Source organism: Paenibacillus sp. EZ-K15 (assembly GCF_002573715.1).
Classification (GTDB): Bacteria; Bacillota; Bacilli; order Paenibacillales; family Paenibacillaceae; genus Paenibacillus_AQ.
In genome coordinates, this window is sequence record NZ_PDHM01000027.1 from 1 (window position 1) to 57,671 (window position 57,671).

Annotated in this window: 39 protein-coding genes and 1 pseudogene; 5 read left to right on the forward strand and 35 right to left on the reverse strand. The window is 45.0% G+C overall.

What is annotated here, in order from left to right; all coding sequences use genetic code 11:
* Positions 1–543 precede the first annotated feature (543 nt).
* Positions 544–1,800 carry an MFS transporter gene (locus CRG97_RS29785; RefSeq protein WP_076326485.1) on the forward strand — a complete coding sequence of 419 codons (1,257 nt, stop codon included), beginning with the start codon at positions 544–546 and terminating at the stop codon, positions 1,798–1,800.
* Between the two features lie 58 nt (positions 1,801–1,858).
* Here CRG97_RS29785 and CRG97_RS29790 read toward each other — a convergent pair whose 3' ends face one another.
* The 12 genes and pseudogenes from CRG97_RS29790 to CRG97_RS29845 form a co-directional block, all read right to left on the reverse strand.
* A complete protein-coding gene (locus CRG97_RS29790; protein WP_098749127.1) occupies positions 1,859–2,056 on the reverse strand; it encodes a hypothetical protein in 198 nt (65 codons plus the stop codon).
* Positions 2,057–2,218: 162 nt separating this feature from the next.
* The gene (locus tag CRG97_RS29795; RefSeq protein WP_098749128.1) at positions 2,219–6,769 is read right to left on the reverse strand and encodes a S8 family serine peptidase; all 4,551 of its coding nucleotides are present in this window, start codon (positions 6,767–6,769) and stop codon (positions 2,219–2,221) included.
* A gap of 362 nt (positions 6,770–7,131) precedes the next feature.
* Entirely contained in the window at positions 7,132–9,147 is a 2,016-nt protein-coding gene (gene ligA, locus CRG97_RS29800; protein ID WP_098749129.1) for an NAD-dependent DNA ligase LigA, read from the reverse strand.
* 39 nt (positions 9,148–9,186) lie between these two features.
* A complete protein-coding gene (gene pcrA, locus CRG97_RS29805; protein ID WP_098749130.1) occupies positions 9,187–11,514 on the reverse strand; it encodes a DNA helicase PcrA in 2,328 nt (775 codons plus the stop codon).
* Positions 11,515–11,763: 249 nt separating this feature from the next.
* Positions 11,764–12,453: a heptaprenylglyceryl phosphate synthase gene (gene pcrB / locus CRG97_RS29810; protein ID WP_098749131.1), complete on the reverse strand. Its 690-nt coding sequence runs from the start codon at positions 12,451–12,453 to the stop codon at positions 11,764–11,766.
* 225 nt (positions 12,454–12,678) lie between these two features.
* On the reverse strand, positions 12,679–15,999 hold the full coding sequence (locus CRG97_RS29815; RefSeq protein WP_098749132.1) for an S-layer homology domain-containing protein: 3,321 nt from the start codon (positions 15,997–15,999) through the stop codon (positions 12,679–12,681).
* A 222-nt stretch (positions 16,000–16,221) separates the two neighbouring features.
* Positions 16,222–17,082, reverse strand: a complete 861-nt coding sequence (locus CRG97_RS29820; protein WP_098749133.1) for a phosphatidylinositol-specific phospholipase C/glycerophosphodiester phosphodiesterase family protein — start codon at positions 17,080–17,082, stop codon at positions 16,222–16,224.
* Positions 17,083–17,211: 129 nt separating this feature from the next.
* A complete protein-coding gene (locus CRG97_RS29825) occupies positions 17,212–17,817 on the reverse strand; it encodes a class I SAM-dependent methyltransferase (protein ID WP_098749134.1) in 606 nt (201 codons plus the stop codon).
* Between the two features lie 447 nt (positions 17,818–18,264).
* On the reverse strand, positions 18,265–19,665 hold the full coding sequence (locus tag CRG97_RS29830; protein ID WP_098749135.1) for an undecaprenyl-phosphate glucose phosphotransferase: 1,401 nt from the start codon (positions 19,663–19,665) through the stop codon (positions 18,265–18,267).
* Positions 19,662–20,573, reverse strand: a complete 912-nt coding sequence (locus CRG97_RS29835; protein ID WP_098749136.1) for a glycosyltransferase family 2 protein — start codon at positions 20,571–20,573, stop codon at positions 19,662–19,664. Before CRG97_RS29835 ends, CRG97_RS29830 begins: the two co-directional genes overlap by 4 nt.
* A 353-nt stretch (positions 20,574–20,926) precedes the next feature.
* A pseudogene (tnpA, locus tag CRG97_RS29840) lies at positions 20,927–21,399 on the reverse strand (IS200/IS605 family transposase).
* Between the two features lie 155 nt (positions 21,400–21,554).
* The gene (locus CRG97_RS29845; RefSeq protein ID WP_098749137.1) at positions 21,555–22,676 is read right to left on the reverse strand and encodes an acyltransferase family protein; all 1,122 of its coding nucleotides are present in this window, start codon (positions 22,674–22,676) and stop codon (positions 21,555–21,557) included.
* 828 nt (positions 22,677–23,504) lie between these two features.
* On the opposite strand from CRG97_RS29845, the gene CRG97_RS34325 reads away from it, so the two are divergent.
* Positions 23,505–23,663: a tyrosine-type recombinase/integrase gene (locus tag CRG97_RS34325; RefSeq protein ID WP_098749139.1), complete on the forward strand. Its 159-nt coding sequence runs from the start codon at positions 23,505–23,507 to the stop codon at positions 23,661–23,663.
* 251 nt (positions 23,664–23,914) lie between these two features.
* On the opposite strand, the gene CRG97_RS29860 is transcribed toward CRG97_RS34325, so the two are convergent.
* The 14 genes from CRG97_RS29860 to rfbA form a co-directional block, all read right to left on the reverse strand.
* A complete protein-coding gene (locus tag CRG97_RS29860; protein WP_098749140.1) occupies positions 23,915–24,844 on the reverse strand; it encodes a glycosyltransferase family 2 protein in 930 nt (309 codons plus the stop codon).
* Between the two features lie 111 nt (positions 24,845–24,955).
* A complete protein-coding gene (gene rfbD, locus CRG97_RS29865) occupies positions 24,956–25,840 on the reverse strand; it encodes a dTDP-4-dehydrorhamnose reductase (RefSeq protein ID WP_098749141.1) in 885 nt (294 codons plus the stop codon).
* The gene (gene rfbB, locus CRG97_RS29870) at positions 25,837–26,859 is read right to left on the reverse strand and encodes a dTDP-glucose 4,6-dehydratase (RefSeq protein WP_098749142.1); all 1,023 of its coding nucleotides are present in this window, start codon (positions 26,857–26,859) and stop codon (positions 25,837–25,839) included. Before rfbB ends, rfbD begins: the two co-directional genes overlap by 4 nt.
* Before the next feature lie 14 nt (positions 26,860–26,873).
* A complete protein-coding gene (gene rfbC / locus CRG97_RS29875) occupies positions 26,874–27,422 on the reverse strand; it encodes a dTDP-4-dehydrorhamnose 3,5-epimerase (protein ID WP_098749143.1) in 549 nt (182 codons plus the stop codon).
* A gap of 45 nt (positions 27,423–27,467) precedes the next feature.
* Positions 27,468–27,899 carry a GtrA family protein gene (locus CRG97_RS34330; RefSeq protein ID WP_098749144.1) on the reverse strand — a complete coding sequence of 144 codons (432 nt, stop codon included), beginning with the start codon at positions 27,897–27,899 and terminating at the stop codon, positions 27,468–27,470.
* Positions 27,896–28,291, reverse strand: a complete 396-nt coding sequence (locus tag CRG97_RS34335; RefSeq protein ID WP_098749145.1) for a DUF2304 domain-containing protein — start codon at positions 28,289–28,291, stop codon at positions 27,896–27,898. The genes CRG97_RS34330 and CRG97_RS34335 overlap by 4 nt, the downstream gene beginning before the upstream one ends.
* Positions 28,292–28,296: 5 nt before the next feature.
* On the reverse strand, positions 28,297–28,998 hold the full coding sequence (locus CRG97_RS29890) for a glycosyltransferase family 2 protein (protein WP_098749146.1): 702 nt from the start codon (positions 28,996–28,998) through the stop codon (positions 28,297–28,299).
* Positions 28,999–29,054: 56 nt separating this feature from the next.
* Positions 29,055–30,863, reverse strand: a complete 1,809-nt coding sequence (locus CRG97_RS29895; protein WP_098749147.1) for an ArnT family glycosyltransferase — start codon at positions 30,861–30,863, stop codon at positions 29,055–29,057.
* 44 nt (positions 30,864–30,907) lie between these two features.
* A complete protein-coding gene (locus CRG97_RS29900; RefSeq protein WP_098749148.1) occupies positions 30,908–32,008 on the reverse strand; it encodes a glycosyltransferase in 1,101 nt (366 codons plus the stop codon).
* 14 nt (positions 32,009–32,022) lie between these two features.
* Positions 32,023–32,862, reverse strand: coding sequence for a glycosyltransferase (locus tag CRG97_RS29905; RefSeq protein WP_098749149.1), 840 nt, complete (start codon positions 32,860–32,862; stop codon positions 32,023–32,025).
* Entirely contained in the window at positions 32,855–35,221 is a 2,367-nt protein-coding gene (locus CRG97_RS29910) for a class I SAM-dependent methyltransferase (RefSeq protein WP_098749150.1), read from the reverse strand. Before CRG97_RS29910 ends, CRG97_RS29905 begins: the two co-directional genes overlap by 8 nt.
* Positions 35,222–35,244: 23 nt before the next feature.
* Positions 35,245–36,888: an ATP-binding cassette domain-containing protein gene (locus CRG97_RS33905; protein WP_237566618.1), complete on the reverse strand. Its 1,644-nt coding sequence runs from the start codon at positions 36,886–36,888 to the stop codon at positions 35,245–35,247.
* Positions 36,889–36,903: 15 nt separating this feature from the next.
* Positions 36,904–37,683 (reverse strand): ABC transporter permease, encoded by a 780-nt coding sequence (locus tag CRG97_RS29920; protein ID WP_098749151.1) that lies wholly within the window; start codon positions 37,681–37,683, stop codon positions 36,904–36,906.
* A gap of 47 nt (positions 37,684–37,730) precedes the next feature.
* The gene (gene rfbA, locus CRG97_RS29925) at positions 37,731–38,603 is read right to left on the reverse strand and encodes a glucose-1-phosphate thymidylyltransferase RfbA (RefSeq protein WP_098749152.1); all 873 of its coding nucleotides are present in this window, start codon (positions 38,601–38,603) and stop codon (positions 37,731–37,733) included.
* Positions 38,604–38,715: 112 nt separating this feature from the next.
* Between rfbA and CRG97_RS29930 the strand changes: the two genes are divergently transcribed.
* Positions 38,716–41,175 carry an O-antigen ligase family protein gene (locus CRG97_RS29930; RefSeq protein WP_098749153.1) on the forward strand — a complete coding sequence of 820 codons (2,460 nt, stop codon included), beginning with the start codon at positions 38,716–38,718 and terminating at the stop codon, positions 41,173–41,175.
* A gap of 78 nt (positions 41,176–41,253) precedes the next feature.
* On the opposite strand, the gene galU is transcribed toward CRG97_RS29930, so the two are convergent.
* Both galU and CRG97_RS29940 read right to left on the reverse strand, forming a co-directional pair.
* Entirely contained in the window at positions 41,254–42,126 is an 873-nt protein-coding gene (gene galU / locus CRG97_RS29935) for a UTP--glucose-1-phosphate uridylyltransferase GalU (protein WP_098749154.1), read from the reverse strand.
* Between the two features lie 67 nt (positions 42,127–42,193).
* Positions 42,194–42,403 carry a hypothetical protein gene (locus tag CRG97_RS29940; RefSeq protein ID WP_098749155.1) on the reverse strand — a complete coding sequence of 70 codons (210 nt, stop codon included), beginning with the start codon at positions 42,401–42,403 and terminating at the stop codon, positions 42,194–42,196.
* A 222-nt stretch (positions 42,404–42,625) separates the two neighbouring features.
* Here CRG97_RS29940 and CRG97_RS29945 point away from each other — a divergent pair, with 222 nt between their 5' ends.
* Positions 42,626–43,672, forward strand: a complete 1,047-nt coding sequence (locus tag CRG97_RS29945) for an acyltransferase family protein (protein WP_098749156.1) — start codon at positions 42,626–42,628, stop codon at positions 43,670–43,672.
* A gap of 65 nt (positions 43,673–43,737) precedes the next feature.
* On the opposite strand, the gene CRG97_RS29950 is transcribed toward CRG97_RS29945, so the two are convergent.
* A complete protein-coding gene (locus CRG97_RS29950) occupies positions 43,738–46,251 on the reverse strand; it encodes a U32 family peptidase (RefSeq protein ID WP_098749157.1) in 2,514 nt (837 codons plus the stop codon).
* 542 nt (positions 46,252–46,793) lie between these two features.
* The gene (locus CRG97_RS29955; RefSeq protein WP_098749158.1) at positions 46,794–47,891 is read right to left on the reverse strand and encodes a DNA alkylation repair protein; all 1,098 of its coding nucleotides are present in this window, start codon (positions 47,889–47,891) and stop codon (positions 46,794–46,796) included.
* Positions 47,892–48,402: 511 nt separating this feature from the next.
* Here CRG97_RS29955 and CRG97_RS29965 point away from each other — a divergent pair.
* On the forward strand, positions 48,403–49,611 hold the full coding sequence (locus CRG97_RS29965) for an MFS transporter (protein WP_098749160.1): 1,209 nt from the start codon (positions 48,403–48,405) through the stop codon (positions 49,609–49,611).
* A gap of 343 nt (positions 49,612–49,954) precedes the next feature.
* Here the strand turns inward: CRG97_RS29965 and CRG97_RS29970 are convergent, their stop codons facing one another.
* From CRG97_RS29970 to CRG97_RS29990, 5 genes are all read right to left on the reverse strand, one after another.
* Positions 49,955–51,910, reverse strand: coding sequence for an elongation factor G (locus CRG97_RS29970; RefSeq protein ID WP_098749161.1), 1,956 nt, complete (start codon positions 51,908–51,910; stop codon positions 49,955–49,957).
* 503 nt (positions 51,911–52,413) lie between these two features.
* Positions 52,414–54,348: a copper amine oxidase N-terminal domain-containing protein gene (locus tag CRG97_RS29975; protein ID WP_098749162.1), complete on the reverse strand. Its 1,935-nt coding sequence runs from the start codon at positions 54,346–54,348 to the stop codon at positions 52,414–52,416.
* Positions 54,342–55,424 carry a S1C family serine protease gene (locus CRG97_RS29980; protein ID WP_098749227.1) on the reverse strand — a complete coding sequence of 361 codons (1,083 nt, stop codon included), beginning with the start codon at positions 55,422–55,424 and terminating at the stop codon, positions 54,342–54,344. Before CRG97_RS29980 ends, CRG97_RS29975 begins: the two co-directional genes overlap by 7 nt.
* 246 nt (positions 55,425–55,670) lie before the next feature.
* Positions 55,671–55,880 carry a hypothetical protein gene (locus CRG97_RS29985; RefSeq protein WP_071219760.1) on the reverse strand — a complete coding sequence of 70 codons (210 nt, stop codon included), beginning with the start codon at positions 55,878–55,880 and terminating at the stop codon, positions 55,671–55,673.
* 274 nt (positions 55,881–56,154) lie between these two features.
* Entirely contained in the window at positions 56,155–57,630 is a 1,476-nt protein-coding gene (locus tag CRG97_RS29990) for an S-layer homology domain-containing protein (protein WP_098749163.1), read from the reverse strand.
* Positions 57,631–57,671: the final 41 nt, after the last annotated feature.

Sequence of the window (57,671 nt, forward strand, 5' to 3'; positions counted from 1 at the left end):
GCACGCCGCCAGCGTTCGTCCTGAGCCAGGATCAAACTCTCCAATAAAGTGTTTGACTTGCTCATTTCAAAGCTAACGTATTAACGTTTGCTTGTGTTACATTGACGTGATCCATTTGTTCAGTTTTCAAGGAACTTGTTGGCTGCTTTGCCGATCATCTTCAATCAGCAGCGCAGGTTTATATCTTATCAAGTTTTTAACTTGATGTCAACACTTTTTTTCGACGCCGTTCGACAAGCTTCAAAAGCTTTCGTCAAAAGCGACAGTTAGTAATATACCATGGTACAAAAGATATAGCAAGCATTTTTATAAGAAAATATGTAAAGTTTCGCATAACATCGATCCTATCATGATTTATACCTTATAGAGATCGATATGTAACCCAGTCTGTCGGTGGCCTCTTCATAAATGTGCTTCATCATGGACCTCAAATTCACGAAGTATCATCTCGAAATGTAATTGATTTCCTATAAAAAAGGTTTTAAGGTTAGTTCATCGCTTTTTTAAAGCCCGACTACATCTAATAAGAAAGGAGTTCGCCGAATGGCAGACAAAAGCATCGCTCTCCAAAAGCCCAAAGATACTCCAAGTCCTGCTCACGGAGAAGCACATCAAGCCACCGTATATAAAATTCTGATCGCCATCAGTTTCGTACATTTGTTTAATGATTCGATTCAGTCCGTGATCCCTGCTATCTTTCCTATATTAAAGGATAATCTGCTGCTTACCTTTACTCAGATCGGTTGGATCTCCTTTGCTATCAACTTCACATCATCTATCATTCAGCCGGTTATCGGATACGCCGCGGATCGAAGGCCGACACCGATTCTGCTTCCGATCGGTATGTGTTTCACGTTTGCAGGCGTATTTATTCTTGCATATGCACATACATATCTCCTGGTTCTATTCGCGGTCGTTCTGATCGGATTAGGCTCGGCGACCTTCCACCCTGAGGGAATGCGGGTCGCTCATATGGCTGCAGGTATGCGAAAAGGGTTATCCCAATCGATCTTTCAAGTAGGGGGCAATGCCGGACAATCACTTGCTCCGCTCCTGACAAGATACATTTTCGTACCATTCGGACAGTTTGGCGCGATCGGTTTTACCTTCGTTGCTGCGGCTGGTATCATCGTGCAATCCTATGTTGCCCATTGGTATCACGGTATGCTGAAGGCTGGTTACACATTTAAAAAGAAAGCTGCCGGGCGCATGCTCGACCCCGCCCGCCGCAAGAGCGTACGCAATGCAACGCTGGTGCTCGTCATTCTCGTGTTTATCCGCTCCTGGTATGGCGCAGCCATTAGCAGCTATTATGCCTTCTACCTCATGGATGCATACAAGATCACGATTGATAATGCTCAGATCTATATTTTTCTGTTTCTCGCTTCCGGAGCTGTGGGCACCTTCTTCGGCGGTCCGCTGGCCGACCGCTTTGGCCGCCGCAATATGATCATGCTCTCCATGATCGGTACGGCACCCATTGCGTTGATTCTGCCGTTCGCCTCGCCATTCTGGGCGGCTGTATTGCTACTAATCGGTGGATTTGTCCTATTGTCCAGTTTCTCAGTTACTGTTGTGTATGCCCAATTGCTGCATCCTGGCAATATCGGTACGGTATCCGGACTGATTACGGGATTTGCTTTTGGCATGGGCGGGATCGGTTCGCTTGTGCTCGGTAATCTCGGGGATGCTTGGGGAATCGGCAATGTCATGATCGCCATCGGCTTCCTGCCGCTGCTTGGTCTGCTTGCCCTACTTCTTCCCGGTGATGACAAACTGGACCAGTGGGCGAGAGATTAATCGACATATAAAAAAGACACTCATCGGCCGCACTTTGCGTGCATCTGGTGAGTGTTTTTTATTTTATTTTTCTAACGAGTTTGATAAACCAGTATAGGAATATCCATGGAAGCACGTACTTCGTCAGCCACTCGATCGTTAAGCGGAGACCTTCCGTTCCCCCGTTGGACTGAATCAAGCCTTTTAATACCAAAATGATAAGAAACAACGGTAAGATCAATATGGGGATATAACATAACCATTTTTTATTCTTCATAACTACCACCTCTCTGCCAAAAATATAGCACATCCGGTAAATTAAAAATCAAAATATTTATCTCATCAATAAAAAGGGAGCTATCCTGGTTTAAGAAAAACCATGGACAACTCCCCATTGCTTTAAACCCTTCTTTTAAGTGAAAATTCGACCCTGTCGAATTTAGATCTTGTTCAGATAATCGAGCAAACGGTACACAATCACAGAGACCTGAGCCCGAGTGGAAGTTTCACCCGGTGCGAAGCGGTTGCCGTTCACTCCCTTCACCAGACCTTCGTTCACAGCAAAAGCGACGGCCGCACGTGCATCCTCCGAAATCAGATTCGTATCGTTAAATGACAAGGAGCCTGCGTCAGAATCTATCTTCAACGCTTCCGCAATCATAACTACCATATCCTCACGGGTCAGCGGATTCTTCGCTCCCGCTTCTTTGCTGCGTGTTTCCCAATCGATGCCTGTCTCGAAAATACGATCAAGCAGTGTAGCAAATTCGGCACGGGTCACCGCATTGTTTGGAGAGAAGCGACCTGCACCTGTACCGTTCGTGATATGCTGCGAGGCAGCAACCTCGATCTCATCCTTAGCCCAGTGGCTGACGATGTCGTCAAAGGTCACGTTATTCTCGGCAGCCACATAAGATCCTGGATCGTTAACACGGAACGTGATCGATCCACGCGCAGCCGATTGCAGCAATCCTGCGGATTGCAGGTCTCCTTTTTCCGACTGCAGGTAGGCACCTACTTTACGCGAATCCTTCACTTTTGTTGGGTCATAGTTCAATGTCAGCAAAAGCGGATGTTTAAACTTGTCCCCATGTTTGACTGAAACGATCGGGGATACAGCATTCAAGGCGTTTCCGGATCCTGCTTTGCTTGCAGCTACAGAAACCGTTAGGCTAAATCCGCTGCTCGTTGTGAAATCATCCAATGCATCAGCAGGCACAGTCAGGGAAAAGCCGTTACCTGTAATAACAAGCGGTTTGCCGGATGCCTTCAGTTTATCCACAGCGGCCTTACCGAGGGTAAGGGCCACATCGCTGTATTTGCTGAAATCCAGCTTCGATACATCCAGCTTCACTTCTTTGCCGTCTCCGGTAATTCCTGCTGTAACAGCAGCTTCAGACAGAGCAGCCGTTGCAGACTCGGTACCATCCGCATTTTTCTTCGTGGTTACTTTGGCATCACCTGATACTTCAGGAGCCGGAGTGGACGGAGTTCCTGTGGAACCGCCACCGGAGGACGAACCTCCTCCGCCTCCTCCGCCGGATCCGCCACCTGGGTTACCTGGATCCGGGTTGCCTGGTCCAGGCGCGCCTGTCAGCTGCAAGGATACGGAAGCTTTTCCTTGAAGTCCTTGATGGTCTTTGACGGAAAGCTCGACAGTGTAGTTGCCAGAAGACAATCCGTCTAATGCAATGTTAAAGGAACCATCCTGCTCGACATCAAAGCTGCCTTCCTTCGCTACCGTTTTATTAGCTCTTTTAATGACATAAGTGGCATCCAGCCATTCACTGACGTCAAAATCAATCGTCCATTCATCCCACATTGCTGGAGCAGCCGTTACATAGAGGTCATCGACCTTGCCGGTTAATGCAGGATTGTTCTTTCCGGAGATTTTGACATCAAGCTCGGTTTTGATCTCTGGTGCCGTTCTCTTCACGAAGAAAGGAATTGTGGCGTAATCGGAATAAATATTCCCATTAGTACCGAGAGAGAGAAGCTCAACCGAGTACAAGCCGTCTTTAACCTCTTCGATTTCCTCGGATGTATAGTTGTGGTACTCTCCATCCCAGTCGAGTGTATATTCCGTATTAGCATTAAAGAGATACTCATCCGTACCAAAAATTTGCCCAATCACTCCATCTTGATCTGGTCCTGATTCTGGATGAAGGCTATCATACAAATCTACGATCACGATTCCCATAGGATTATAGAATTCAAAACCTACATTTAGCTCACCAAGTTCTCCTTGTTCGTTCAGAGGGAAATGCGCCAGATAGTTCTCGGTCTCACTGTAAACCTTGGTATATTTGACACCGGTCATTTCCAGATTAAAGTAAGCTACATAGGGTACAGAGTAAGTACGAGTATCATTTTTGAAAATAATGTAGCCCTGCTGCTCTGAAACCCCGGATACACCTGCCGGAACTTGAAGCGTTACAACCAGCTCCTTCTCGCCACTTAAATCAAAAGAAGGTTGATCCACCGTAACAGCTACTCCAGGGGTTGATTGGGTTGTACGAACCTCAACCTCAAACTGACCGCCAATCTCACCAATCTGCTCAACTTTTATTTTCTTCTGAACAGTTTGTGCGGCTGCTCCTGTAAAATTACCGAAGTTAATGCTCCCCGTAATATTATCCTGCTCTTTACTTGATCCGTTCTCCTGATACGAAGTCTTGTCCAGGACCTTCACCAGAGCCTCTGCCTGGATCGTATTAAGTGCTTGTACGCGCCCGGCTCCTTGATCCGTTACATCATAGGACTCGGTGTTCAGTACTTTGGCGTTGTTCATCAGTGCGACTTTGACATCGAATGGAGTCCAATCGTTGTGCTTCTCCAAAATGAGAGCCGCAAGCCCTGCCACATGCGGGGATGCCATACTAGTACCTGTTAAACGATCATAGGATTGACTGTAATCTGCTTCTGGAATGTCCCTTCCGTACGCCGGAACGGATGACAAAATGCTTGTTCCCGGTGCTACCACGTCAGGCTTGATGTCCAGCGTCTTTTTAGCCGGGCCTCTGGAGCTGGAATCATTGATTTCATCGCCTGCTGTTCGGTTTTTAATAAAATCCGTGAAATTCACTTTTAGGTCCGGGTTGGCCTCGAGCAGCGATTTAATATATTCGCCGTCTTCTTTGCTCATACTAAAGGTTGGAATGAAGGCAAAACTGTCTCCAAGCAAGACGCCGACCGGGCCAGGGTTCTGGTTGAATACGATGGCACCCGCCGCGTTCGCTGCCTTCGCGTTGGCAATTTTATCAACAAAGGCGAGTTCGCCGCGTTTAATCAAAGCGATTTTACCCGCTACGTCTTTACCTGTGAAATCCTCTGGCTTACCCAGATCCGCATAAACCAGTTCAAAATCTCCATCAAGGACGACTTCTGGGTCCTCAGCCAGGTTCCAAGCCATTAATTCAAGCTTATACGTAGCATCTACCACAGTAATAGGAGTGACATCGTCTGCCGGAGGCACTTCTACATCCTTGACAGATTCAACAGGCGCTTCATCAGTGACGGGCTCCTCTTCTGCACCATCTCCCGATTGAACTGGATTGGAATCCTGCTCCGTATCGACGGAAGGTGCAGTTTCATATATAACAGCCGTGTCATCAGCCAATGCAGCCTGGGCAGATTTATCGTTTGGTGCGGCATCTTCAGTCGATGTTGGCCCAACTGCTTCGTCTGCCTGTGCTCCTATATCCGTCTGCTTTTCAGGTGTGACAGATGGTGATGGTCCTTCTCCAAGCTCCAACGGACCCTCCTTGTTATTAATTGGCTCACCCGGCAATTCCCCATCCGTGAAAAAGTGCGATGTTGCCGCAATTTCGTCACTTGGACCTGTAGAGTTTCCTACCGTTATCGGAAAAGCCGCCGCCCCCGGTGATCCAACCGTCCAGCGGTTTGGCCCTGTATTTCCGCTTGCAACGACTGGCGTGACACCAGCCAGCGCAGCATTGTTGAGTGCTACGGATGTTACATAATCCGGGTCATTGCGGGAATTACCAAGCGAGAGGTTGATTACATCCATCCCATCCTGCACGGAGCGGTCAATACCTCCAAGCACCCAGCTGGAATAGCCGCTTCCGTAGGGCCCAAGAACGCGGTAAGCATAGATATCCGCGCCCGGCGCAATGCCTACGACTCCATATTCGCCGACATCGCGGGCTCCGATGGTTCCCGCTACGTGCGTTCCATGATCCGTCCAATACGTACTTCCCCTGTCATCGACCTCTGGGGGATTGGAAGGGTCATTTTCCCAGTCGACTGGAGTAGTCTCATATGGATCATTATCATTGTCAACGAAGTCATATCCGCCCTTATAAGCATCTTTCAGAACAGGGTGAACATAATCAATACCTGTATCAATAACGCCGACTTTAATGCCTTTACCTGTATATCCGAGATCCCATACTTCCGGAGCACCGATGAATGGCCCCGTATCTTTCATATATGGATTCACTTCGCCCTTCGGTCCAACCGTTACCTCCAGATCGGGATAAACGCCTAAAACGCCTGGAATATCAAGCAGCGCTTCAACCTTGCTGCCATCGATCTCCATGGACACCCCATTGAATGCGTAACTGTATTGGTTCGAAATTTCGTGTGATATATTCTTCGTGTCCAGACTGCGAATAAAAGTCTGCTGCTCCAATTGTACTTGGGCTTCGACCTTCGCCTCTGCCGAAGAACTAAAAGATTGGCCCTGAATGGAGGATAGGCCTTTTGCCAAAGCCACTGGCTCAGTAGATAACTCTACGATGACTCTTGTTGGACCCCCAGCAGACTTCTGTAGACTTTGATCGAGCTTGGGAAACTCCGCTAGCTTTGCTCTCTGTTTTAGAATATCCTTTAACTGCCTTGCTTCATCGGCACTGAGCTGATTGCCCAGTTCGATCTGCCGTTCTGCCGGAGCGGCCCCAGCCGCTGGTGCAACCAGTGATAGCATTAATATAAAACTTAGTAGTGCGGACCATAACTTTTTACTCAAGGCTTTGCCCCTCCCAAAAAATTAGATTTCTCAATCAATTCAGGGTCTGGGATGTCATCAGCATAACTGTGCTGCCTATCGATGGTATCCACTCCTTTCCGCATAAGACTGACCCGTGGTAAATTATTCTAGAATCTGAAATTAGATTCCTTCATCCTTTTCTGTATGTTTTTGTTAAATCCAGTCGATTGTATAGGAGGTTTTGACGAATGCCAGGAAACGTCATAGATTCAAAGGAATTAAGGCTTACATAGGAGGTAAGGGAGGAGAAATGAAATCGAGGAAAAAGAAAAACCGAGACTATGAAATAGCCTCGGTTTCTAAGCGGTGCAACTGATTCTGCAAGATATATCCAGTCGATCCTATGATTCGTTCAGCAACCGCACAAACTCTTCTTCATCCTCCAGGATGTCGATGCCGAGCTGCTGGGCTTTGGTCAGCTTGCTGCCGGCTTTTTCGCCTGCAATGAGGAGGTCGGTTTTCTTGGACACACTACCGGTGACTTTGGCACCGAGCGCTTCCAAGCGTTCGGTTGCCTCTTCGCGGGTCAGCAGATGGAGGGTGCCTGTAAGCACGACCGTTTTGCCGCTGAAGTAAGAATCGGTGCTGACCGGCTTCGGTGCTTCCGGTGCTTTCGCCTGGACACCCAGCGAAAGCATCTTCTGAATGCTCGCTTGCGCAAACGGGTCCGCGAAGTATCCAGCGATGCTTTCGGCCACGATGCCGCCTACGTCCGGCAGCTCGACCAATTCTTCTGCGGTTGCCGCCATCACGCGGTCCAGATCACGGTAATGATCAGCCAGCATTTTGGTTGTGGATTTGCCGGTATTCGGTATACCCAGTGCAAAGAGGAAGGATGCGAGATCCCGCTCCTTGCTCTTCTCGATGGCATCCAGCAGATTCTGCGCTTTTTTCTCACCGAAGCGCTCGAGCTTCAACAAACTATCAAAAGATAACGTATAAAGATCAGCCGGTTCCCGCACGCCCAGTTCGTCGTATAACTGGATCGCAGTCTTGTCGCTGAACGTTTCAATGTCCATGGCATCCCTGGAAGCAAAATGTGTGATGCGGGCTACGATTTGCGGCTTGCAACCTGTCTTGTTGTTGCAGAAGAGGTGGGCGCCGCGCTGCTCCAGCGGAAATCCACAGGATGGACACTGTTCCGGAAACAGGATCTCTTCCCCATCCTGCTCCTCGGTTACTTTCCCGAGAATCTCGGGAATGACGTCATTCGAACGGCGAATGAAGACCCGCGCGCCCAGCGCGAACTTGAGGTTCTTGCGCTCAATATCCCCGATATTGTTCAGCGTACAATTTTGCACGGTGACTCCGGCAAGCTCAACGGGCTCTACTCGCGCTAATGGTGTGATTTTTCCAGTCCGCCCCACATTCCAGCTTACCGACTGCAGCACGGTCGTGGTTTCTTCCGCTTCGAATTTGTAAGCGACTGCCCAGCGCGGGAACTTGTCGGTATATCCAAGAGCCTCGCGGATGCGGAAATCAGTAACCTTCACCACCGCTCCGTCGATGAGATAATCGAGCTCGGAACGGCGTTTCTCGATATCGGCCAATTGCTCCATCACGTCATCAAACTGCTCAAAATAGAAAATGTACGGATTGACCTTGAGTCGGTTCTCACGTAGGAAATCCATCATTTCCTTGTGATCGGCAAAGGTGATTCCATCTGAATAACCTACATTATAGAAGTAGGCGTTCAACTTACGCTCGGCCGTCACCTTCGGATTAAGATTACGGAGTGCCCCTGCTGCGGCATTGCGCGCGTTTTTGAGAGGCTCAGCCGCGGTTTGATTGTATTTGTCCAGCACGGACAGGTTCATGATGCCTTCGCCCTGCACTTCAATCGTACCTTCCGTGTACGGGATCGTCATCGGCACCGACTTGATGGTTTTCACCTGAGCCAAAATGCCTTCGCCAACCGCACCGTTGCCCCGTGTCGACGCCTGAACCAGCTTACCGTCCTGATAGGTCAGATTAAGCGTCAACCCGTCAAACTTCAGCTCCAGTGCATAACAAGGCGTCGGCAGAGGATTGCCGGGATTCTTAGTATTGTAGTCATTGACCAGCCTGACGACGCGATCATGCCAGGTACGGAGCTGCTCGATGTTCTGAGCCTTATCTAGGCTCCATAACGGAGCCAAATGGCGATGCGGGGCAAAACCCTTCAGAATCTCCCCGCCCACCCGCTGGGTAGGAGAATCCGGAAGCGTCACGCCGGTCTCTGCCTCCAACGCTACCAGCTGGTCGTACAGTGCGTCATACTCTTTGTCGCTTACAAGCGGCTGATCCAGCGTGTAGTAATGGTAATTGTAATTGTTCAGCTCCGCAATGAGCTTCTCCATCTTTTCCTTGAAATCCATGCAGGGGCAATCCTCCTTCAATAATATAAGTTGTAACCCTTATTCCACCTTCGTAATCGGCGCGAAGCCGGCAAGCAGACGTTTCACGCCCACAGGCGCCGGGAATGCAATCTGCAATTCCATGTCATTGCCGCTGCCTTTGACCGCTACAATCGTACCGGTTCCCCATTTGCCATGGGCGACTTTATCGCCGGCTTTAAAATCGCCGTTGTCCGAAGAAGCTGCCGAACGGGATGGCGCACCAGTTGTCATCGTCACCCGGCTCTTCGGTGCGGCTTGCGCGGAAGCAGTCGATCCGCTAAGGGAGAGGTCATTGGTACGGCCTCCGCCAAAGTTGCTGCCTCCACCACCGCTGAAACCGCGTCCTGCATAAGATCCGCCCACATTACTACCGCCGCGGCGGTAGCGGTCATGTGCCATCTGGGTGTCTTCCTTCAGCTCTTCCGGGATTTCCTCCAGGAATCGTGAAGGCATGTTCGCCGTCGTGCGGCCAAATAGAGTACGCATGCGCGCACAGGACAGGAATAACTGCTTCTCCGCACGCGTGATCCCTACATAAGCAAGCCGGCGCTCCTCTTCCAGCTCTTCGTTATCCATAAAGGCACGGCTGTGCGGGAATACCCCTTCCTCCATGCCGATGATGAATACGACCGGGAACTCCAGACCTTTAGCACTGTGCATGGTCATGAGCACGACAGCATCGTCTCGATCTTCTTCATCATCGTTCATCGAGTCGATGTCCGCAATCAAGGCAAGATCCGTGAGGAAGGAGATGAGCGATTTATCCTCGTTGTTCTTCTCGAACTCTTGCGTAACCGACAGAAACTCGTCGATGTTCTCAAGGCGGGATCTGGATTCGATCGTATTCTCGTTTTGCAGCTCGAGACGGTACTCGGTCATCTCCAGTATTTTTTCCGTAAGCTCGGTCACCGACAGAAACTCGACCATTCGGCTGAGCGCGGCAATCATGTCGTAGAAGCCCACTAGCGCATTGCGCGTCCGTCCGGCGAAGCCGAGGTCGTCCACGATTTCCAGAACGCGGAAGATCGAGATACCCCGCTCTGCGGCTGCAGCAGCCAGCTTCCCGACGGTTGTGTCGCCGATGCTTCTTTTTGGCACATTAATGATCCGTGTCAAGCTGATATCGTCGTCCGGGTTGGAAATCAAGCGCAGATAAGCAAGCATGTCCTTGATCTCTTTGCGATCGTAGAACTTGATGCCGCCGACGATCTGGTACGGAATATCCGACTTGATCAGAATTTCTTCGATAACCCGGGACTGCGCATTGGTCCGGTACAGGATCGCATGATCCTGATAGTTCTTGCCGGCGTTAATGTTCTTGCTAATTTCCGAGGTAACAAAATACCCTTCATCATGCTCCGTATCCCCACGGAACACCTTAATCTTCGGTCCTTCACCTTGCTCGGTCCACAGATTCTTCGGCTTGCGGCCTGTGTTCAGGCCAATAACATTGTTGGCAGCGTTCAAAATGTTCGCTGTAGAACGGTAATTCTGCTCAAGCAGAATCGTCCGCGCCTCGGGGTAATCCTGCTCAAAATTCAGGATGTTCGTGATATCCGCGCCACGCCAGCGGTAGATCGACTGATCGCTGTCCCCGACAACGCAGATGCGATGATGACTGTCCGCCAGCATCCGGCAAAGCATGTACTGCGCCCGGTTGGTATCCTGATATTCATCCACGTGGATGTACTGGAATTTCCGCTGGTAGAAGTCGAGAACCTCCGGCACTTCCTTAAACAGCTGAATCGTGGTCATGATCAGATCGTCAAAATCGAGCGAATTGTTGCTCTTCAAGCGCTTCTGATATTCGGTATATACCTTGGCTACAAGGGATTCAAAATAGTCTCCGGCTTTCTGTTCATACTGCTGCGGGGAAATCAGCTCATTCTTGGCGGCGCTCATGGCCCCTTGAATCGCCTTCGGCTCGAATTTCTTCGTATCGATATTGTGATGCTTCATTACGTTCCGAATAACCGACAGCTGATCCGTCGAGTCCAGAATACTGAAATTCGAGGTGAAACCAATCCGTTCAATGTCTCTACGCAAAATCCGCACGCACATCGAGTGGAACGTCGATACCCAAATGTCCTGGCCTTCGCGGCCAACCAGCTTGGATACCCGCTCCTGCATTTCGCGGGCTGCTTTATTCGTAAATGTAATCGCAAGGATGCTCCATGGTGCAGCTTTGCGCGTGGCGATCAAGTAACCGATCCGGTGCGTCAGCACCCGCGTCTTACCGGAGCCGGCACCCGCCATAATGAGCAGCGGTCCGTCGGTTGCTTCAACGGCTTGACGCTGCTGTGGATTCAGACGGCTGACGGCGTCGTGTATATCAATGGAATGCATAGTGTTGCCTCCTAATAGGTGTAGATTTGATAAGGGAGAAACTTGGGTAACGATCATAATCGAAAAATGAGATAGGGTCTAGCAGATAGATAAAATTAAAAGAGAATGAATATGAATATAGATTACGACATATCTGTATCTAGGACACTGTGAGTTCTGCGTTGCTTGGATGGAAAAGTAACTATTATAGAATTGAGGTTAGCGTAACGCGCCTCAATTTTTTTAAGCAGATCATATAACCGAGACCAGTCAGCCCTTGACGGCCTTGACCGTCTCGAGCGCCTGCTCCAGGTGATCATACACAACGTTGCCCACAATGATCGTATCAGAGATAGCTGCTGCTTCCGACGCTTGCTGGGCATTCGTTATTCCGCCACCATAGAACAAACGGGCGTTATCCAGCGATCTGCGCACTGTGCGGACAGTTTCCATATCCCCAAAGGCGCCGCTGTATTCCAAATACACAATCGGAAGATTCATCAGCTTGTCCGCAATCTGCGCATAAGCAGCGGCTCTGCTCGCATCAATCGAAGTCTCTGCTCCGGTCAACTTCGCCACCGCGGCGTTCTCGTTCAACACGATATACCCTTCGGTCACAACCAGATCCCACGGTATCATATACCCGTAGCGTTCGATTCCTTCGCGATGCCGGCCCATGATCCAGGTTGGATCCTGCGTATTCATGACCATCGGGACCATATATAGATCAAATCCGGGTACAACGGCTTCCAGATCGGATACTTCCTGCACGCACGGAAGCTCGTAACGTCGAACTCGGGACAGCAGATCCACGGTATTTTCATAAGTGACTCCGGTTGAGCCTCCGACCATAATAGCATCGGTTCCTGACAAACATACCACATCAAGGGTCTCGTCATCGATCTCCTTGTCGGGGTCCAGCTTAAACACATGCCTCCAGGATTGTATCATCTCTTTCAAGCGTCATTCCTCCACGTTCACGGGTTACTATTATACTAAAATAAGTCTATGCTAGCACGGTAAGCAAGTCAATTTATGTTCGCATAAAATACGAACATTTTTTTGGTAATTGTGATGTAGGAGCCAAAGGACGCGGTACTGTGCTGCGTAAGATGAGAATGAAAAAGCCCGCCCGAATTCACATGAGTGAATCGGACGGGCAAGATGGATCATCTTAGCCGTATTTTAGAGCAAGTTGACTAGTACACTCGCCAGCTGTTTGAGTGCCGCGATTTTAGCATCATTCTGACTGCCAATTCTAGCCTGCCACGCCGCGTCACGAGCAGTGATCAAGTCAGTTAAAGTAGGGTCATCATTAATCAGCTTATCAGCATCTGCAATGGCCTCATCAATCAACATGTTCAGTGTCGGAATAATGATGGATATAGGTTGAGCAATCGTCTGCTGCGACCCTCGGGCCAGCTTAGCCGTTGCGTGATAAATAACATGTTGATTCCCATCATTGTAATTCTCAAGAATAATCGAGCCTTGATGTTCTTTAAGATATACGCTGCCAGTCACGGTTGCTGGAGTTTTCATTTCCAGATCCTCAATGATAACTAACGTATCATTCAATAGGGGATTATTTCGATCTGTGAGATAAACAGCATCTCCAACCGTCGTAAGATAGGAAACTCTTGACTCAATCAATAGTTTTGCGTTCTCATCGTTGAGAAGTTCAAGTTCTCCGTCTTTAATGTCCAGCGTATCGTAAGTCGTATCCAAAACTTGATTACTGCTTACATCAATAAATTCAGTTTTAAGTGTATATCTTCCCGCTTGCTTGAACTTCAGCTCGTACTGGAGTTCCAGATTAGACACACCATGTCCGTTGTCATTTGAACCGTGGTAAGCCTCAATCGAATTATTCAATGAATTGGGCTGGAACGGTAACAAAGCGCCTGCACTTGACTTAAGTTCAACAAGATCCGGGTTCAACGGACCCTCGATAGAAAAGCGAAGGTATACCTTATCTTGAGTTGGATAATACCCCGACCCAAGCGTAAACTGTAGAGCTTTATCTACTAAGCGATTTCCTTCAATGGATGAGTAGAAATTATACTCTACTGCCGGCTGAAGATCAGACTGAGGCTCATTCACAACAAGCTTGTTATGATCCGTGAAATTCAGTTCTGCACCGTTAACTTCCATATCGAATACATACCAGTATAACTCATCTCCGCTTCCGCTCGGGATATGATATGTCTTGACAGGCTGACCACTATTTCCGCTGTATATCTCAACCTTAGCAGATGAATTACGCAGCGTTTCCGATCCGTCATATCCGTTTCTGGAGTAGTTGTGAATATAGAACTGATACTTACCGTCTACGCGCTTGCGGATTGTCGTTGTCTCTGGACCATAAGAATCTGTATCATCATGGTCCAGATCCGCGTACTTTTCTCCATGATAATAATATTCCCGGTCAGCAAAGTAAGTGTGGAATGCTCTTCCATCAGGTGTTGGTCCAAGCAGATGGGAGTCTTCATCTCGTGGCTTCTCTCCCCATGTCAACACAATACGAATCTCATCGTTTGCCGGGATTTTGATTGCAGTCGCATCTTCATTTCGGTTAAAGCTGTCGCTTAGTGAGACACCTACTACATAAGTCGTAATAAAGCCGGCTTTTGTAAGTTGTCCTGTATATACCCCAGCTGGTAAATTAGCGGTATATCGTCCATCCGCATTTGTAACCGCCGACGCAGCAATGCTGCCCGTTGTATTGCCTAATCCTCCACGGAAGTCAATTCTCATACCTTGCACAGGAAGTTCGTTAACATCGGTTATTGTACCTTCAAAGCCTTCGAGTTTCATCCTGCCCGTTAAATTTGTTGTGAACTTGGAACTACCCGCTGCAGGCGTAACATTAAGAACAAATGTATCACCATAATGCTCATCCAGCGAAATCGGTTTGAATGCCAGTATTTTAGTTGCGTTATTAAACGCAATGTCTTCCAACGGATAAACAGTGCCTGCAACCGTTGCACTGATGTTAAGATCCGTTAGTTCCAGAGAAGGAACGGCAGTCGCAAACTGCAGCAATGCCTGTCCATTGCTCAATTGAATGCGGTCCGACACTGGTGGTTGAGTAGGATTAGGATCCGTTGTATTCCCGCTCCCTCCAGTTCCAGCGTTAGATCCGGAAATAGAGTTTCCACTACTAATGTTTACGGTAACGTTATTATTTAGCACCAGATTACTTGGGCGCTGAATGAAGGATACGCCTGCAGTATTAACCTGAGCACTACCAATGCTCCCCTGACCACTGACAGATGCAGCTGCATTAAGAATCAGGGATAGAACAGATGCAGAAGACCCAACATTCAATCTTGTGCCGGAAGCATTAGCCGCCACGTTAAGCTGAGCTACAGAGCCGGAGGTAAGATTCACATTCAGTGAGGCTGCTGTGACATCCACTGTTTCAAACTGCCCTGCCAAAGTCACGCTTGAGCCAGATGGAATAAGATCAGATAATAAAAGATCCTTAAACCCTTCACCTGTCAAACCTGTTTCTTCCAGAATCACGCCTGATTGCAGTGTAACCTGTGATACAGAACTGCCACCTTCGGCAACGATACGGACACTTCCATCCTTTTTGTTCACAATAACGGTAATAAGCACGGAGTCAACCACATGAATGCTGTTTTTACCTCCGCCTTTTATCGTTGTACTTCCCTTGACCGTTACTCCTTGAAGCGTGACATCCCCTTCACCAACGCCTTCGCCAATGACAAGGTTACCCTCTATGGTCATATTTTGAAGCGTGATATCCGAGGCATTAATATGTACGGATCCCGGAATTTTCTTAGTTCCTGTAACAGGACCAAATGTGCCTGCCTTGTCGTAACTCGTAACTTCCTTAGATTTAATCTGCTCAAGAGCACGATCAAGTACGGTTATGGCTTCAGCACGCGATGCACTTGCTGTCGGTCTGAACTTGCCATTACTTCCATTCATGATACCGCTAGAAGTGACAGCCCCGATCGCCCCTTTGCTCCATGTTGGACTACTATCCGTGTCTGTAAATTTATTGGCTGCATCACTTGGCTTAAGCTCCATTAGTGAACTCAAGATGACAGCCAATTCCTGACGTGTTACCTTACTATCCGGTTTGAAGGTTCCATTGCTGTATCCCTTCATGTACCCTTGCGAGGCAGCCACGGACAAGTCATTATAGTACCATGATGTACTTTTAACATCACTGTATGAAATGACAGCCTTTGTCTCGAACTGAAACGATCGATTAATGACCGCGGCAAGCTGAGCCCTAGTTATTGGGGCATTCGGATGAATCTTTCCGTTTTGATCCCCATTAAGAAAACCTTGTTCATTCCATTTTTGAAGCGTCTTACTTGCCCAGTGTCCTGCAATATCACTAGCACTAGAAGTGGTTTGCGGCTCATCTTTTGCTGTTGCAGCAAAGGCTCCGCCTAACGGAGACAGTATGAGGGTTATACCTAATACCGCACTTATTGCCTTTTTGTAAAATCCTAGTCTGTTACCCAAGTTGAATTCCTCTCCCCCTAATTATTTTCAATCCTGACATAAGACTATATGACTATTAATCTATCGTTTTGAATCAATAGACCTAAATATTTATAGTCAATAAGTTCTAATAACATTAACACTTCCAGTAAATAACACAAGTCCAATTACTGGAACAAATGAAAAAACATGCCCTTTTATAGACATATTTTTTCATAATCTGCATATATGGTTGGTTATTAACTAAAACCTCAAACTGTTCTGCTCCAACTCCGGCTCTGTCAGCAGGTCTGAATAAACGCCGTACACGCCCCATTTTTCATAATTGTTCACGGTCGTGGTGTCATTAATGGTGTGGACATAAGTCACGGCACCCGCTTGCCTCAGCTTGGCTACGAAATTCGGGCTGACCTTGTACTCCGGCATGGTAACGGCGTCAATGTTGTTCTCCTGCACGAAAGCCGTGATCTCGGCAGGTGAATCCTGCGTGGCATACAGCGTATAGATAATTGACTCAAACGGATAGATGTCCAGAACCATATCGAGCATGGGCTCATTATAAATTTGGATGACCACCCGATCCAGAAGTTCCGGGTCCCGCTCATTAGCAGCGTTTACAATCTCCGTGAACAGGTATTGAATATCCTGATCCTCCTGCTCCTTCGTGTCTGTCACGATGTAGATATCGGGATGACGCTCCATCATATCCATTATCCCCTCAATATCCATCGGTTGGTATTGCTCCAAAATCGGTGTATTAATGAATTCCTCATGGCTCAGACGGGCTGCCTGCTTATCGTCCGGGAGTTTTTCCTTCTGGCCTAGCTGCTGTGTCATGCTCTCCGTCCACTCATGCCTGGCGACGACTTTACGGTCCTCCGTCAGCATCAAATCAATCTCGAATACCCGAGTGCCTTTCTCGTAGTTAACGACCATGGCTTCATAAGCGTTCGTATAGGGCTGTTCACCGATACTCCCCATGGCGTGCGCAATCAGGCGATAGGCCGCGAATCCTTGTGGTTCTTCCTCATCCATCTCAAGATGAGTCTGAAGCAGTATCATAATGGCGGAAAATAATAGAAGGACAGCTGCGATCCGTTTCATGGTATCCCCACCCTTTGTTTCGTTCATCGCTGTTGCTAGGTAAATACCCGGTTGAAGGGTGGGCCAAACAAAAAACCGCCACTCGGCTGCTGCCAAATGACGGAATGATTTTATGAATACTGCTGATCACTAGCTTTTGGCCTTCAAAAGATGAATATACCATTTCAATCCCGCGTTGTGGTTAAACACGCTGACTTTATCCACGATATCAAATAATCCGCAGCTTTCAATCTCGCCAATCTTATGCTCTACCATGAGATAATCAGGATCTTTGGTATTCTTGTGAGAATAAAGGGAAGAGATGATGACTCCATCTGGGGTCAGGTAACGCGCATATTCTAGCAGTTTGTTCGGGGTGTTTGGCACGTACTGCAATGACTCATTAAACACAATGACGTTGTAACGCTTATGAGGAACATAATGATTAATGTCCGCACGCTGGAATAGGTTCCTTGATGTTTTGCTGGATGCGATTTTGATCGCTTCTTCGGACAGGTCGACACCCGTGTAATTCGACTTTTCAACATCCAGGAGCATGTCATACAATATTCCGGCTCCGCATCCCATATCCAAGATACCCTCGTCCCCAATAAACTTTCTTATGTAACCGTACACGACCGAGTATCTGGCATATTCCGTGATGTCCGATAAATAATCCCACATGTTGGATCTATACTCTTCGTCCCATTGCTGTTGACTGCTTTCAATGAAGTCCTGAACCTTGGCGTTTTCCATTTCGATTCCTCCCCATATTGGATTTTAATTCCCGTTTGGCAAATGAAGCGGCGACAGATGAAAACAAGGTCATTTGAAAAACATTAACTTAGCGCTCACAAAGAAAATCAAGAATTGGATCATCCTTGCGTACTAACGATCCTACATATGGACCACTGAAGACATTGACGAGTCTCCTATTTCATTATAATAGTATTATAGTTATATATTGTAAATGTATCCGATTGACTATTGTACGATGTGGTGCACATGCATGTCTCTGGCTTGATGAATGGATCAAATGTCCGAAATTAATTCTCTGATACGCCACAGCCTTACAAAAAGCGACAGTATTCGATATCTTTCTGCGTCAGTCGGGACCTGGGGAGCATATAAGCGTCTGGGACAGGTACGCAAACAAAAAAACGCCATCTGGCTCATGCCAAATGACGTTAACATCGATTATGATCAGTATGCGTTCTTGAATCCGTTGCGGATCGTGCGCAGAATGATTTTGATATCAAACAGAATGGACCAATTCTCAATGTAGAAAATATCGTGCTTGATCCGTTCCTCAATCGAAGTATCCCCACGCAGGCCGTTGCTCTGCGCCCATCCCGTGATGCCCGGGCGTACGTGGTGTTTCACCATGTACTTTGGAATTTCCTCTTTGAACTGTTCAACATAATAAGGTCGCTCCGGCCTAGGGCCTACCACGCTCATATGACCGAACAGGACATTGAAGAACTGAGGCAGCTCATCCAGACTGGTCTTCCGAAGAAAAGAGCCGAACTTGGTGCGGCGCGGATCATTTTCCACGGTCCAGCCCGTATCCGATGCCCCTTCCGGCAGCGGCTTCATAGAGCGAAATTTATACATATAAAAGTTCCTGCGGTTCAGCCCGACCCGCTCCTGCTTGAAAATGACAGGGCCTCGGGAAGTCAAACGAATCCCTAGGTAAATCCCGATCATCACCGGCAAGGTAAGGATAATCGCCACTAACGAGAATACGATATCAAACGCTCGCTTAAACAGCCGGTTTGCCGCTAGATCCAGCGGGATATCGCGCACGTTGATCATCGGCATCCCCGCAAAGTTATCAAACACCGGCCGTGCCGGGAGGTAGTCGAAAAAGTCCGGGATAATCAGCGTCCGCACACCGGCTTTTTCACAAGCGGCAATGATCTCCGGGTACTTGTGGTGCGCATTTAGCGGAAGTGCTAGTACGACCTCATCGACGAGATTTTCGTTCAGCACCTTATGTAGATCGCTGACCGACCCGAGAATAGGTTTAAGCCGTCTAGCTTCGATCTCGTCCCACTGCTGGTAATCATCCAGGAAACCGATGACTTCATACCCGAGCTCCGGGTATTGCTTCAGATTTTTGAAGAAGCGCTTACCCAGCGTACCTGCGCCCACGATGAGCACGAATTGGCGATTGTAGCCTTTTTCCCGAAAATGTTTTAGGGATTTCTTTAGGAAATAACGGTATAGAATAATGAAGGCTACGTTTAGAATCATGTAGATGGCGAGATACCAACGAGAGATATTCACCTCTTTAACAAAGAACATAATACTTAAGAGAATGAACATCCCGATAAAATGCACCTGGAAGATTTTCATGAATTCGTCGGCAAAGCGCTTTTTCCGCTTCGGTGAGTATAAGGAGATCATGATGCCAACAGCCAAGGCTACTGCGCCGTAAACGAAACTCCACAAAGTATAGGTTTCAAGAGGGAGCGGCTCTTCGTACGGAAACCAACTGCTCTCAAACTTGATCCACCAAGCGAACAGAAAGGCCAGCTGTATAAAGGCAAAGTCAGTTAACATGTACAATTTGGTCAAAAACCCCTGATTCTGACGGATCATGATTTCACCTCCACTCCACCTGAAGATTGCGTTATGGTTGCTTGACGAATAGGCTTAAGCCGGTTCATAAGCAAGGATAAGAGCAATTTCAGACCAACGCCTGCATAGACGGCTCCATTAACGAATATGTTGTATTTCTGCCGGTAATGCTTCCGATGAAAAAGAATCATCGCGCGATGGAACTCATAAATAATCTTGAATGGCCTGCGTCGGGCGCTTCCGCCTTTATAATGGATAATCTTGGTCCGAGGATAATAGTGAATTCCCCATCCCGCCTGCTTGATGCGATAACACCAGTCGATGTCTTCCCCGTACATAAAAAAGGTTTCATCCAAGCCACCAACCTGCTCAATCGTCTCGCGGCGTACCAGCATGAACGCACCGACCAAACAATCCACCGGATACTCTACGTCCGGATTCAAATACCCCAGCTGATACTGGTTAAACTCCGGCTTGTTCGGGAACAGCTTGCTGAGCCCAAAAGCATAGTAAAAAGAAGCTGAAGGTGTTGGGAATCCTCTTTTGCAGGCCTTATCCAGCGAACCGTCCGGGAGGACGATTTTACAGCCAGAAGCACCAATGATCGGATTATAGTCCATAAAAGCGACCATTGTCTGAATCGTATCCTGCTGGATAATCGTGTCGGAATTTAGCAGCAGCATATAGCGACCTTCCGCAACTTCCATCCCCTGATTGTTGGCTTTGGCAAAGCCGGTATTCTCCGTGTTCTCGATCAGCTTGACCTGCGGGAATAACTCTCGGATGGTCTGAACCGAGTCGTCCTTCGAGTTGTTATCTATCAAAATGACTTCGTATGTATAGTCCGTCTCTGATGCAAACACGGATCGCAAACAGTCCACCGTCAGCTGACAGGTATTGTAGTTCACGATTAAAATGCTTAAATCCATTGCATAACGTCTCCTGACAAATATAGTAATCTATCGACATTATAGCATAAATGTAACCGTAGATAATCGTATAACATCGATTCTATAGGTTTTCGCGCTTTCTCCTCCAATTTATATTAATTCAATCGCTTAACATAGTAAGCGGTCGATTAACGGCAACCGGTTAAATGGTCCACCGAACATAGCATCACTCCTTTCTTGACGAGTTAACAATCATAACCACCCGTCCAACGGGTGGTTTGCTCTTGGGGCATAACCCCCTGTTGCCAAACTGCGCCTAAAGACGCTAGCCTGACCACAAATCTGTTCAGGCTCAGTGTAATTTGTCACTTCCACTTACCAGTTATACTGGTTTACTTCTTTTTGCTCCTATTGTTGCTGAATGGATCTTCATACTCTTTTACACTCAGTTTATCTATCGCTTGGTCATGGGCTTCTTGTTCACGAATGTATTTTGCTACGGTTGCTTCGTTCAAACCCACTGTACTGACATAATATCCTTCTGCCCAAAATTTCCGATTCCCATATTTATACTTTAATTTCGCATGCTTCTCAAAGATCATTAGCGCACTTTTCCCCTTCAAATATCCCATGAAGGATGATACTGAAATTTTGGGTGGTATCGCTACCAGATGTGTACGTGATCTGGCATCATGTGACCTTCTATGATCTCTACTCCCTTGTACTTACTTAAACGTTTGAAAATTTCGATTAAATCTTTCCTCGCTTGATTATAGATCTCTTTCCGTCTATACTTCGGGGTGAATACAATGTGGTATTTGCACATCCACTTTGTGTGAGCTAAACTATAGTTCTTGTTTGCCATATAAGACCATTCCTTTCACCCCGCCTGAACATCTCAATTCTATCGGGTCTTATTGGTCAAACCCTCGTTCCCTCCACCCGCAAAGCGGGTGGTTTTTTGTTTCGCGCGTTTCACGCACTCAACTGGCTAAAGCCTAAATAAAAAAGTACGCTTACTCATAAGCGTACTTGAAGTCCTTCCTGATTGATTCTTTTTCTAGCTGTTATTTTATCTCTAAATCTTAATATCGGCTTCTCATAAAAAAAGTAAATAAGAGATGATATTAGATATGTGGATAGAATTGAAGCAATTAGGTATAAAGATTTCACCTCAAATGAAGAGTCTCCAATGTACCTTTGAAGATAGACGAACAGTTCATAGTGTACCAGATAAACTGAGTAACTGGTCACACTTAAAAAATAAAAAGCCTTTTCTGGGCGCCTGCCTTTGAAAAACGAGTTGAGCTTCTGATCTTCTGAAAGGGTTATCACTAAAAAGCCGGAGCTAACAGAGATCACATTAAAGAAAATTGTTCGTCCGAACAAGGAATTATTCATCGCTTCTTTCCCGGCATCGAGAACAAAAATATAATATAATACACAAAATAATAGCAAGAATGTTGTGAGGAGATACATGCAGCTTCTATGCCTCATTAATTTCTCAATAACATGCGGATAATATATTTTGATTCCTGCCAGCAACACACCGAACATTATGCTATCCAACCGAAGAAATATCTGTTTTCGAACGCCGTAATCCCAATTTGGGTTTATCGTTAGTACATAATAAAACCTTGCGATGGTTACGACCAAAATAACTAAGCAACAAATGACAAAAAAGGTTGTTCTTGAGTTATTCCTCGTTATAAGCAAAGCTATCATAAATAACGGCGGTATCAACAAATAAAACCACTCTTCTATCGATAAGCTCCATGAAACCGGCATAAATCCCAAATGCATCTCATTAAAGTTCTGGAGAAATATTAAATTTGTCCAGTTAGGATGCTTTCCTACTATTATGATGAGAAGAACCATAATCAAGAAATAAACAGGAAGCGTCCGGAACCATCTTCTTTGATAAAAAACAAATAACGGTTTAAAAGAATTTTGCGGTAGCACATCTTTAATTATGATGCGGCCAATTAAATAACCACTTAATACAAAGAAAATTTCTACACCAATCAAACCGTTATAAGACAACCATTGAAGATCGTACTCTCCAAAAAATATGCGACTATGGCTAATTAAGACCATAATTATTGCTATGCTTCGTACTACATCGAGACCGAAATTGCGCATCCTTATACTCCTTTAAGTTTTACAGAATATTTATATTATAAGGAATATAAGAATATGTTGCTATACAAATAACTAATCAGTTAACGAGTAACAGCTCCCATCAAGACAAGCAACTCGGCGCCCTCTTTGCGATTGTTTTTTATGACTTGCCTTTCACGATGATCTGAAACGTTGGCTTCTTCGTTGGAACATACTCATGCGGCTCGTACCAGTTGATCCCACGACGGGGAAACGAAGACAGATTCGGCGCCGAGGGGATACAAAAAAAAGAAGCTTACGATCGAGCAAAAGCGGTGGTTGATGCTTTAAAAAACACGGAATCAATCATAGAAAAGTAAAAAAACAGACCTTCGAAATAGTTTCTAAATACTGGTTTAAGGTTTAAAATCCAAACACGGAGTGAAAAAACATTAAACTTCGCGAAGAAACACTACAAGCACTTTACCGCTATATCGCTAGCATACAAATTGGCAATATTACCCACGAGGATCATCAAAAACAGTGTTGCTAATATGGTATATAAAAATGCAATCAGAGGAAAATTGAGGAAAGACAATCCATGTTATGGGGCAGAAATCCCAACCAAAATCCTGACAGTAGAGGAAAACGAAAACGAGGCGATTTAAGAAAAATATTTCGAGAGAAAGGAACGGAGGAATATCTAAATACCACAGTCGAATTAAGCGATCATCAAAAGACTTCCATATTCTATCTACTCGCATTTTCGGGGATGAGGGTAGGAGAGTCATGTTCATTAAAATGGCCTTGGAAAATTGAATTTAGCAGAGACAATGGTTACTCCCTTCTTCCTATCGATGTCTACCGTACATGAAGCAAATTTTAGCTAAGACCAAAATAACTAAGAATGCGTCGCCCCATATCTTTCGACACACATATATAAGTCTTCTGGCAGAAGCAGGGGTGGATTTAAAAACAAAAATGCAGCGTGTTCGACATACTGATGTGAAAACTACATTAAAGATCTAAACGAATGTGACTGAGAAGATGAAAGAAAACGCAAATAATAAAATCAATATTCATTATGCAGACATTTTGAAAATATCGACTTTTCAGGAAAAGTGATTTTTCTACAGAAAAACACAACCCAAGAATGCCCGTATCACTGCGATTACGGGCGTTCTTGGGTGTCCATGTAATCTATCGACATTATTGCATAGTTCATGGAGAAAGAAGAAATATCAAGGAATAAGTTTGCTCTGCCTTATTTCATTTAACTCTCATATAAACCCGATCAAAATAAAAAACTTGAACAACAAACTCTCTGCCTTGGATTGTCTGTACAATTTGCTCTTACGCGCATATTGTAATCGATCGATGTATCTTACGCGAGATGCAAGAAATAACTCCAGCTGTACTTTCTGTTCGCCAGTCAATCGCGATCCATAGATTCGATCAAATTCGCTTGCTTGTTTATGCAACAAATCTTTGCCTGTATGTCTCTTAAAACTGGCCCATTTGCTCTTCAACTTACCCACGATAGAGTTGCTGCCCCCTACCACATTGTTATTGTGCTGACGATATAACATGGATGGCTTGTTATCGTAGATTACAGTTCCAAATGCGGAAACGAGCAGGTAGAACCACCAATCGTGCATAAGAACCTTTTGACTGTCAACCGATCTACTATTTATAAACAGGTTTCTTGCCGATCGATTCATCGTGATTGTCGCGCCAATGGCAATGTTTTCGTATAACGCATTGAAGAAAGAGGGTTCCTGAGCAGGAGGCTTTGGCCATACACCTTTCCTGTTTAACTCGTCATCCGTAAGGTAGGTCGATGTAAATACCATCGCCGGTACTTCCGTATATATAGAGGAATCTAGGCGGGCTATAGCATGCTCTACCTTATGATCAAGCCACACGTCATCCTGGTCGCAAAAACAGTAATAATCAGCCTCAGCGTCTGCAGCACGCAGAAGTTCAAAGAAACTGGACACAACGCCAACATTCGTTCCTTTTATGAGCTTGATCTTATGGGGATGTAATTTGATTAATTGTTCGAGAACTTGAATTGTTTGATCCGCGGATCCATCGTCTCGTATCAAAATCGAAATGGAGGGGTGTGTCTGATTGAGAAGGCTCTGGATTTGTTCAGATATATACCGTTCGCCGTTATAGGCGGATAGTAACACTTGCACTTTATTCATAGTGAGGAACCTCCAGAAAAACACATTGGCTTCATACTGTTGTCATTCATTAGAGAGATAGGCTAATAAAAAACCTGATCCATACAGATCAGGCCTCTTACATCGCTGTATTTATTTTAAGTATAGTTTAGGGTGCTGCTTCATATCCAGCATAAACTGCTTCAGCCCTTCACGCCAATGTAGCAAATCCTCAAATTGGTTTAGACGGATAGCCAGGTGATCCATCGTTGAATTGGCCGGACGTGGGGCGGGCCGTGGAAATTCTGCCGTTGTGCAAGGCTGCAATTCAGCGGTTATGGTAAGTCCCAATTGTTCACGAGCCTCTTCAAAAATGGCGCTAGTAAACTCATACCAAGTACAAGAACCACTGTTGGAGGCATGATATATACCGTATTTTTCAGTGGAAATTAAGTTTATCAAGAACTGCGCCAGATCTACCGTGTAGGTAGGCGAACCTTTTTGGTCATTAACTACCTTTAACAGCGGTTTTTCTTGTCCTAGACGAAGCATCGTTTTTACAAAGTTGTTGCCATGCAGGCCGAACAACCATGAAGTTCGCACAATAAACCAACGAGAGCAAAAACTTTGAACTATCTGTTCACCTGCAAGCTTGGACTTTCCATAAACGCTTTGCGGGTCGGGGAAATCATACTCTATATATGGCCTTCCGCTCGTACCACTAAAAACGTAATCCGTGCTAATAAATACGATCTTGGCATCAATTTTTTCGGCGGTAAGAGCCATGTTTCTAGTACCTACTGCATTCACGAGATAAGCACCGTCCACATCCGTCTCTGCAGCATCAACCGCCGTATAAGCTGCACAATGAATGATCCAGTCGGGTCGGTGGGTTGAACTTACTTGGAGGCATTGATCTAGGTCCGTTATGTTTAGTTCTTCTCTACCGCAGTTAAAAACTTCATGACCAGCTAGGTTAAATATCCGTGCAATATCCTGCCCTAGCTGACCATGTGCTCCTGTGATTAATACCTTCATCCGTTCCCACCCAATCGGCTGCCATACTGCTGGGTCATATAATCACGATATGCGCCGGATTGAATTCTCGTCCACCACTCTTTGTTGCTCAAATACCACTGAATCGTTTCCTTAATGCCTGTCTCGAAGTTGTGCTTTGGCTTCCAGCCCAGCTCATTCATGATTTTTGTAGGATCAATGCCATAACGTCGGTCATGACCTGGACGATCTTCTACGTAAGTAATTAATGACTCCGGCTTACCGAGCTCGTTCAAAATGGTTTTGACGATATGAACATTGGTACGTTCGTTGTTGCCTCCGATATTATAAACCTCACCAATTTTCCCCTGGTGAATAACCAGATCGATCGCACTGCAATGATCCTCGACATACAGCCAATCACGGATATTGAGGCCATCGCCGTAGACTGGCAAAGATTCATCATTTAGGGCACGAGAAATAATCAGAGGGATCAGCTTCTCAGGGAATTGGTATGGACCGTAATTATTCGAGCAGCGGGTAATGTTAACCGGGAGACCAAAGGTCTCATGATAAGCCCTTACGAGCAAATCGCCGCCTGCCTTGCTGGCAGAATAAGGACTATTGGGTGCAAGTGGTGTCGTTTCAGAGAACAAACCAGTTTCACCCAAGGACCCATATACTTCATCCGTGGATACTTGAACAAATTTGGTCACGCCATATTTTTTGGCTGCATCCAGAAGAACCTGTGTACCCATGACATTGGTGTTCACAAAGATTTCCGGTTCCAGAATACTGCGATCTACATGTGATTCTGCCGCGAAATTAACCACCACATCAACGCCTTGTTGGAAAATGCCATCCACCGCTTGTTTATCCGCAATATCTGCCTGGATAAATGAATAATTCGGGTGGTTTTGTACCGATTTTAAATTCTCTAAATTCCCTGCATACGTGAGCGCATCCATGTTAATAATCTGATAATTCGGATGCTGCTGAATCATATATAAAATAAAGTTACTGCCGATAAAACCGGCACCGCCGGTGATAAGAAGTTTCATCCGATTGTTGCCCCCTATTCAAAATTCATCTCTGCGTCTTTCAGCAGCGGGTGCCGCTGGTCTTTATCCGATAGAATCGGATTCGACGTTGGCCATTCAATCTCCAAAGCCGGATCATTCCATAATATGCCACGGTCATTCTCGGGGGAATAATATTCGTCCACTTTATAGAGAACCTGGGTATTGGGTACGAGTGTACAAAAACCATGTGCGAAGCCCTTAGGCACCAGCAGCTGACGATGGTTATGCTCGCTCAAAATGACGCCAACCCACTGACCAAAAGTAGGGGAGCTTTTTCTAATATCTACGATCACATCGTAAATAGCACCTGTTAGGACACGTATGAGTTTGGTTTGAGCCTTAGGGTTGAGCTGATAATGAAGACCACGGAGAACCCCAGCTTCGGCGGATAAAGATTGGTTGTCTTGGATGAAGTTATAGGTAATGCCATGCTGCTTAAATAGCGAATCGTTGTAACTCTCCATAAAAAAGCCCCGGTGATCGCCGTGGACTTTTGGTTCAATCAAAAAAGCGCCATTCAATATCAAATGAGTGTTTTTCATCTATTTGATTCTCCATATCAATTTAATATAGTATGAATATTCCATTCACTTATCGGCCTTAATATCAACCTTATTAAAAACCCAATATCTTGAGAGGGAATAATTAAATATTGGTACCAACACTATAGCTGTAAGTTGACCAAATAAATAAGAGTATTCTAATATATTCACAATTACAAACATAATAATTATATTAAGTAATAGACCAATAGAACATGTGATAGTATATTTTATAAAACTATTTTTAGTCTTGCTATTCCTTTTAAATGTCCATTTTGAATTTAATACATAAGATAATACCAAAGAAAAAACAAATCCTATCACTGTTGCCAAAACCGGAATTATTTTTAAATATTCTACACTCAGAGCAAGTACGCCTGTATGTACTATTGTTCCCAGTAAGCCAACGAATCCATATTGAAAAAAGTTGAATATCTCCGGATATTCTCTTAACTTCTTTAACAGCATATTTATCATAGGATGTCCCTGTTAGATGAAGAAGTATTGGCATTAGGATGAAATTGTTTAATTTGATCAATTTCATTCTTTAATAATCCAATCTCTTGTGTCAACTTTTTAGTTTGGTTAGTAAGCTGCGATATAATTACCGTATTATTATAAAGAATAATGAAGACAATAATGAACGATACTAGATATAGTGCGTTTACAGGGGTTTCGATATAGATGTTATTGGAAATAAAGAAAAGAATCCCTGGAAATACAGACAGTAACAACGATACCAAACTTAATATTAACCATAATAGAGTGTATTTTAATTCCAATTTATATTTACGAATATTATTCAACAAGAAGAGCAACAAGCCAATGTTCAGTAACATTAACAATATCTGCAGATTAAATGATATCATAGTTTCTATGCAATCTCCTTGTTACTTACTCTAAAGAAGTCAATCAGTATTGCTAAAGATACTTTAATCATATAGTATACTGCCTTGATCTTATTTATTGATGAAGCACCGTTTTCCCTACTATTCATAATAACCGGCACTTCTATAACCCTTCTTTTATTCCTCAGCAAAGTAACAATCGTCTCAGGTTCCGGGTAATCAGATGGGTATTTTTTTGCGAAAAAGTGAATCAATGTTTTGTTGCACGCTCTAAATCCAGATGTAGGATCAGTAATACTCTGTTTCAAAAGCAGCTTAATCAGACGACTAAAGTGCCTTATGCCTATTCTTCTCACAAAGCTAGATTGAAAGCCTTCCTTTGAGATATATCTTGAGCCAATTACTAAATCTGCTTTTTGTGCAATAATCGGCTCAATAATATTAGGTATATATTCTGGATTGTGCTGTCCGTCCCCATCAATCTGAATAGCGATATCATAGTTATTGTTAGCTGCAAATTGATAACCTGTTTGTACAGCACCACCAATGCCCAAATTATTGGGTAAATCAATAAATTCAACAGAGTATTGCTTGCATATTTCAATGGTTTTATCAGTAGAGCAATCATTAATAACAAGCACATCAATATCAAACTCATGTAATTTCCTGAGAAGGGCTCCTAAGTTTCCTTCTTCATTGTAAGCGGGTATAAGTGCTAATACCTTCATTTAAGTATCAATCCTCTTTAAAGGTTTAATTTTTTTTGATGTTTCGTGCTGTAGGATTACTCGACCTTATACTTGTTGATTTCAATAGAATTATATTGAAATTCCCCACCCATAAATACCGTAGGCACAATCATCAGAGACTGAACATCATCATCTATATATATAGTTTGTTTTTTTTGCATAAAGTTAATAGGATATTTATAAACAGCATTTTCTGTGATCTCTGGTGTGTTCTTTCCAGTCCAATAAACAGTCATATAATCGTAAAAATAGCCTCCTGAAATATTGAAATTGATCTCTGTAACAACATCGCTATATTCTGTAAATTTATTATTAACTCTAATAATCGTTGGTCCAACTAAGTTATTGACATAAGAGCCTCTGGTAATTTCACTTGCATTCTCTATTGATATTTCTTCTTTAGTATAACTTTGTTTTACTAATAAATTTTCTTTTCTTAAGGACGAGACATCTATCCCCATATATTTACTTATACGATATTCTGACATCTCCCCACTAATCTGATATGCATATATATAAACACTATACGCAAGTACCAAAGAAAATACTGTTGCTACTGAACTATAGCAGATTCGAATCCAACGATCAGATATTTTTTGGAACTTATTAATATAAGCATCTTCTATTCCAGATGGACTTTTTAGATTTCTTAGCCTCCTCTCAATTATATCTAAAACTACTGCCAAGGTAATAAATAAAAAAGGAACAGAAGGATAAACATACCTTGGTAAGCCATGAAAAGGCATATTCATTAATGTAAATCCAAGCGGTATACAAGAAATAAATAGTGCTTCCCAACGGCACTTTTTAATAATAAATGGTATCAACAAAATACAAGGAACAACAATAAGTTGTTGTAGAATGAGAAATGGCTTTAGAATCCTTTCTGGGTGAACTAAATTTTCATCCCAAAGATCTCCCCACATATATTGAAAAAATCCAAAAATTCTCCATTTATAATATAAAATAGGGTTTGTATCTATATTAACACTTAAGATCTCTTCCAACGTTTTATTGTAGGTGAATTCCATATCCAAGTAATATGGAACTGCCCCCCATACTTTTGGATTTACACCAGCTTCTGAGAAGAACATAAATGTATCAAATGTAAGCCAATTACGAATCCACCATGGTATCATACCAAGACAGAATGTACCAAGTAGTAACAAAACATTTCTAACGGATATTTTTTTCGGCAGATTCATATATACTAATGCAAAAATAATAGCAAGTATTAGTAAAGGAAATGCTAAGGCCCTCACATGAATAGCACTAGTTACCAAAAGCCCAGAGATTACAAAATATAATGCACTATTTCTCTGCATTCCTTTCAAAAAAAAGTAAACAAACGCTAAAAGTAAGAAAGAAAACAATTGCTCTGTGAGCATCCTATCAATATTGTAAATAAAACCGGGATAAATCGATGCCAAAAGTAATGAGAAACTTACATACAGCTTTTTAATATCTAGCAAACAAAGAATTCTATAAATCAGCCAAAGAGTACATAAGTTTAAAATCAATTGAACTATAAATACAGCTTGGGTTGAATGATCAGAAAAAAAATATACTATTGCAATGAAAAGTGGATACCCAGGTGACAAAACCTTTGTTGGTTCTACTAATTGTGTCCCCTTAAACATGTCCCCTTCTCTATCATAAGTTAACGTATTGTTTTTTAATATATTTTCCGCAGCGTAATGATATACTAACTCATCACTTCCCGTTCTTAAGTCTCTTGTCGTATCAATAACGGGGATTCTTATAATCACGGCAAGTATAAAAATTAATAATATCGATATTTTATACAAACTTGATTTATTTAATAACATCCTAAAAGATTGCATGCTGCTCTGTTCCTTCCACTATGGCTTCAGAATCTTTTGTTATATTAATTACTACTTATTTTTTTGTAAACTTTTCTGAAAAAAGCTTTAAACCCTTGAGTACGAATAACTTTAAAGGATTTAGAAATTACCCCACTAGACTTTGTAATTAGTGTTAAGTTGCCAATCTTCTTATTGAAATATTCATTACTGAATTCAAAAGGATCTTCCACACTGAACATTACATCATAATCTTTTCGATATGCATATCTTACACTATCTTCAATTTTCTCTCCTGAAGTATAGGAACTATATGTCCAAGTAGTTTTTGAAATTGCATCTGCATTATTTGCATCATGAATTTCAGAATACTCCGAGTATAACTTTTTAAAAGGATGATCTCCTTCCGGAAGCCATTTTCGCATGCACATTTGAGCAGTATCTCCATAACCAGAGAAATGTATAAACCGAATCGGATCTCCTTTAATATAATATTTACCATTTTCTTCAATCATATTGCAGTTTAATAACGACCATGGTGCAAAATCATAGCCACGATGCTTAAATATTTCGACATCAAAAAAGCAAGGAGCCAAATCTATCCACTTTTGATCAGTAAAAACTCCATTTTGTATATCATCGTAACAATATAGATATAAACGTTCAGCCCACCAATTAATAAAACTCTGTGCCTCCTGACTCCGATTAACTCCTAAAAAGCCTAAATTGTATACTCCATGAGCAGTACTAGAAAGTTCCATATCAATATTACCTGGCTCAAGTAGATGTGGACATAAAACAATAGGACGTGTATCCAATAATGATCTTAGTTCTGTAAAATCTGAGTAAACATAAATATCCGGATCTAAATAAATAAATTTATCCTCATCAGGAAATTCGTTATAAAGATACCGAAAAAATTGACCTTTAACAGAGGTAGAGGCTTCCACAATTGTATGTTTAAAAATAAATCGATTAAAATTACCTTCCCATGCATCCTTGGATAAAACAATTCTATCGAAATATTGATATTCAACTTGAGGAATTACTTCTCGCTCAGTTAGACATACGATAAAAGTAGCATCAGGAATATTTTCTTTAACAGACTTTGCTAAGGTCCTGGCTTTATGTACATAGTTAGCACAAATCGATGTAAAAATTATCATTTTTTTCAAACCTCTTATTTCATTATGAATTTTTTAACGATTGATTTAAGGACAGGTATACGCTTAATTCTTTCTAATATCAGTATCCCTTCCTGAAGTGTTTTATTTATGAACAGCTGATCAATAAGTGCGTCTCTTAACACTAGTGCATATTGGTCTTTGTACTTTTCATAGAGTTGTGGATGTTGCCGATAAATATCCTGGTAGGTTTCCTTTACAATACCTGAGTTAGTTAAAAATTCAGTAGTACGGGAACTTGGCTTTATACGATAATGAAACAGTACCTCAGGAATCTGATAAACTCCCTTTCCAATTTCGATAATGGACAACCAAAAATCATAGTCCTCCATCCCGTGTTGCATACGGGTATTGAACCCCCCCACTTTTTCCCAATCCTCCCGATGAAACAAGGCAGTCACAAACACAATATTATCTAATAACATTTTGTCCAACGAATAGTCGGGCAGATCCCATTTACCACTTCTCTCACCAAACAGTTCTGCGTAACAATAGACAACGCCAATACTCTCATCATTCTCTAGAACACGAACAGCCTTCTCAATGTAATCCGGCTCAATCTTATCATCTGCGTCCAAAGGCAGAATATATTTCCCTGTCGCTTTAGCAATACCAGCATTTCTGGCTCCAGCTGGTCTGGCACGATTAGTTTTAACGATTTTAATATTTGGACCCGTTATACGACCAAGAACATCTAATGTGTGCTCATTATCAGACCCGTCATCAATTATTATTAGCTCCACATTCTTGTAGGTTTGCGAAAAAACTGAAGATATCGCTTCTTCTATATACTCCCCATCGTTGTAACAGGGCATAATAACACTGACTTTATTCATCGGCTTTCCTCCTTGCTATTTGCCCACGCAGCAATACCTTGACGGCTGTCTTTAAACGCCTTTCATCCATTTGAGTAAGGATAAAGTTTAGCTCATCCTGTTTTTTATTCAGCTCGCTTAAGACTCTATCAAGCTCCTCTTTTTTTAAGACTAGCTCTGTTCTAGTTTCTTTCAATTCTGTTTGAGCCTTATTCAATTGGTCTAACTCTTTATCTAATCGTTCTTGAACAGAGCTGTGCTTATTCCTTACACTATTTAGTTCGGTCTCTAGTTTTTGATTTATTAGTACATGCTCATCTAATTCACGACGATACTGGTTATTTTCTTCTTCTTTTTTTTGATAGCCCGTAGTCCAGTCTAAAACAACACAAGAAAAAAACACTTTTAGATATGATGCATTCTCAAATATACCACTCAGCTCAAACTGCGGATCAAAAGTGAAGAACTCGTAGCCTTTATCTTCAATATACCCCTCAGAATTGATGGGAATAATTTCATATACAGTTGCATCTGTTTCGATTTGCTGTATATTTATGCAGCTAGCCATTCCTTCAAGTGGATCCCACCTTAATTTATGGGCAAACTTAAGTTCTTCATTAGAAAATGTCACTACAAATCCTGATTCAGTAGGTTCAGCTTTGCGCCTTTCATAATTACTATCTGAAAACCCTTCCCCTAGATCGTAAAATACAGTGCTTTCCAATGAGTTTTCATTTAAATACTGTAGCGCGGCTTTCTCTATATCGATTGGAATAATATCTTCAGATAGGTAGTACAAATCCTTGATACCAACATAGTTCTTGGCAAAATTCTCTTCCCAATTAGAAAAACAACTCTCCGTTTCTGCAGTTATTTCTAACAGTTTATAAATATATGATTTATTCATAAATGCACTTAGATTATATTCATTCATAAGTTGCATTAACATTCGCCATAAAACAAATTCTTGGGGGATCTTGAATGAGAAATGCCATTCATAATCAATAACGCTATACATTCCATTAGTTATGAAAATATTACCTGAGATTAGATCAATATTAGCATCTTGAACCCACCGAAGAGCTTGTTGCGGGTTCATATCTCCAAATATTTTTTGGAATTCAACGGTTGATTGCTTATTTTGCAGATTTATATCGTTATAGAGTTTATCCCTGAATCGTTCAAACTCAGTCAAAAAACCCATGAAATTGCCTTTTCGTATTTCAGAAAGCAAGACTTCTTCAAGGCTTTTCTCAGAAATATAGGGAAAGATAATCTTCTGCCCATCCCATTCACTCGATATATTTTTGATATTCCCATTTCCATAAATCTGATTATTTTTTTCATGCATTTGTATTAAATGATCACAGCCCATAGGATTAAGAGCTTTTTTGTAGACAAACTTCTTATCATTATCGACATAGGTACATATACGAAACCTTTTATTTCTATTCGCGCTAATCTTGACATAGGATAAGTCTGTTTGAGATACTTCCATTGTTTTAGAAATTTCAACCAAGTAGGAATTTGCGAATTTGTCCATAATGTTAAGTTGCATTAATGATTGATAAACTTTATTTTCATCAAACAATTTAACTCTCGGCATATCTAATGGATAATCAGCAACAGTCGGAACCATCGTAGATATAGTCGTGTCAGTGAATATTTCAGCAGGGAATTTATAATCAGGATAAGGATAATAGAATTTTGTTGGGAACAAACCAGCCTTTTCTATTATTCCAATCAGTTCTTGCTTTGAAAAAGTCCTAACTTTCTCTTCAGAGGTATAATTGTTTAAACCAGAAAAGTACTTACCTGTATGATCTTCTTTTGACCCCGAAAAATATTTTAATCCAAGTCTATTTTCAATTGCGAGTAATATCCTCCCATTGTCCTCCAAGTGCTTTACGGATTTTTCGAGAAAATCTACATATGGGTCATTACTTTCTACCATATAGGAAGCATACTCTAACACACCATTTATTATTACGTAATCAAACTTCCATTCAATAGGAATGCTTTGAAAATCGCAAACTACAACCTCAAGATTGTTGTAGTGTTTATGTCGATGGAAGTTTACATCAGCTCTTCTTTTAGTTAATTCCACTGCAACTACCCTTGACGCTTTTTCACAGAAGAGACCTGTTAGTGCACCGCAACCAGCTCCAATCTCCAAAACTGAACAATCTTTTTTGAATGGAAACCAATTTAGTATGTTTTGACGAAGGGGTGACATATGATATATAACGGGCCATCTTCCATCATTATACCAATTATCCTCATCTTGACCCGCTAACTGAAGCAATTCATACTCTATATCACCATCAGAATATACCTCATCAGTGCTTGAATCATAGTAATCTAGATTCAACTTAGCCATACATTTCCCCCCAATCACTTATTCTAAGCGAATCTTGAGTTACGCCTTTTTAAAGAGGATTCATCTGCGACACCGATATCATAATGCACAACAATATCATAGATATTGTCATCAATTAGTTTAAATGACCTTATTGATGAATACGAATCAATCTCAGTCAAAAATATCCGATCCTCTATTACAGAAAAATAATAAGGAACACCGTTTAATCCTAATTGATCATAGATGTCTTCAAATTCCGTCTCTAATTCATCTAAGTCTTTTGCTCTAATTAATTTTGGAGCAATATCTCCTGCTCCATTTTGATAGACACTCATATAATAAAAAGAACCAATCTTGGCAAGATCATTCATACCCTGCAATTCAAAAGGCACTTTATACTCTCTAACTAAATCAAAAGATAAATCGATGTAATTAGCCACCATTATTTTTCCAGGCCCTGATACAATGTACATGTGATCATCTATAATGTTTATAGATCTTACATAGGCATTTTCTAAATACTCTAGCTTTATAACCTTTTCAACTTTAACTTCACCATTAATATTTTTCAGCACGAATACTTGTTGAGAAGATGCAGCAATTCCATAAAATCTCTTAGTATTTGAGTCATAAACCAATTTATTCGGTTGCCGCCCGATTTGTTTAATAACCTGTGTTTCGATAAATGTTGTTCCTCTTCTTCGAAAAACTTTTACCGAGTCGTTTTCCGTGTCCTCTACTAAATAAACCTCACCATCTGTTGCAATAGAATGTGGATTAGTAAAATCACCTCTAAATGCTCTCCATTTATTAATTGGCTCAGCAAGATTACTGGTATAAATAACTCGATGATGCCAACAATCTACTATAAAGTACTCTTTTCCAAATTTGGCGATTGCAGTAGGAGTGTATAATTTACCTCTAAAAGAATTTAATATTTTTGAGTCTTCTTGTGATATACCATTAATTGCATTAATGTAAGCATCACATACTTCATCTGTGTCTCCGATCATTTTCAAGTTACCTCGATCTAACCAAATAACCCGGGTACACATCTGGCGAATTTGCTCTAAGCTATGGGACACTAAAATCACCGTGGTCCCACCATCCATTAACTCTTGCATTCTCTGGGAGCTTTTTCTTTGAAAGTGTGCGTCGCCTACAGACAATATCTCATCTACAATTAAAATGTCAGGATTAACAAGGGTTGCTATGGAAAACGCTAATCTCATGATCATTCCTGAGGAAAAGTTGCGGATTGGTACATCCATAAACTGCTGCAGCTCTGAGAATTCAACAATCTCGTTATACTTTTCTGTTAGATATTGTTTGGAGTGACCCAGTACCGCACCATTTAGAAAGACATTTTCTCTTGCAGTTAAATCAATATCAAATCCTGCTCCTAGCTCTAGCATTGGGGCAATTGTCCCTGTAACCTTCACCTTGCCTTGAGTAGGTGCCAATATTCCTGAGATAATTTTTAGCAAAGTGCTTTTACCTGCACCATTGCTACCAATAATGCCTACAACTTCGCCCTTTTCAATCGAAAAGGATACATCATTTAAAGCAACAAATTCTTTATATTCAAGTTTTCCTGATATTTTTTTAACTACGTATTCCTTAAGGCTCATGATTCGGTCATTCGCCAAACGAAATCTCATAGAGACATTATTAAGATCTATCAAAATGTATCCTACTCCTTATAAATGCAGAATAAATTTATTCTGTGTCCGCTTAAATACAAATAATCCAATTACAAACGATAATAATGCAAATATTGCACAATAAAGCCAAGCTTTGGGGTCTGGGATGCCCCCGTATAAAATGATGAATCTAATAAATCTTATAAAATGATACATTGGGTTAAATTCCATTACAGACATCATATAATTAGGGAGAATACTCTCCGGATAAAAAATAGGAGTCAAATAAGTCCAAATTGTTAGAACAATACTATACAAAAACTGTGTGTCCCGAAAGAACACCATCAATGAAGCTAGAAAAAAAGATATCCCTAAAATAAAGAAAAACAAGCATACTATAGCAAAAAACATAGCAATATGTGAATAAGTAATACTCATTCCATTAGCTATAATCACTATATACAAAGCCAGCAATGAAAACAAAAAATTCACACCTGACGATAAGACCCGAGATAAAGGATAGATATATTTGGGTATGTAAACCTTATTAATTAGAGATGCATTCTGAATAATGCAGGTCATTGATTGAGAAGTAGCTTCGGACATATAGTTGAACATAACTATTCCACTGAGTAAGTATACGGCATAGTTTGGAATATCGAAGCGAAATAAAGTTGAAAAAACCAAATATTGTACAATCATTATCATTAAAGGATTCAACAAACTCCATAATATACCCAGCACTGACCTTCTATATCGCGTCTTGAAATCTCTTTCTACCAACTGAGAAAGAAGAAAACCATATTTTTTATATATTCCTATCGTATTTTTAATCATTAATGACTTAACCTCACATTTCCATTTTTACGTCCTTATTGCTAAATTCACCCCCTGCTATTTGCCAAATCAAGTAGGTACGCACCATACTCTGTCTTAAGCAACGGATTAGCGAGTTTTTCTAGCTCACTGGTATTAATATATCCCATTCTAAAAGCTATTTCTTCAATGCAAGCTATATATAACCCTTGCCTTTTTTGCACCGCTTCAACAAAATTACTAGCCTCAAGTAATCCTTGATGAGTACCAGTATCTAACCAAGCCATGCCCCTCCCAAAAATTTCCACGTTAAGTTTGTTCATATTTAAATAAACTTCATTAACAGAAGTAATCTCTAGTTCTCCTCTGGTTGATGGCTTTACGCTAGCTGCAATATCAACCACATCATTATCATAGAAATAGAGTCCTGGGATAGCATAGTTTGACTTTGGTTTCTGTGGCTTCTCCTCTATTGAAACAACTCTTTTACGTTCATTAAATTCGACGACCCCATAATCTACTGGATTTTTTACATAATAGCCAAAGATCATGGCTCCATCTTCTAAAGAAAAACCCTTTTTCAAAACCTCACTAAATCTTTGGCCATAAAAAATATTATCTCCTAATACTAAACAAACATTGTCAGAGCCAATAAAATCCTTACCTAATATGAAAGCTTCGGCAAGTCCCTTAGGTTCGGATTGTTCTTTATATGAGAAACTCATTCCCAATTGTTTACCATCACCGAAAAGATTCTTAAAGATAGGTAAATCACGTGGGGTTGAGATAATTAATATTTCCTTTATACCAGCCAGCATTAGTACTGACAAAGGGTAATAAATCATAGGCTTGTCATATATTGGTAGTAATTGTTTCGAGATGCCTTTAGTTAGTGGGTACAGTCTAGTTCCTGATCCCCCAGCCAAAATAATACCTTTCAATTGTATCCATCCTTTATCAATGATCTTGTTAGGAGTCCATTAGATTAGATAGCCCCAATCTAGTCTATATGCTAAAATATTGTCGTATCTACAAGAAAAGGAGCTAATTACGTTGTCGAATCCAGTATACGGTAAAAAGGCCAGCGCGTCGAGCAATGGTGAGACGAGATCGGCTTTGTTTTGGTTGTTAATATCAGGAATTGTTCTGTTTCTAGCATGGACGCCATTCCAGACAGCTCTATTTAACGGACAAATGTTAGAATTTGAGAAACCGATTTTCTGGGCAGCTATCTTGGCTTGTCTACTACTATTTCTCTGGATTGCTCATTCCTATAAAAGCATCCAATTAAAAGATCAAAAAGATTGGCTGGCCGTAGGTGTGCTTTTACTCCCCCTAACTTACATACTCTCACTCATTAGCGCCGCCTCCCATGTTCTTGCCATGAATATGGTCATCATTAATTGTATCTACGCCATAATGTTTATCATCGGTTTATATGTGCTACGTGAAAAATTGGGAAATCGAATTATCCAAGTCACGATGATGACGGTTGCCTATCTGATCGTGGGATTTGGCTTGCTCCACTGGTTTGGACAAGGCAAGACTGCAGGTACCATTGCAAAATGGTTTTCCAATACTGTTTTAAACGGCACGTATACCCATGCCGTCATGATTGACTCTAACGGTCTGCGTCTGACTTCGGTGTTCCAATATGCGAATACATATGCCGCTTTTCTCATGGCATTCCTTTTCGCAGCAGTGTTTTTCGTTACGACTTCACGAAAATGGTACGGGCAAGCCTTTCATAGCTTCATGTTGGTACCTATCATCGTATCGCTGCTCTTGACGTTGTCTCGGGGCGGTCTGGTAATGTTACCTGTTGTGTTTGTTTTGTTGCTTCTATTCCTGAAGCCAGCTAAACAATTATTGTGGATCTTGTACTGCGGTATAGCAGCCGTGACTTCACTGATCGTTTCCAAACCGGTAACAGAGCTGGGGTTGAAGTTAAATGAAGCCTTTAGCAGCACTGGTGCCCTGAAGGGTTGGGGCATTTTGCTTGGTGCGTCCGCTCTTGTAGGACTTCTCGGATGGGTTATACAAAGTTTTGTTGCTCCCAAACTTGAACGGTCTTTAGACAATTGGTCGGCTAAAAAAACCTCCAACTTATGGATTCCACTCGGTTCCGTTGCAATTGGAGGCTTGCTGATCTTCCTATTCATCGGTACCGGATTAAAAAATATACTTCCGCAAAACATCAGCGTCCGACTCGAAAATATTAACTTTAATCAGCACAGTGTTCTGGAACGTTTTACATTCTATAAAGATGCCATGAAAGTGCTGGCTGACTACCCGATCATCGGGGCCGGAGGCGGCGCATGGGCTTCACTGTATGAGCAATATCAGAACAACCCATATACAAGCCGTCAAGCCCATAACTTCTTTTTACAGTACTTGATCGAAGTCGGAATTGTCGGATTTGTGATATTCATGTCGTTTATTCTGTATATTTTCTACAAGTATATTCGCGGTTATATCAAAGGGAATGAAGACGAACGTAATAGCCACTTCCTTTATCTCATCATCGTCCTTTCCATTTTGATTCATAGCATTTTGGACTTTAATATGAGCTATGTGTTCATGGGAATTCTAGTATTTCTGGGACTTGGCGGAATGGCAGCCGTAATGGATAATAAGCCTGTGAAAAAATGGAGCCTCAAAGATTCAACGGCCAGAGGTGCATATAGTGCAATCGTTGGGCTTTGCGCTATTCTTGTCATGATTACATCTATCCAGTATGTACAAGCCGCCGACTCGGGAATGGAAGCACGAAGAATCGTTCAGGTCAGCTCTTCATTTGAGGAAATTAAGGCTCCTCTTGATAAAGACTTGAGCATACGCCCGAGCCATCCCGATTCGGTATTGTTAACCGCATCACTCTATCAGACTATATATAAGCAAGAACAAGATGAGAATTTTTATAACGCATCTGTTGATCTACTTAATAAAGCGTTAAAAGCTGAACCATATAACAAGTCTATGCTAAGTCGATTAATTGAAAGTTACGAAATGAAACAGCAACCGGAGCAAGCCTATGAAGTACTTATCAACAATGCCTATAAATTTAAATGGGACATTAACTGGTCCGAACAGATTATCAATAAAGGTTATGATCTAGGGACGAAGGCACTTGGCACAGGAGACCTAGCAACGAAAGACAAGTACTTCAAGCAAGCAACCGAGGCATTTGCCGAGGTTCAGACAGGTATTCAGCATTTAGCTACATTACCAGAAGGACAACTGCAAGGGCGCTCATTTGAGAACACACCAGATATGATCCTACATGCAGGCAAAATGTACTACATGATGAATCAACCGGAGCAAGCATCAGAAGCTCTTAAGCTTGGCATACAAGAAGATCTCTCGCAGACAACACAACAGGAGATTGTACGGTGGTATTTGGCAGCATTACAAAAACAAAACTTGAGTGATGATGCCCTTATGGAGAAACTAACCCAAGTTGATCCAAATGCGAAACAAAATGTTCAACAGATTAGTGATCTTCAATTCTAATTAAAAAAGGGACAGTTCGTGGTAGAAAATCTCTACCCAACTGTCCCATTTTTCTTATCGATTATGAAATCGTCTCTACTACTGCACCTTTGCCAAAACCCCACTCAAATAAGCAATCAAATCATCTCTCAAATCTTCCCGCTGCAGTGCATAATGAATGCTGGTTTCAATAAAACCTAACTTCTCGCCGACATCATGGCGCATCCCGTCAAAATGATACGCATAGATCGGGCTCCGATGAGCTAAGGTGGAGAGCGCATCGGTCAGTTGGATCTCCCCGTTCTTTCCAACCTCCTGATTCTCCAGCAAATCGAAGATTTCCGGCGGCAAAATATAGCGGCCCATGATGGCCAGGTTGGAAGGCGCCTCGGCACGTGAGGGCTTCTCTACCAATCTTGATGTTTCATAGATTCGTTCTGATTTCTGAAATCCATCTACGATCCCGTAACGGTCCACTTCGTCCCAATCAACTGGCTGTACGCCAACTATGGCAGATTGGTAGGTGTCGTAGACTTTCATCATCTGCTTCAAGCATGGCGTCTCTGACTCTACAATATCATCGCCTAGTAACACCGCAAAGGGTTCATCTCCAATGAACTTACGTGCGCACCAAATGGCATGGCCTAGCCCCTTAGGCTCCTTTTGACGGATATAATGAATATCTGCCATATTGGAGGGCTTACGCACTTCTTCGAGGAGGTTCCATTTCCCTTTCTCAGCAAGGTTATGTTCCAGCTCAAATGAAGAATCAAAATGATCCTCAATCGCCCGCTTCCCCTTACCCGTCACAATGATAATGTCCTCGATGCCAGAAGCGACCGCTTCTTCGATGATGTATTGTATGGTCGGCTTGTCCACAATGGGTAGCATCTCTTTCGGCATCGCTTTCGTGGCCGGCAGGAACCGCGTACCAAGTCCAGCGGCCGGTATGATCGCTTTTCGAATGTTCATCCTATCTTCTCCATTCCCGCAAGTCTCGATTGATGACATTGTAACATGAGTCCGGCTAATCTATCGATTAAAATCGGTTTTTGTCAAAGGCAGGATGCTTATTCTCCATGACTTTAGCCGCGTTGCCCTTCCCTTCGCCAAATTTGACGTTATAACCGTCAGTAAATTGGTTATTGGGACAGTATATTCCAAACGTCTGCGAAGCAAGCACCAGCGAGAGGTTGAAATCGGTATCGGTCACGTCCTTCTTGGCGATCAGCCATCCGCCGCACAGCAATCGCTTGTGTCATGCTAAAGTTTCTCTCCCATCTCGAGTCGTATTTCGATGAGCCAGATATGACTCTCTTGGTCTTTTATCGGTTTTGGTGCGGCTTTTTCAAGGCGGGACCGATAACTGGAAATGGCACCTTCCAACTTTAACCATGGAAAGCCCCGCTACCCTCCGATATACTAATACGAAACTTCGATGGACCAAAAAGCCAAAGGAGCTGGTTACCTGATGAAAGAGAGAGACGTCTATTTCGATAACCTCAAATTCATACTGATCCTGTTGGTGGTTGTAGGTCATCTTATCGAGCCGTTTAACGGCGAACCCGCGATGGGAACGATCTATCAGTTCATTTACTCGTTTCATATGCCGCTGTTTATTTTCACGGTTGGTTATTTCGCCAAACGCATTCAATCCCCCAAACAATACGTCGGCCTGCTGTCGGGACTGGTCGTGCCGTATTTCATATTCGAGACGCTCTATACCCTGTTCGACTATTACATGCAAGGCTTGGATCGGCTCGATTTCACGTACTTTTACCCCAATTGGATCCTGTGGTTCCTGTTCAGCATGATTCTGTGGAAAATGCTTCTGCCGTACCTGCTGATGCTCAAATACCCGCTCGTCGTCTGTTTCGCCTTGTCGGTCATGCTCGGGTACTCGATCGATGTCGACTATTACGCGAGCATTTCACGCACGCTGTACTTCCTGCCTTTTTTTCTCATCGGCTTTTATTTTAAAAGGGAATGGCTGGATGCCATCAAGACCCGGCAGTTTCAACTGCTATCACTACTACTGCTTGCCGCAGGGTTTACCTTGTTATACACGCTGTTGCCGATCCTGCACACCAGCTGGTTCTACGGGGCGATGCCTTACCTGGAGTTTGGCTTGGACTCGTGGTATGCGGGCTTCTACAGAATCATCACCTACGCCTTCACCGTCATCATGGGACTGTGTGTCCTCTCCCTGATTCCAGAGTCGAACACGCCCTTCACCGACCGGGGGGTCAATACCATCTACGTCTTTTTACTTCACGGGTTCATCGTCAAAACGATGCAGCATCTTGAATGGTTCGAAGCGTTCCGGTCCACGGGAGGCAAACTACTGCTGATCCTGTTTGGCGCAGTCTTAACCTGGCTGCTATCCTCGCCCTGGATCAAACGCGGCTTCGGGTGGATCGTCGAGCCGAACGTCGGGTTTCTGTTCCATTATCGATCCAAACACCTCCATGAACGAGCTGAAACGAAGCGTTCCGACGCAAAAGGGAGTGATGCCTAACTTGGCATCACTCCCTCATATTCATTAAATCGCTTGGTATATACGCAAATACGCGTGCTGCTTCCTTACTTCACCAACTGCCCCCGCGTTACGCCGAGCTGGTTGGTAGCCTTCAGCTTCTTCCACACCTGGGTGCCGCTGATCTCGCCGCGCAGGGCGCGGTTGTAGAGATCGATGACCTCGTGGACTTGCTCCGGCGTTTCCTCGAGGAACTCCACGCGGTAGCTGGATACGCCCAGCTCCATGAAGTTCGCCAGGTACTCGGCGCCGGATTGCTCGATGGCATTGTACACGGTGTTACGGCAGCCTTCGTCTACCCGTACCGGGTGGGACATGCCGATCCGGTCCTGCAGGGACACGCGGCTCTCTTCGCACGGACGACCGCAGTTGGTGTAATCTGTTCCTTCGCTAAGGAACGTACAGTACACACAGTGCTCCGTATGGAACATCGGCAGATGCTGATGGATGACGATCTCCATCTTGGACGTGTCGGCCTTGCCAAGAAGATCCACCATTTGCTGGATGTTCAGGTCATAGGAAGGCGTGACGGCGTCACATCCGGCTTCGACGAACAGGTCAACCGCCTTATGGTTGGCAATGTTCAGGGAGAAGTCGCCGATCAGCCGGGGATGCTTCGCCCCCGGGTTCTCCATCCGGTGGCGCAGGTAGAAATACAGCGCACCGGTGTTGCGCACCAGCACGGCGTCCGGCTGGAGGCGCAGGATGTTGTTGTGGTAGCCGTTCTCGCCCGGCATGTGAATGCGCGGCGTTGCCAGCGCAATCTGCTTGCCGGCTGCACGCACGGCTTCTACCGCTGCCGGGAACTGCTTGATGAACTCGAAGTCGGCGTAGATCATTTCGACGTCGGCCTCGAGCGCAGCCTCAACCTGCGGCAGGCTGCGGCACAGCGCGGTGAGCTTCGCCTCACCTCGAGCCACGGGCGCTGCGGGCACAGCCGCATCGCCATACACCGACACCGCCCGTTTCACGTACACGGGCGGCTTCGGCCGCTCGCCAGCGAGCAGCTCCACCGCACGGCGGCGGATGCTGTTGAGCTCGCGAATTGGCACAATGACGTCGCCATACAGGTCGACGTCGAGTGCCTCAAGCTGGAACACCGTTCCGCCCAGGCGGCCAAGCTGCTCCTCCAGGATCTCCTGGCTGAGCGGCCGCTTCTGAGCAATCTCCAGTTCCAGCTCCGAATCCACCTGGACCGTCGTGCCTTTCTGCACATCGGTCCACCAGGTCGACAGCGGCTGTCCGGGACGGCCGCTGACACGCACATGTACCGGGAATACCCGGTACGGCTTCTCCGTCTCGTACGTCTGACGGAGGCGCTTATCCAGCGCTGGATCGTTGGTCTTCCAGATCCGGTCGCCGACATGCAGCTTGCGCAGGTCCACATCGCTCCGGCCGGGAACGATATCGACGATCCAGCCTTCCTGCGCTTCACCCTCCAGCTTGACGCCTTTGCGGCGCACGTCGTAAACGCGTCCGCCTTCTTCTTTTTTCGTTGGATCACCTGCATCGAACACGATACCGTCCCCGCGCTTCAGCGGCGCATCCAGCTTGCAGACGACACCGTCACGCAGAATCTGTTCTACCCGGCCGAGATACACGCCGCGGCTTTTCGGGAAGGTACCCTCGACCAGCTTTTTATTATTCGTTCCGTCCAGGAAACCATGGGTGAAACCGCGGGAGAAGCTCTGCTGCAGCTCACGCACCTCTTCCTTGCTCGGTCTGACATCTTCGCCATCAAAATACCGGTCGATCGCCTTCCGGTACTTGCTCACAACGTTAGCCACGTATTCCGGACTCTTCAACCGGCCCTCGATCTTGAACGAGGTCACGCCCGCTTCAATCAGCTCCGGCATCAGATCGATCGCTGCCAGATCCTTCGGAGATAGCAGGTAGGCGACGTCGCCCATCGGCTTCTGCTCGCCATCCACGATCAGATCGTACGGCAGACGACAGGCCTGCGCGCACTCTCCGCGGTTGGCAGAACGACCGCCCCACATTTCGGAAGTCAGGCATTGGCCCGAGTAGGATACGCATAGCGCACCATGCACGAATACTTCCATCGGGAGCTTCGCCTGCTCCCCGATCTTCTGGATTTGCTTCAGATTGTTCTCACGTCCCAGTACTACACGTTCCATATTGAACGGCTTCGTGAATTCGACGGCCTCCGGCGATGTAATCGTCATCTGCGTAGAACCATGGATCGGGAAATCCGGGGAAATCTCGCGAATCATTTTTACCAGACCCAAATCCTGCACGATCACCGCATCCACGCCGGCATCCACGCATGCATCGATTAGCTCCTTGGCATCCTCCAACTCGTTCTCGAACACCAAAATATTGAAGGTCAGGAACCCCTTAACCCCATAACTGTGCAAAAAGGCCATAATTTCGGACAGCTCGTCCATCCGGAGATTGTTCGCCCGTGCGCGCGCATTAAATTTTTCGACCCCAAAAAAGATCGCGTCCGTCCCGTTAGCCACCGCGGCCCGCATGCAATCCCAATCCCCTGCCGGGGCCAGCAACTCCACGTCTTCTCTTCGTAGTGCTTTCGTGTCCATCTATATCCTCCCAGGCCGGTTCAAGCCGGCGTGCTGTGTACTACTATTCTTTCATTGAAACGTGCAAGCCATACTCTATTTTCATAGAACAGGCGTCAGACATCTATATCCATTGATTTTGTAAACACTTTGAAAGCTTTTCAACTTATCTAGTTTACCAAAAGTCCGGCTTCTCTTCTACCTGCTAACTTGATTTCCACACTTTTGATAGAGCTGCCATAATCCGCATAGCACTCTGTTTCGTAAAAAACAAAAACAAGCCCTCCGATCGGAAGGCTTGCCTCACATCATCCGCAGCGGCTGCTACTGGCGGATGATCATCCGTGCGGGGCTGTGTTCTTATGCTCTGTTCTTTGCATATGGAGAAGAATACTTCCTCTTTCCCCGTGTCCTTTCCAGTGACACTTCATTTTGATCTCGGGAATCCCTTGGTTAGCGTCTCCTTAACAACACAGTTCCTTGGAATCATCCCGAACCATCAAGTGGTTCGGGATTCCTTCACCTCAGCTTCACTCATGCACGTCCTGCACGACATACACACCTTATTCCGCACCCTCCAGCACAAAATCCATGCTCGCTAAACGCTTGCCGTTCACAACAATGTGAAGACGATGATCGCCTGAGTAGAAACGGCGGATGGAGATCGGTTTAAACGACTGCTTCTTCTCGACCTTCCAGCTTCCTGGCGCATAGATCTTGTCCGAGCATTTATAGCGTTTCGGAGCAAGCTTGCCGTTTGCCTTCATATAATCGATCTCGTAATCGATGCGGAGCGTCATCGGATTGCCGGTTTCGTTGACCACTTGAAAGGCGAACTCCAGATCGTCCCCCATCGCAATCACGGAACGTTTAATGCGCAGCTCGCGCACCTCAAGTCCTTCCAGCTCTTCAAGCTCCTCATACCCGAAAATGGCCAGTGCCCGAATATCTCCCTTCCGTAGCAGCGAACGCAGCGCATGCCGCACGATCCAATCCGTTAACGGATGTTTGCCATACCATTTGGCGGCAATCTCAAGCACAAGGTCCGGGTGATCCTTAGAGATATCATTCAGGTGATTGGCAACGCTTTTTCTAACGTATAAGGAAGGATCCTCTTTCAACTGCTCCAGGATCGGCAGAGCCGGACGCGGATCCTTAATCAGGGCCGGCAGCTGCGGCGCCCAAGGCAAGCGTGGTCGGCAGCCTTCACTCGCCAATCGGCGCAGATGCTCGTCATCGGACTGTGCCCATGTCATCATCTGTGCCAGCATCCGTTCCTGATCCTGGATGATAAACGGCCGAACGGCAAACTCCGCCGTAGAAGAATGCGTGAATACCGCCAAAGCCTCCATCGATGTCTCCAGATCCTCCATCCCATTAACCTCTACGTAATCCGGAAAGAACACATATTCCACGCCTCTAAAATGCGGGGCTACCTGCTTCAGGATCTGAACGGCTTCCGGGTAAGAAGCAGGCAGCGTATCCGTTAAGGCTAGCGTAATATGCCGAATGCGCTGCTTGAACTCCTCCTGTGCCCAGTCTTCATTATGAATCAGGTCCATGAACCGGTTCGCATCGAATGCCGGATAAGTCTCCTTCAACCGGTCGGTCACTTGCTGGAACAACGTATTTGAATATAGATCCTTCAGCGTCTCTCTCATATCAGATCTCCCCAAAAAAATAATTTTTACGATATTGCATCCACGTCTTACGGAATCCTGTAAGCCCTTTATTCATGCGATAACCTGGCGGTTCCAACCCATCTCCAAAAGAGCCGCCGACCGCTCTAACCCCATTCCCCGCCTCTTCCCAATCCAAAACATGTGGTGTAGGATGAAGTTGCACGCCTTTCGCTTTAGTGCGGTAGTCTGGTTGATTCCAGCTTGCCAAATGGGGGGGGCGTTTTGCTTTATCCGAATCTGGCCTCCCCTGTGGGGGTGCCATACGATACATAGATGGATTAGTCCATTAACAACTTTCTTATCTCGAAAGAAAAACCTCTATCGACATACTTTCACAGATGACAGACCGCATTTAGAGGAAGTTTTTCTTGCAAGATAAGCGCATGTTATTTCTTGAAAAATGTAATACATACATCATTACCCCATCTAAAAGACAGGAGGCGAAGCTCGAAGGATTACAACAAATCGCACATCAGGAGATGAAGAAGACATGGAAAGTTGGAAAAAGAATTTATGGATACTATGGTTCGGCTCATTTATCGTTTCATCAAGCTTCTCGATGGTCATACCATTTCTCCCGCTTTTTCTGATTGAACTCGGCGTTACCAAACATACGGAAATGTGGTCGGGACTGCTGTTTAGTTCCGCTTTTTTTGCGGGCGCCTTGTCCTCTCCCTTCTGGGGAGCCGTCGGCGATAAGTATGGACGCAAACCGATGATTATCCGCGCGGGGCTGGTGCTCTTTGTCATCTATATTCTGATGGCATTCGTCACGAATGAGTATCAGGTGTTGGTTCTCCGCCTGCTGCAAGGCCTTCTCTCCGGCTTTATTCCGGGCGCAATCGCCATTGTAGGCACCAACACACCCGAGAAAAAAGTCGGCTACGCCCTCTCCATGATGTCCACGGCAACCGCAACCGGCGGCATCATGGGCCCGATGATCGGAGGCACCCTGGCCTCCCTGTTCAGCAACCGAATGGCATTCGGATTGGCAGGGATGCTGTGCTTCGCAGCCACGCTGCTCGTCATATTCTGGGTCAAAGAAGAGAAATTCGTGCCCAGCAAAGAGCGCGTCTCCGTCATGAACACGTTTAAGGTCGCCGGACATAACAAGGCGCTGATGACCGTACTTATGCTCACCGTGCTGACACAGTTCTCCGTCATGACGATCGAGCCCGTACTGCCGCTGTATATCGCTCAGATCGGCGGTTCTTCATCGCATACCTCGATGATTGCTGGCTTTGTGTTCTCCATCGTCGGGATCGCCAGCATCTTGTTTGCGGCCCGCTGGGGACGCTTGGCCGATAAAATCGGGTTCCAAAAGGTGCTGCTGATCGGTCTGCTCGCCGGCGGAATCGGATCGCTCGCCCAGATCCTGTTCAGCAACATTTGGGCATTCTCGTCCATCCGCTTTGCATACGGCGCATTCTTCTGTGCCGTATTCCCGGCACTCAACGGCCTTGTCGTCAAACATACGCCAAGCGAATTCCGCGGACGTGCGTTTAGCCTCAGCCAGACCGCCAACCAAATTGGCGGGATGGCCGGGCCGCTCGCGGGCGGCATGATCAGCGGCATCTTTAACATTCACTCGGTATTCTTAATGACTGGTGTGTTAATGCTCATTACCACCGCCATCACCTATTGGACAATGCGGCCGTCGCACGGGCAGCCTGTAGAAAAAGGCACCCTCTCTTCATAAAGTCTCTTTACTTTACGCACGCGAAGATGATTTCATATCTCGCGTGCGTAACTCATTACGGATTTAAACTGAATCATCGGGGTGCTTATATCGTTCAACATCGTTAACTCATAATCGCTCGATTATCTACATACTTCATTACATAGTTAATGTCATTGCATAATTAATGTCATTACATACCTAATCCTGCTTCATATCAGCGTCGTAACACATGATTCCCCTTCACGGTGTACAAGCATGAATCCCACAAGCTCTTACCACGAACCCTATTTAATCCAGAGACTCCCTCACGACCGCGAAACCTCTTGCCTAACCACCTATCGCTTCCGCAGCATCCCAAACATTAAACATGCATATGACGGTCCGCTTCATCCCATGGCACCGCATAACCGCTTCCCTTCGCACAAAATATCGAAGAGGAGCTGTATTCCGGGTCCGCATTTTTATCGTATCCTTTACGTTCAATGACCTCAGCCTCGTTATGACACCCGCCATATCCCCCGTAAACCAGGGATATCGCACCTCTTCCCTTAGTGTAGGCGGCTAATTCCATGCTGTAATTCATCATGGTCGATACGGGAGCCGATCCCGTGACCGTCACCTTGTTTCCCGCCGTTTCCGGCGGCTCGAAGTTTGCCTTCGCCTGGGTCAGGTCCGACATCAACCGTCCGATATACTCGGCATCCACCTTCACCTTGAAGTGATAGTAAGGCTCCAGGAGCATATTGGCAGCCTTCTCCAGCCCTTGGCGTAATGCACGGTAGGTGGCTTCCCTAAAATCCCCGCCATGCGTATGCTTGTTGTGCGCCCGTCCTTTTAGCAGGGTAATCTTGATGTCCGTGATGGGAGAGCCTGTAAGCAGCCCGTGATGGTCCCTCTCCCCGACATGCTGAGCGACCAGATGCTGATAATTGACCGGAAGCACATCGGGATGGCAAGTATTGGCGAACACGATGCCACTGTTCCGCTCTCCAGGCTCCAGCCGGAGGTGCACCTCCGCGTAATGCTTCAACGGTTCAAAATGACCACAGCCCACAACGGCCTCCGTTATGGTCTCTTTATATAAAATCTCCGGTTCACCGAAGGTGATCCGGTAACCGAACCGCTCGAACACGATTCGTTCCAGCACTTCAAGCTGAATGATACCCATCACATGGATATGGATCGCCTGAGCGTGCTCATCCCACTGCACAGACAGAGAAGGATCCTCCGCATCCAGCAGACGGAATTCGCGCAGCATATCCTTGGGATGAATCGAGGATTCGAATTGCACCTTCGACTTCAGAGTCGGTACAAGCTCATATACCGTCCGGCCACTCAGAGTCCCAAGCCCGTCGCCCGCCGCAGCTGAAGAAATACCCGTAACGACAAACAGATCACCCGCATGCACCTGATCGACATTCGTCACGCGTCCCCCATTGATCAAACGGATATGCGTCACCTTCTCCGTGATCGTCTCCGTTCCGGCAAAATAAGTCATCTCATCCCGCACCCGCAGCGTTCCACCCATGGCTTTGATATACGTCAGTCTTGCACCTTGTTCGTCATGACGAATCTTATATACCCTTCCGGCAAAATCAACCCCCGCATCATAGTCCGTAACTGTTAGCAGATCCAGCTGATGCAAAAAATGGGACACGCCCACGTATTGCAGGGCTGATCCGCTGAAGCAGGCGAATAGCTGCCCTTTCCTTATCATCGCAGTCATCGTGTCCAACCACTGACAAACCTCAACTCCTTGTTCCATATAGAGCTCCAGCAGCTTCTCGTCCCGCTCTGCGATAGCCTCAATGAGCGAGGACTGCATCACGCCTTCGTGCAGCACATCCTCCCCCGTGATCATACAGACGTCTTCAGTAAGCTCACTCCGAATCTCTGCAAACACACGCGCGACATCCGCGCCTTCCCGGTCGATTTTATTAATAAACAAAAACGTAGGGACGCCATGCTTACGCAATAACTGCCATACCGTCTCCGTATGCCCTTCGACACCTTCCACCGCACTTATGACAACGACGGCGGCATCCATGACCTGAATGGCCCGTTCCATCTCCGGCGAGAAGTCGACGTGACCCGGCGTATCGATTAAATAATAAGTGGAACCGTTAAACTGCATGGTGGCCTGATCGACAAATACGGTGATACCTCGTTCTTTTTCAATGTCATGTCGATCAAGAAAAGCACTCTGATGATCCACACGCCCGCGCTCCTGAATCGTATCGGTCATATATAACAACTGCTCCGCCAACGTGGTTTTGCCTGCATCCACATGGGCGAACATGCCTATCGTTTTTTTCATCCGCTTATTCCCTCTTCTGCAAGCCAGTTTCATTACATATCCATTGCTCTCATGATTTAATTTTACCATATCAGGTCGCATGAACGGCACATATGTTCTATATTTTCGTATGAGAGTCGATCCTTTTCACTATAAGTGCGTGTTCAAAAAGGTCGATTTTCAGCACCGAGGCTTATGCTTCCGACTTGCGTTTTTACAAAACGCTTCAGTTGGATGAAGCTAGGGACGTCAGGAGTGGAGCTACACGTTTTCGCAGAAAACGCCTTCGAAAGCATCCTGTTTTGGGTACGTGAGCACCGGAAGGCCCGGCTGAATTCAAGATTCGATGCCGAGCTACTTCCTAATTCGCTTCGTGATCAAAAGCGGACTTTTTGAACAACCTCTATAAACCAAAATAGCTGCCCGCCCGCACCCCTATGGATGCAGCAGGACAGCTATCAGCGTTATCAAAAATATGATTGCCCACTAAAGTGTGATATGCGTCTATAATTCCATCCTTCGGATTACTTCACCAGCTCAAACGAGGACAGCGCACGCGTAAGCGCGGCTTGCTGCATGTCCGTTGCATTGGCATCATTCAACGTCGTCGTAATCGTGTACACGATATCTCCGTTTTCAAAGACAATCTCCTGAGTCGTAAAGCCAACGCCGTTCTTCACCTGATGCACCTTGAACGACACGGCAGGCACACCGGCAAACGTAATGTTATCCACGCCAAGCAATTTCAACGTCGTCCCTGAGGCCGTGCTGGCTTCATTATAATAACGTTTCAGGTTGCTGACGATGAATTCTGCGGAGGTATCCTTCTGAGCATTAATTTCAAACCCGCCCCCGGCAAATCCATATTCCACCGTTCCCTGCTCGAACTGATCATTCAGCGGTTCCCAGTACTTTGGAATATCGATATGGTAGCGGTACGTTTCAGAGTTCTTGCTTCTCATCTTGGTTTTATCGGTCAGATAGCCTTCATCGCCAATGCGGCCGAAGTTCTCCGGTACTACATCATAATCAATCTCGATCGATTCCAGCACCTTCTTCCAGTTGGAAGCCGTCCGTTCCTGGCCATCCGGCACCGCATACTCCAGATAGTAACGGTAGCCGTTCTTCTGGATCATCACTTCATATTCCGTCACCCATTTATCTCCGAAGTTGTACCGTACCTCTTGAATCTGCCCTTTGACGCCCGATATCTCGACAGGCGTAAGTCCGACGTATTCGTATGAATCTTGGACGAAGGATTCCGACAGCCAGTCTTTAAGCCGCTGCCCCCAGGCTGTGAGCGTGCCATCAACCCCTGTTGGAGCGGATGTCACCGAGACGGACAGGTAACCTTGCCCTTCGCTGCCGTATAACATATCCTTGTTGTTGATTTCCCAACCTGCAGGAATGCCGAACCATATGCCGTATTCTTCATTTCCTGCTTCGCGGAGCCCACCTACGATGGAAGAGACGTCTTTTAATGTTTTGTCTCCCTCCTGATAGGTCGTTCTAAATGAACCCAGCAAGCTCGCGTGCTTGTCCATATCCTTATAGTGAACCGCTTCTGCATCGGCAAAATACAGCTCATAGACGCGATCATTGGCATAGTACTGCCGACCTTCCCACAAGACGCCGTCGATATCGCGGGAAATTACTCTGGCATACGGTAGAACTCCACTTGCGACCGTCTCTCGGTGAAGTACAACATCTCCAGAATCGCTCAGTTCTTTCAGGAGCCGTTCCAACAAATCGTCAGGACTCAGCTTTACTTTCTGGGAGGAGGCATGAACCTCAAGATAATAGCGGCCCGTAGCATCGTTAAAAGCAGCACCGCTCTCGTCGTCCGTTCCTCTCCCAACAATCATCCAGGAAGGATAATTCATACTCCATTCATAATAACTATTTCCGATTCGGGTCTTACCGGTCGTATTGTTGATCTCGCCATCGTCATGCTTCTCTTCCTTATCCGTAACCATGAGGCTGATGGACAGCTTACCTTCGGAGGAGCTTACCTTGGCGCCAATCCCCGCGGCAACCGGGCGCAGCGGTACCATCAGCGTTCCGGACACCATCGCCGGTTCTACCGGCAGCTGTACCTTCTTCCCGTCAATCCATGCGGTCTTGTTGCCGATAACGAGCACAATCGTATGCGGTCCTTGCAGCAGTCGAACCCTGTTCTCGCCCTCCAGCTTAATCTCGCTGCCAAACGCTTTCTTAAACACGCCCAGCGGCACCATCAATACGCCCTGCTTCTGCTGTGGCTTGGCAATCGTATACGAGGTGCCATTGACCGAAGCTGTGCTGCTTCCGCTTTGCACGGTCAGTATACGCTTCTCCGGCACAACGTCATCACCCCATACGGGAAGTGACAACGACGTGAATAGCATCAAAGCCGATAAGGTTCCGGCTGTTATCTGCCGCAAACGTCGGCTTGACTCCGTTCTTTCTCTCTTCACCATGACTCAGCCTCCTCAACACTTGACGAAGCAGCTCGATTACCATCCTGGCTGAGCGTCAGTTTTACATTTACAATATCTCCATCCCGCTGCATCAATAGCTGAACCTGCTGGCCTGGGATGAAAGGCTTTAACCGTTCGTTGATGTCAACGACGGAATAGATGCGCTTTCCGTTAATGGCGTATAACACATCATCCTCTTGGATTCCGGCTTTCCGGGCTTGCTCGGACAGCACCTTCGTAACGGTCAATGGGTCGTCTGAAGGCAGACCCACGATGGCGGACCAGCTTTCTTCCAGTTCCAACCCGAGACCGGCTCTTCGAACCTCACCGTATTCCAACAAATGATCCACAATATAATGGACCGTTTCCGCAGGAATGGAAAAGCCCATATTTTCAATGCCAACGGCGGCAAACTTCTTACTGTTGATGCCAATGACCTCGCCTTTCAGATTGACGAGCGGCCCTCCGCTGTTGCCAGGGTTAATGGCGGTATCGGTTTGAATCAGGCGATAAGAGCCGTCCACGCTCCGGTTTAAGCCGCTTACCACACCCACGGATGCCGAGTTTCGTAACGAGAAGGAGATTGGCGTACCTATGGCAACCACCGTTTCTCCAACCAGCGCATTTTGCGCGGATGCGGCAAATTTGGCCGGCTTCAGAGACTTGGCGTTAATTTTGACCAACGCAATATCACTCATTGGATCGCTGTATACACTCTTGGCTTTATAGGATTTTCCGTCTGACGTCACGACCGTGATTCCGGTTAGCCCGTCCACCACATGAGCGTTGGTAACGATCCAGCCGTCTGACTTCCAGATCACTCCCGTACCGTGCGCCAGGTTGTATCTGTCATCCACTTCGCTGCTTCCTTGTGGTGCCTTTCCGATAATGCCAACAACCGATGGCGACATCCGGCTGATAACCTGAGGCACCGCACTTTGTTCATATGTATTCTTGGACTTAGCGCTTGCTGCAGCCGCTATGTCTGTATGCATAATCGCATCGCTGCTTCCTGCCAGAATGATGGCCCCTAACAGTGCAACCGCCGATCGTTTTTGCCATTGTAAATTCTTCAATTCGCTTGTTCCTCCCCCGGTTCCATCCTCTACCCAATCTGTACTCCTCAATTTATCATGTTTTTCCATTTGTAGCCATTGCTTCTAGACCTATTTCTTTTACGTTTTTCCTGCGGACCTTGTAACTTTTCCCCGAAGAAACAAAAAGACGCCTTCACACTGCGTACAGCAGACGGGCGTCTTGTTTGTATGTATTTCATTACATTCGTCAAATGAAGCCGCTTTAAATAAGGTACCTAGGCCAACCTAATTGTTAAACCATCCTGTAATCATGGCATAGTCAGAGTACAAGAACACAAATAAGCTGACGAGACCGAAAGCGATTGCGAATTTATTTTTTTGGCGGGCCATCAACAAGCGAACCACACCAACAAAGATCAGAATCGTAAACAGGATCATGAAAATATCAAATGTTTTAAATGTCGCGCTCGCATCCGATGCTGCTGCAAGGATCATGAAACGTACCTCCTCGTGGGTTTCTTCTCGGGCAAATTTACATATCTTCTTCTATGTTATCCATGTGCCCGTCCAGATGCAAGCCCTCCGCCCCTAAAAATGAAAAAAAGTCATAAAAATTTCTCATTTTTAACCAAATTTTCAGATATTAGCATGACTTTCATCACGGCAGAAGCTAGATCAAGTTGCGTTATGGAGTCAGGCATAGGCTGCTTCGTATATCCAAGTGACTCCGAGCAGGATCGAGAAATGTTCACTCTGTTCCTCATATCCCTCAGGAATCGGTTTTCTGCTCTTTTGCCGATTCCTCCTCTAAGTCTTCACTTGGCAATGCCACAGAGGGATCTGTGATCGTAATCCGATCCTCAGGGTCCTTCTTGACATCCAGCGCAACTTCACTGGACGGTTCACTGCTTACATTCAATTTGTTCACAGCAACCACATGGATGGTATACCGGCCGGACGGACCTGCCAACATATTGCGGTTCGGAATAAGATAGGAACGGCTCACTACAGGTTCATCATTCAAACGATACAGCACTCCGTCAGGTCCTATGTAATATACATGATAATTTATGCCTTCCTGCGTATCCGTCCAGGTTAAACCAATGGATTCATCTTCCTCATTTAGGATGGCCTGAAGACCGGATATTTTATTCGGGCGGCTCGAAACTTCGTTAGAATAGCTACTCTTGCCGAAGCTGTTCACAGCCTCGACCACATAGTAGACGGTCTCCTGAAAACGCACATCGGATGTTACGTAGGCGCCTGACTTCACATTCGCTCCGTCAGCAAATAAGGTATAACCCGTTCCGGACTTCTCGCTGTAATAGATATTGTAGGTTTCACCTGGCTGCTTCGTCCAGGTTAATTGAACCTGACCCTTCACATATTGGAACTTCAGATCCATCGGAGCAGTTGGTATCGTTGTCGGCGAACCCGACTGAGATGCTAGGGACTCTGTCCCCCCATGGGGCTGTACTGATCCGGTAACGGCAGGAGTTGTGGATGATGGTCCCGATGATGAGGTTACGATACCATGGATTACCGGGTGCGGACTTTCTGGTGGTGTTTCTACCTCACCCTCGGCTGTATCCAAGTTGATTTGCTCCACGGCTTTCAACCACTTCGCTGTAACCGAAGCCGCTTCTTCCTGAGTAACGATACCCTTGGGATTCAAAGCATCGGCTGTGGATTCCTGAAAGAGACCTAACTCCATGGCCAGTACGATAGCCTCCTTAGCATAATGGCTGAAGGAGCCTTCATGTAACTCCAACTGCGTGGCTTCCCCGTCCGTGGTTTCCTTATCGGTGACCCCTTGCAGAGCTCTTTGATACAGCACGGCCATATCCTGACGTGTCAGCGGTTGTCCAACTCCAAATCTTCCGTTCCCTACTCCCTTCACCAGCCCTGCCTGAACCGCAGCTTCGATTGCGGAGAAAGCATAGTGATCGTTAGGTACATCCTTGAAGGTAGCGGCTCCTGGAAGTTCACCTGTTCCCAGATTTAAAGCATTAACGATTAATATGACAAAATCCTGCCTGTTGATGGCCGCTTTCGGCTGGATATCCCTACCACCGTCACCGGGATGGAGTCCTCCTTCGGTTAACCGGAGGATGGCTTCCTGCGCATCGAAGCCCACCATATCTGAAACGGGTACACCAGCACTTGCTTGAACGTTATCGGATGAGTTTATGTATAAAGCACTTGCTGCCAGAGCTATTAGAACGGAACAGGCGATTCTCTTCATACAATCCCTCCATTTTGTCGCAATTATCAAGATCATACCAT

What these genes read in the sequence shown, in the direction of transcription:
- CRG97_RS29785 (WP_076326485.1), top strand. Translation starts at nt 544, where the DNA reads ATGGCAGACAAAAGCATCGCTCTCCAAAAGCCCAAAGATACTCCAAGT.
- CRG97_RS29790 (WP_098749127.1), bottom strand. Translation starts at nt 2,056, where the DNA reads ATGAAGAATAAAAAATGGTTATGTTATATCCCCATATTGATCTTACCG.
- ligA (WP_098749129.1), bottom strand. Translation starts at nt 9,147, where the DNA reads ATGGATTTCAAGGAAAAGATGGAGAAGCTCATTGCGGAGCTGAACAAT.
- pcrA (WP_098749130.1), bottom strand. Translation starts at nt 11,514, where the DNA reads ATGCATTCCATTGATATACACGACGCCGTCAGCCGTCTGAATCCACAG.
- CRG97_RS29820 (WP_098749133.1), bottom strand. Translation starts at nt 17,082, where the DNA reads ATGAAACGGATCGCAGCTGTCCTTCTATTATTTTCCGCCATTATGATA.
- CRG97_RS29825 (WP_098749134.1), bottom strand. Translation starts at nt 17,817, where the DNA reads ATGGAAAACGCCAAGGTTCAGGACTTCATTGAAAGCAGTCAACAGCAA.
- CRG97_RS29830 (WP_098749135.1), bottom strand. Translation starts at nt 19,665, where the DNA reads ATGATCCGTCAGAATCAGGGGTTTTTGACCAAATTGTACATGTTAACT.
- CRG97_RS29835 (WP_098749136.1), bottom strand. Translation starts at nt 20,573, where the DNA reads ATGGATTTAAGCATTTTAATCGTGAACTACAATACCTGTCAGCTGACG.
- CRG97_RS29845 (WP_098749137.1), bottom strand. Translation starts at nt 22,676, where the DNA reads ATGCGCAATTTCGGTCTCGATGTAGTACGAAGCATAGCAATAATTATG.
- CRG97_RS34325 (WP_098749139.1), top strand. Translation starts at nt 23,505, where the DNA reads ATGAAGCAAATTTTAGCTAAGACCAAAATAACTAAGAATGCGTCGCCC.
- CRG97_RS29860 (WP_098749140.1), bottom strand. Translation starts at nt 24,844, where the DNA reads ATGAATAAAGTGCAAGTGTTACTATCCGCCTATAACGGCGAACGGTAT.
- rfbD (WP_098749141.1), bottom strand. Translation starts at nt 25,840, where the DNA reads ATGAAGGTATTAATCACAGGAGCACATGGTCAGCTAGGGCAGGATATT.
- rfbB (WP_098749142.1), bottom strand. Translation starts at nt 26,859, where the DNA reads ATGAAACTTCTTATCACCGGCGGTGCCGGTTTTATCGGCAGTAACTTT.
- rfbC (WP_098749143.1), bottom strand. Translation starts at nt 27,422, where the DNA reads ATGAAAAACACTCATTTGATATTGAATGGCGCTTTTTTGATTGAACCA.
- CRG97_RS34330 (WP_098749144.1), bottom strand. Translation starts at nt 27,899, where the DNA reads ATGATAAATATGCTGTTAAAGAAGTTAAGAGAATATCCGGAGATATTC.
- CRG97_RS34335 (WP_098749145.1), bottom strand. Translation starts at nt 28,291, where the DNA reads ATGATATCATTTAATCTGCAGATATTGTTAATGTTACTGAACATTGGC.
- CRG97_RS29890 (WP_098749146.1), bottom strand. Translation starts at nt 28,998, where the DNA reads ATGAAGGTATTAGCACTTATACCCGCTTACAATGAAGAAGGAAACTTA.
- CRG97_RS29895 (WP_098749147.1), bottom strand. Translation starts at nt 30,863, where the DNA reads ATGCAATCTTTTAGGATGTTATTAAATAAATCAAGTTTGTATAAAATA.
- CRG97_RS29900 (WP_098749148.1), bottom strand. Translation starts at nt 32,008, where the DNA reads ATGATAATTTTTACATCGATTTGTGCTAACTATGTACATAAAGCCAGG.
- CRG97_RS29905 (WP_098749149.1), bottom strand. Translation starts at nt 32,862, where the DNA reads ATGAATAAAGTCAGTGTTATTATGCCCTGTTACAACGATGGGGAGTAT.
- CRG97_RS29910 (WP_098749150.1), bottom strand. Translation starts at nt 35,221, where the DNA reads ATGGCTAAGTTGAATCTAGATTACTATGATTCAAGCACTGATGAGGTA.
- CRG97_RS29920 (WP_098749151.1), bottom strand. Translation starts at nt 37,683, where the DNA reads ATGATTAAAAATACGATAGGAATATATAAAAAATATGGTTTTCTTCTT.
- galU (WP_098749154.1), bottom strand. Translation starts at nt 42,126, where the DNA reads ATGAACATTCGAAAAGCGATCATACCGGCCGCTGGACTTGGTACGCGG.
- CRG97_RS29945 (WP_098749156.1), top strand. Translation starts at nt 42,626, where the DNA reads ATGAAAGAGAGAGACGTCTATTTCGATAACCTCAAATTCATACTGATC.
- CRG97_RS29950 (WP_098749157.1), bottom strand. Translation starts at nt 46,251, where the DNA reads ATGGACACGAAAGCACTACGAAGAGAAGACGTGGAGTTGCTGGCCCCG.
- CRG97_RS29955 (WP_098749158.1), bottom strand. Translation starts at nt 47,891, where the DNA reads ATGAGAGAGACGCTGAAGGATCTATATTCAAATACGTTGTTCCAGCAA.
- CRG97_RS29965 (WP_098749160.1), top strand. Translation starts at nt 48,403, where the DNA reads ATGGAAAGTTGGAAAAAGAATTTATGGATACTATGGTTCGGCTCATTT.
- CRG97_RS29970 (WP_098749161.1), bottom strand. Translation starts at nt 51,910, where the DNA reads ATGAAAAAAACGATAGGCATGTTCGCCCATGTGGATGCAGGCAAAACC.
- CRG97_RS29975 (WP_098749162.1), bottom strand. Translation starts at nt 54,348, where the DNA reads ATGGTGAAGAGAGAAAGAACGGAGTCAAGCCGACGTTTGCGGCAGATA.
- CRG97_RS29985 (WP_071219760.1), bottom strand. Translation starts at nt 55,880, where the DNA reads ATGATCCTTGCAGCAGCATCGGATGCGAGCGCGACATTTAAAACATTT.
- CRG97_RS29990 (WP_098749163.1), bottom strand. Translation starts at nt 57,630, where the DNA reads ATGAAGAGAATCGCCTGTTCCGTTCTAATAGCTCTGGCAGCAAGTGCT.